The 57,671-nt window shown below is 71.5% G+C and carries 47 protein-coding genes and 1 tRNA gene (2 of these 48 cut by a window edge); 26 read left to right on the top strand and 22 right to left on the bottom strand.

The genetic code is table 11. The annotated features are described in order from the left end of the window. Window positions 1–419: the 5' portion of a hypothetical protein gene (locus tag IE272_RS01010; protein WP_050358128.1), read on the bottom strand. 352 nt of this gene lie to the left of the window's left edge; the window shows 419 of its 771 coding nt (coding positions 1–419); the start codon lies at window positions 417–419; its stop codon lies beyond the left edge, outside the window. 109 nt (window positions 420–528) lie between these two features. Then, window positions 529–603 (bottom strand) — tRNA-Leu (locus IE272_RS01005). Between the two features lie 97 nt (window positions 604–700). On the opposite strand from IE272_RS01005, the gene IE272_RS01000 reads away from it, so the two are divergent. Continuing rightward, window positions 701–1,357 carry an ANTAR domain-containing response regulator gene (locus IE272_RS01000; RefSeq protein WP_003969810.1) on the top strand — a complete coding sequence of 219 codons (657 nt, stop codon included), beginning with the start codon at window positions 701–703 and terminating at the stop codon, window positions 1,355–1,357. A gap of 77 nt (window positions 1,358–1,434) precedes the next feature. Here IE272_RS01000 and IE272_RS00995 read toward each other — a convergent pair whose 3' ends face one another. The 6 genes from IE272_RS00995 to IE272_RS00970 all read right to left on the bottom strand — a co-directional run bounded on the left by IE272_RS00995 (window position 1,435) and on the right by IE272_RS00970 (window position 8,224). Next, window positions 1,435–2,151, bottom strand: coding sequence for an ABC transporter ATP-binding protein (locus IE272_RS00995; protein ID WP_007460233.1), 717 nt, complete (start codon window positions 2,149–2,151; stop codon window positions 1,435–1,437). After that, on the bottom strand, window positions 2,148–3,068 hold the full coding sequence (locus IE272_RS00990) for an ABC transporter ATP-binding protein (RefSeq protein ID WP_050358130.1): 921 nt from the start codon (window positions 3,066–3,068) through the stop codon (window positions 2,148–2,150). Before IE272_RS00990 ends, IE272_RS00995 begins: the two co-directional genes overlap by 4 nt. A gap of 4 nt (window positions 3,069–3,072) precedes the next feature. Beyond that, complete coding sequence (locus IE272_RS00985) at window positions 3,073–4,857, bottom strand: branched-chain amino acid ABC transporter permease (RefSeq protein ID WP_050358296.1); 1,785 nt, start codon at window positions 4,855–4,857, stop codon at window positions 3,073–3,075. A gap of 5 nt (window positions 4,858–4,862) precedes the next feature. Then, the gene (locus IE272_RS00980) at window positions 4,863–5,792 is read right to left on the bottom strand and encodes a branched-chain amino acid ABC transporter permease (protein WP_030079604.1); all 930 of its coding nucleotides are present in this window, start codon (window positions 5,790–5,792) and stop codon (window positions 4,863–4,865) included. A gap of 114 nt (window positions 5,793–5,906) precedes the next feature. Further along, entirely contained in the window at window positions 5,907–7,118 is a 1,212-nt protein-coding gene (locus IE272_RS00975; RefSeq protein ID WP_050358131.1) for a branched-chain amino acid ABC transporter substrate-binding protein, read from the bottom strand. 635 nt (window positions 7,119–7,753) lie between these two features. Next, window positions 7,754–8,224, bottom strand: a complete 471-nt coding sequence (locus IE272_RS00970; protein WP_047176090.1) for a PaaI family thioesterase — start codon at window positions 8,222–8,224, stop codon at window positions 7,754–7,756. Between the two features lie 300 nt (window positions 8,225–8,524). Between IE272_RS00970 and IE272_RS00965 the strand changes: the two genes are divergently transcribed. Both IE272_RS00965 and IE272_RS00960 read left to right on the top strand, forming a co-directional pair. Next, window positions 8,525–8,965: a hypothetical protein gene (locus IE272_RS00965; protein WP_057662019.1), complete on the top strand. Its 441-nt coding sequence runs from the start codon at window positions 8,525–8,527 to the stop codon at window positions 8,963–8,965. A gap of 9 nt (window positions 8,966–8,974) precedes the next feature. After that, window positions 8,975–11,941: a tetratricopeptide repeat protein gene (locus IE272_RS00960; RefSeq protein ID WP_190006057.1), complete on the top strand. Its 2,967-nt coding sequence runs from the start codon at window positions 8,975–8,977 to the stop codon at window positions 11,939–11,941. Between the two features lie 47 nt (window positions 11,942–11,988). Here the strand turns inward: IE272_RS00960 and IE272_RS00955 are convergent, their stop codons facing one another. After that, window positions 11,989–14,262 carry an FdhF/YdeP family oxidoreductase gene (locus IE272_RS00955; RefSeq protein ID WP_190006056.1) on the bottom strand — a complete coding sequence of 758 codons (2,274 nt, stop codon included), beginning with the start codon at window positions 14,260–14,262 and terminating at the stop codon, window positions 11,989–11,991. A 131-nt stretch (window positions 14,263–14,393) separates the two neighbouring features. Here IE272_RS00955 and polA point away from each other — a divergent pair, with 131 nt between their 5' ends. Further along, on the top strand, window positions 14,394–17,105 hold the full coding sequence (polA, locus tag IE272_RS00950) for a DNA polymerase I (RefSeq protein WP_190006055.1): 2,712 nt from the start codon (window positions 14,394–14,396) through the stop codon (window positions 17,103–17,105). Between the two features lie 67 nt (window positions 17,106–17,172). Here polA and IE272_RS00945 read toward each other — a convergent pair whose 3' ends face one another. Beyond that, on the bottom strand, window positions 17,173–18,051 hold the full coding sequence (locus tag IE272_RS00945; protein WP_190006054.1) for a DUF4184 family protein: 879 nt from the start codon (window positions 18,049–18,051) through the stop codon (window positions 17,173–17,175). A 188-nt stretch (window positions 18,052–18,239) separates the two neighbouring features. Between IE272_RS00945 and IE272_RS00940 the strand changes: the two genes are divergently transcribed. The 3 genes from IE272_RS00940 to pgfA all read left to right on the top strand — a co-directional run bounded on the left by IE272_RS00940 (window position 18,240) and on the right by pgfA (window position 21,283). Then, window positions 18,240–19,994, top strand: coding sequence for a lytic transglycosylase domain-containing protein (locus IE272_RS00940; protein ID WP_056706318.1), 1,755 nt, complete (start codon window positions 18,240–18,242; stop codon window positions 19,992–19,994). Window positions 19,995–20,150: 156 nt separating this feature from the next. Then, on the top strand, window positions 20,151–20,288 hold the full coding sequence (locus IE272_RS00935; RefSeq protein ID WP_107085744.1) for an SPW_0924 family protein: 138 nt from the start codon (window positions 20,151–20,153) through the stop codon (window positions 20,286–20,288). Window positions 20,289–20,314: 26 nt separating this feature from the next. Further along, a complete protein-coding gene (gene pgfA / locus IE272_RS00930) occupies window positions 20,315–21,283 on the top strand; it encodes a cell envelope lipid trafficking protein PgfA (protein WP_056706316.1) in 969 nt (322 codons plus the stop codon). Here the strand turns inward: pgfA and hrpB are convergent. After that, window positions 21,270–23,777 carry an ATP-dependent helicase HrpB gene (hrpB, locus tag IE272_RS00925; protein WP_190006053.1) on the bottom strand — a complete coding sequence of 836 codons (2,508 nt, stop codon included), beginning with the start codon at window positions 23,775–23,777 and terminating at the stop codon, window positions 21,270–21,272. The genes pgfA and hrpB overlap by 14 nt on opposite strands. A 60-nt stretch (window positions 23,778–23,837) precedes the next feature. Next, entirely contained in the window at window positions 23,838–24,677 is an 840-nt protein-coding gene (locus IE272_RS00920; RefSeq protein WP_050358139.1) for a class I SAM-dependent methyltransferase, read from the bottom strand. Between the two features lie 409 nt (window positions 24,678–25,086). Here IE272_RS00920 and rpsA point away from each other — a divergent pair, with 409 nt between their 5' ends. Next, window positions 25,087–26,607 carry a 30S ribosomal protein S1 gene (rpsA, locus tag IE272_RS00915; RefSeq protein WP_030593748.1) on the top strand — a complete coding sequence of 507 codons (1,521 nt, stop codon included), beginning with the start codon at window positions 25,087–25,089 and terminating at the stop codon, window positions 26,605–26,607. 112 nt (window positions 26,608–26,719) lie between these two features. Here rpsA and IE272_RS00910 read toward each other — a convergent pair whose 3' ends face one another. Then, a complete protein-coding gene (locus IE272_RS00910) occupies window positions 26,720–27,679 on the bottom strand; it encodes a right-handed parallel beta-helix repeat-containing protein (protein WP_098892350.1) in 960 nt (319 codons plus the stop codon). Between the two features lie 308 nt (window positions 27,680–27,987). Between IE272_RS00910 and IE272_RS00905 the strand changes: the two genes are divergently transcribed. From IE272_RS00905 to IE272_RS00895, 3 genes are all read left to right on the top strand, one after another. Continuing rightward, complete coding sequence (locus IE272_RS00905) at window positions 27,988–28,926, top strand: PAC2 family protein (protein WP_007447502.1); 939 nt, start codon at window positions 27,988–27,990, stop codon at window positions 28,924–28,926. A gap of 31 nt (window positions 28,927–28,957) precedes the next feature. Beyond that, complete coding sequence (gene coaE, locus IE272_RS00900) at window positions 28,958–29,560, top strand: dephospho-CoA kinase (RefSeq protein WP_050358141.1); 603 nt, start codon at window positions 28,958–28,960, stop codon at window positions 29,558–29,560. 91 nt (window positions 29,561–29,651) lie between these two features. Continuing rightward, entirely contained in the window at window positions 29,652–30,020 is a 369-nt protein-coding gene (locus IE272_RS00895; protein WP_056706309.1) for a tetratricopeptide repeat protein, read from the top strand. 30 nt (window positions 30,021–30,050) lie between these two features. Here IE272_RS00895 and IE272_RS00890 read toward each other — a convergent pair whose 3' ends face one another. Beyond that, entirely contained in the window at window positions 30,051–30,389 is a 339-nt protein-coding gene (locus IE272_RS00890) for a DUF6343 family protein (RefSeq protein WP_056707478.1), read from the bottom strand. A gap of 173 nt (window positions 30,390–30,562) precedes the next feature. Between IE272_RS00890 and IE272_RS00885 the strand changes: the two genes are divergently transcribed. Next, window positions 30,563–31,261, top strand: coding sequence for a class I SAM-dependent methyltransferase (locus IE272_RS00885; RefSeq protein WP_190006052.1), 699 nt, complete (start codon window positions 30,563–30,565; stop codon window positions 31,259–31,261). Between the two features lie 42 nt (window positions 31,262–31,303). Here the strand turns inward: IE272_RS00885 and IE272_RS00880 are convergent, their stop codons facing one another. Next, entirely contained in the window at window positions 31,304–31,660 is a 357-nt protein-coding gene (locus IE272_RS00880; RefSeq protein WP_050358144.1) for a hypothetical protein, read from the bottom strand. Between the two features lie 250 nt (window positions 31,661–31,910). Here IE272_RS00880 and IE272_RS00875 point away from each other — a divergent pair, with 250 nt between their 5' ends. From IE272_RS00875 to IE272_RS00850, 6 genes are all read left to right on the top strand, one after another. Continuing rightward, a complete protein-coding gene (locus IE272_RS00875; RefSeq protein ID WP_050358145.1) occupies window positions 31,911–32,891 on the top strand; it encodes a slipin family protein in 981 nt (326 codons plus the stop codon). 169 nt (window positions 32,892–33,060) lie between these two features. Then, window positions 33,061–36,084, top strand: a complete 3,024-nt coding sequence (locus IE272_RS00870) for an SCO1167/SCO6262 family helicase (protein WP_050358299.1) — start codon at window positions 33,061–33,063, stop codon at window positions 36,082–36,084. Further along, the gene (locus IE272_RS00865; RefSeq protein ID WP_190006051.1) at window positions 36,081–37,433 is read left to right on the top strand and encodes an SWIM zinc finger family protein; all 1,353 of its coding nucleotides are present in this window, start codon (window positions 36,081–36,083) and stop codon (window positions 37,431–37,433) included. Before IE272_RS00870 ends, IE272_RS00865 begins: the two co-directional genes overlap by 4 nt. A 43-nt stretch (window positions 37,434–37,476) precedes the next feature. Beyond that, window positions 37,477–38,208, top strand: a complete 732-nt coding sequence (locus tag IE272_RS00860; protein ID WP_050358147.1) for a DUF7873 family protein — start codon at window positions 37,477–37,479, stop codon at window positions 38,206–38,208. Window positions 38,209–38,666: 458 nt separating this feature from the next. Then, window positions 38,667–39,893: an AAA family ATPase gene (locus IE272_RS00855; RefSeq protein WP_190006050.1), complete on the top strand. Its 1,227-nt coding sequence runs from the start codon at window positions 38,667–38,669 to the stop codon at window positions 39,891–39,893. Window positions 39,894–40,126: 233 nt separating this feature from the next. After that, window positions 40,127–41,524 (top strand): VWA domain-containing protein, encoded by a 1,398-nt coding sequence (locus tag IE272_RS00850; RefSeq protein WP_190006049.1) that lies wholly within the window; start codon window positions 40,127–40,129, stop codon window positions 41,522–41,524. A gap of 24 nt (window positions 41,525–41,548) precedes the next feature. Here the strand turns inward: IE272_RS00850 and IE272_RS00845 are convergent, their stop codons facing one another. After that, window positions 41,549–42,760: a pyridoxal phosphate-dependent aminotransferase gene (locus IE272_RS00845; protein WP_007448551.1), complete on the bottom strand. Its 1,212-nt coding sequence runs from the start codon at window positions 42,758–42,760 to the stop codon at window positions 41,549–41,551. An 85-nt stretch (window positions 42,761–42,845) separates the two neighbouring features. Here IE272_RS00845 and IE272_RS00840 point away from each other — a divergent pair, with 85 nt between their 5' ends. Both IE272_RS00840 and IE272_RS00835 read left to right on the top strand, forming a co-directional pair. Next, window positions 42,846–43,538 carry a winged helix-turn-helix transcriptional regulator gene (locus IE272_RS00840; RefSeq protein ID WP_190006048.1) on the top strand — a complete coding sequence of 231 codons (693 nt, stop codon included), beginning with the start codon at window positions 42,846–42,848 and terminating at the stop codon, window positions 43,536–43,538. A 48-nt stretch (window positions 43,539–43,586) separates the two neighbouring features. Then, the gene (locus IE272_RS00835; protein ID WP_190006047.1) at window positions 43,587–44,234 is read left to right on the top strand and encodes a nucleoside/nucleotide kinase family protein; all 648 of its coding nucleotides are present in this window, start codon (window positions 43,587–43,589) and stop codon (window positions 44,232–44,234) included. Window positions 44,235–44,303: 69 nt separating this feature from the next. Here IE272_RS00835 and IE272_RS00830 read toward each other — a convergent pair whose 3' ends face one another. Continuing rightward, window positions 44,304–45,218 carry a carbohydrate kinase family protein gene (locus tag IE272_RS00830; RefSeq protein WP_190006046.1) on the bottom strand — a complete coding sequence of 305 codons (915 nt, stop codon included), beginning with the start codon at window positions 45,216–45,218 and terminating at the stop codon, window positions 44,304–44,306. Then, on the bottom strand, window positions 45,215–46,186 hold the full coding sequence (locus IE272_RS00825) for a pseudouridine-5'-phosphate glycosidase (RefSeq protein WP_190006045.1): 972 nt from the start codon (window positions 46,184–46,186) through the stop codon (window positions 45,215–45,217). The genes IE272_RS00830 and IE272_RS00825 overlap by 4 nt, the downstream gene beginning before the upstream one ends. A gap of 104 nt (window positions 46,187–46,290) precedes the next feature. On the opposite strand from IE272_RS00825, the gene IE272_RS00820 reads away from it, so the two are divergent. After that, window positions 46,291–46,653 (top strand): cupin domain-containing protein, encoded by a 363-nt coding sequence (locus tag IE272_RS00820; protein ID WP_190006044.1) that lies wholly within the window; start codon window positions 46,291–46,293, stop codon window positions 46,651–46,653. A gap of 114 nt (window positions 46,654–46,767) precedes the next feature. Here IE272_RS00820 and IE272_RS00815 read toward each other — a convergent pair whose 3' ends face one another. The 3 genes from IE272_RS00815 to IE272_RS00805 form a co-directional block, all read right to left on the bottom strand. Then, window positions 46,768–47,970 (bottom strand): MFS transporter, encoded by a 1,203-nt coding sequence (locus IE272_RS00815; protein ID WP_056711738.1) that lies wholly within the window; start codon window positions 47,968–47,970, stop codon window positions 46,768–46,770. A 177-nt stretch (window positions 47,971–48,147) separates the two neighbouring features. Then, on the bottom strand, window positions 48,148–48,705 hold the full coding sequence (locus IE272_RS00810) for a methylated-DNA--[protein]-cysteine S-methyltransferase (RefSeq protein WP_190006042.1): 558 nt from the start codon (window positions 48,703–48,705) through the stop codon (window positions 48,148–48,150). A gap of 120 nt (window positions 48,706–48,825) precedes the next feature. Then, complete coding sequence (locus IE272_RS00805) at window positions 48,826–49,701, bottom strand: glycerophosphodiester phosphodiesterase family protein (RefSeq protein ID WP_190006041.1); 876 nt, start codon at window positions 49,699–49,701, stop codon at window positions 48,826–48,828. A gap of 229 nt (window positions 49,702–49,930) precedes the next feature. Here IE272_RS00805 and IE272_RS00800 point away from each other — a divergent pair, with 229 nt between their 5' ends. From IE272_RS00800 to IE272_RS00780, 5 genes are all read left to right on the top strand, one after another. Then, window positions 49,931–50,743: an MHYT domain-containing protein gene (locus IE272_RS00800; RefSeq protein ID WP_050358157.1), complete on the top strand. Its 813-nt coding sequence runs from the start codon at window positions 49,931–49,933 to the stop codon at window positions 50,741–50,743. 39 nt (window positions 50,744–50,782) lie between these two features. Beyond that, a complete protein-coding gene (gene uvrB, locus IE272_RS00795) occupies window positions 50,783–52,912 on the top strand; it encodes an excinuclease ABC subunit UvrB (RefSeq protein ID WP_190006040.1) in 2,130 nt (709 codons plus the stop codon). A 251-nt stretch (window positions 52,913–53,163) separates the two neighbouring features. After that, on the top strand, window positions 53,164–53,742 hold the full coding sequence (locus IE272_RS00790) for a TerD family protein (protein ID WP_032790790.1): 579 nt from the start codon (window positions 53,164–53,166) through the stop codon (window positions 53,740–53,742). 160 nt (window positions 53,743–53,902) lie between these two features. Further along, window positions 53,903–55,867, top strand: a complete 1,965-nt coding sequence (locus tag IE272_RS00785; protein WP_190006039.1) for a TerD family protein — start codon at window positions 53,903–53,905, stop codon at window positions 55,865–55,867. Between the two features lie 242 nt (window positions 55,868–56,109). Then, window positions 56,110–57,129 carry a TerC family protein gene (locus tag IE272_RS00780; protein ID WP_190006038.1) on the top strand — a complete coding sequence of 340 codons (1,020 nt, stop codon included), beginning with the start codon at window positions 56,110–56,112 and terminating at the stop codon, window positions 57,127–57,129. Between the two features lie 125 nt (window positions 57,130–57,254). Here IE272_RS00780 and IE272_RS00775 read toward each other — a convergent pair whose 3' ends face one another. Beyond that, window positions 57,255–57,671 carry the 3' portion of an MBL fold metallo-hydrolase gene (locus tag IE272_RS00775; RefSeq protein WP_032790788.1) on the bottom strand. Its footprint extends 240 nt past the window's final position, so only the last 417 of its 657 coding nucleotides appear in the window; its start codon lies off the right edge, out of view; the stop codon is at window positions 57,255–57,257.

Below are 57,671 nucleotides of genomic sequence, written 5' to 3'. Positions count from 1 at the left end.
GGGAAAAGGCAGGGCCAGTGCTTGCTGAAGGAAGTGACGTACTGGCAGCCCGCGCTCGCCACCCGGCCGACCTTGTTGTGCGGTCGCGCGACCTGCAGGGCTTCGGCGCAGGCGTCGATCAAGCCGGGCCAAGCGTCCGCGCACGCAATGCGGAGCGAGTACACGCCTCGCTTGGTCGCGCTGATGCAGCCGTCCCCCAGATAGAGCCCCAGTAAGTAGGCGTACGAAGCGGGAGCCTCGATCGCTGTGGGCGCTTCGGAGCACCTCGGGCAGGGCGTACCTCGATCGAGCGGTTCAAGGCGCGTCTGCCACGAACGAATAGCGGCGCGCGATATGCCAGTCTGCTTGCTCACGGAATTGAGGCTGCGACCCTGCGAGACCAAGGCCAGAGCTCGCTCGCGGGTTCCCACGTCGTACATGCTGCCGAGTTTCGTCGCGTGCGAGACGGTCCGGCGCGGAATGGCGCACGCGTACTCAGATCAAGTGAAGTTGACCGAATCGTTTTGCGCCTTGGAATCCAAGGAAAAGTGCCCCAGGTGGGATTCGAACCCACACTGTCCGCTGTTTGAGAGCGGCCTCTCTAACCAGTTGGAGTACTGGGGCCTTAGAAAGGAAGGGCCATTGCTGCCCTGCGCGTCACTACCTTACAGGAGCTAGGTAGGCTCGTGGCAGCAGTATCTGCCCCATATCAAGGAGCCCCGTGACCACCCCCGAGTCGCCCCAGCCCGTAGACGCCGTCGACGACGACAAGTCGCACGTCCCGCCGCTGACGACCCGCGTCGTCATCGCCGAGGACGAGGCCCTCATCCGCCTCGACCTCAAGGAGATGCTGGAGGAGGAGGGTTACTCCGTCGTCGGTGAGGCGGGCGACGGGCAGCAGGCCGTCGAGCTGGCCCGGGAGCACAAGCCGGACCTGGTCATCCTGGACGTGAAGATGCCGGTCCTCGACGGGATCTCCGCCGCCGAGAAGATCGCCGAGGAGTCCATCGCCCCCGTCCTGATGCTCACCGCCTTCTCGCAGCGCGACCTCGTCGAGCGGGCCCGCGACGCCGGGGCCATGGCGTATCTGGTGAAGCCGTTCAGCAAGAGCGACGTGGTGCCGGCCATCGAGATGGCTGTCTCGCGGTTCGCGGAGCTGAAGGCGCTGGAGAGCGAGATCGCGGACCTGTCCCAGCGGCTGGAGACCCGGAAGCTGGTGGACCGGGCCAAGAGCATCCTGCAGACGGATTACGGGCTCTCCGAGCCGGCCGCGTTCCGGTGGATCCAGAAGACGTCGATGGACCGCCGGATGTCGATGCAGCAGCTGGCGGAGGCGCTGATCGAGGACGCCGAGGAGAAGAAGAAGTCGGCCGAGTAGCCGCGTACACGTAACGAAGACGAGAGGCCCGCACCCCGGAAGATCGGGGTGCGGGCCTCTCGCGTACGGCAGGGGTGTCAGTCCTCGCCGAGGTAGGCCTTGCGGACCGACTCGTCGTGGAGCAGGTCCGAGCCCGCGCCGGAAAGGACGATCTTGCCGACCTCCATGACGTGGCCCTGGTCCGCGAGGGACAGGGCCGCCTGGGCGTTCTGCTCGACGAGCAGGATCGTGGTGCCCGACGCCTTGAGCTCGACGATGGTCTCCATGATCTTCTGCATCATGATCGGGGAGAGGCCCATGGAGGGCTCGTCGAGCATGAGCAGCTTGGGCTGGGACATCATGGCGCGTCCCATGGCGAGCATCTGCTGCTCCCCGCCCGAGAGGGTGCCCGCGGCCTGCTTCCGGCGTTCCCCGAGGATGGGGAAGAGGTCGTAGGCGCGCTGGACGTCCTTCTCGATGCCTGCCTTGTCGTTGCGGAGGTAGGCGCCGAGGAGGAGGTTCTCGGTGATCGTCAGCCGGGGGAAGATGTGGCGTCCCTCGGGGGAGTGGGCGATGCCCAGGGAGACGATCTTGTGGGCGGGGATGTTGGCCAGCGGCTTGCCCTCGAAGAGGATGCGGCCGCTGAGCGGCTTGAGCAGTCCGGAGAGGGTGCGCAGGGTGGTGGTCTTGCCCGCGCCGTTGGTGCCGATGAGGGTGACGACCTGGCCGGCCTCGACGGTGAAGGAGATGCCCTTGACCGCTTCGATCTTGCCGTAGGCGACCCGGAGGTCTTCGACCTCTAGCAGTGCGGTCATCGGGTGCCCTCCTCATCGGTGCTGGTGGTGTCGGGCGTGGTGTCCTTCGCCGGGGCGGCGGTACCGGTGGTCCCGGCGTGGGCCTCGGCCGCTTCGACCTCGGCGACTTCTTCGGCGCCGGGGGCGCCTTCGAAGGGGGTGCCGAGGTAGGCGGCGACGACGCGTTCGTCGGCCTGGACGTCGCCGGGGGTGCCCTCGACGAGTTTCTCGCCCTGGACGAGGCAGGCGACGCGGTCGCAGAGGTTGAAGATGAACCGCATGTCGTGCTCGATGACGAGGACGGCGATGCCCTGGTCCCGGATGGCGAAGATGAGTTCTTCGGTGACGCGGGTTTCCTGGGGGTTCATGCCTGCGGTGGGCTCGTCCAGGAGGAGGAGTCCGGGGTCGCTGGCCAGGGCGCGGGCGATCTCCAGCTTGCGCTGGTCTCCGTAGGGGAGGTTGCGCGCGAGGTGGTCGGCCTTGTCCTGGAGGCCGATGAACTCCAGGAGTTCCATGGCGCGTTCGCGGCTGGCGTCTTCTGCCTTGTGGTAGCCGGGGAGGCGCAGGAGGGCCGACCAGAGGCCTTCCTTGGTCCGGGTGTGGCGTCCGACGAGGACGTTCTCCAGGACGGTCATGTTGGAGAAGAGCCGGATGTTCTGGAAGGTGCGGGCGATGCCGGCCTTGGTGACGAGGTGGGGCTTGGGCGGCAGGACGGTGCCCTTGTAGCTGACCTTGCCCTCGGTGGGGATGTAGAGGCCGGTGAGGCAGTTGAAGAAGGTGGTCTTTCCGGCGCCGTTGGGGCCGATGAGACCGACGATCTCGCCGCTGTTGACGGTGAGGTCGACGCCGCGTACGGCGGTGAGTCCGCCGAAGCGCATGGTGACGCCGCTGGCGTCGAGCACCGTGGTGGTGGCCGGGGTGGTCGTGGTGGTGGTCATGTGATCACGCCCCCGCCTTCGTGGTGCCGGCGGCCTGGTCGGTGAGTGGGACGTCCGGTGGGACGTCGAGTTGGCCGGTCTCGTGGAATTCGAGCTGCTTCCTGCGGTCCGCGACGAGTCCTTCGGGGCGGAAGCGCATCAGGAGGATGAGCGCGATGCCGAAGAGGAAGAGCTGGTAGTCCTGCATGAACTGCAGCTTGGCCGGGATGAGGTAGAGCAGTGCCGCGCCGACGAGGGGTCCGCTGAGGGTTCCCATGCCGCCGAGGATGACGGCGGCGAGCAGGAAGGCGGAGTTCGGGGGCACGGAGCCGGCGAACTGGTACTGCTCGGGCGTCACGGTGTAGGAGACGTGGGCCTGGACGGTACCGGCGAGTCCGGCGAGGGTGGCGCCGAGGGCGAAGGCGAGCAGCTTGAGCCGGAAGGCGTTGATGCCCATGGCGGTGGCCGCGGTCTCGTCCTCGCGGATGGCGACCCAGGCGCGGCCGATGCGGGATTCTCCGGAGCGTCGGAAGACCAGGACGACGACGGCGGTGAAGACGAGCATCAGCAGGTAGTAGTTGGCCGACCTGCCGAGGGTGAATCCGGCGATGGTGTGGCTGACGCCGAAGTCGAAGCCGAAGAGGTTGAGGTCGGGGATGCTCGGGATGCCCTGGGAGCCGTTGGTGAGGTCCGGGCCGCTGACGCCGTTGAGGGCGTTGACGGTGAGCCGGAAGATCTCGCCGAATCCGAGGGTCACGATGGCGAGGTAGTCGCCGCGCAGCCGCAGGGTCGGGGCGCCGATGACGACGCCGAAGACCAGTGAGGCCGCGGCGCCCGTGAGGACGGCGGCCCAGAAGGGGAACTGGACGCCGACCGGGGAGAGCGGGGAGCCGGAGACCAGGGCGGCGGCGTAGGCGCCGACGCCGAGGAAGGCGACGTATCCGAGGTCGAGGAGGCCGGCGAGGCCGACGACGACGTTGAGGCCGAGCGCGACGGTCGCGAAGATGAGGATGTTCGCGCCGATGAGTGCGTACTGCTCGTTCTGCTGGGTGAAGGGGAAGCAGAACGCCGCGATGAGTGCGGCGGCGAGCGTGACGTTGCGGTGCTTGGTGGTCAGCCGGGTGATCCGGGCGATGAGCCCGGCCCGGGTGAGGGCCGTGAAGCCGAACGCGACGCTGATGATGTAGCCGATGAAGAGTTCGGCGTACTCGGTGTCGATGCCGTACGTGAAGACGTGCAGGGCGACGCCGAAGGCTCCGGCGATGATGAGGATCTCGGCCCAGTTGGGGAGGTCCTTGGCGCGCGTGGGAGCGGGGGCCCGGAGGCTGTTGACGAAGCGGTTGAGCGGGGTGGGGCGGGTGGTGTCGTCGAGTTCCTGGTCGGCGGGGAGGCCGAGGGCGGCGACGGTGGCGATGATCGCGCCGACGAGGCTGACCCAGGCTCCGGGTTCCAGGTTGACGACGCCGCCGAGCTTGACGGCGATGGCGCCGACGGTGAAGCCGGTGGTGCCGAGGACGCCGAGTGCGGCGAGTCGGACGGGGCTGTTGGCGCCGCCCGGGGTGAGCCAGCGGAGTCCCTTGATCCCGTAGCCGGAGAGGGCGAACAGGAGGGTGAGGACGGCGCCGACGAGGGTGAGGACCTGGAGGCCGCCGGGGTAGCCGGTGACGGTGAGGTCGCCGGGGAATTCGGAGGTCCAGGTCCAGGCGAGGAAGGTGCCGATGAGGGCGATGGCCGCGCCGGCGGTGGTGAGGTGGCGGGCTGCGGGCAGCGCGAAGAGGGCGCTGCCGGCGGGTGTGGTCTTGGTCGTCATGGTCATCACGCCCGATCCGCGACGCGTTCGCCGAGCAGGCCCTGGGGGCGTACGAGGAGGACGATGATGAGGAGCGCGAAGGCCCATACGTCCTTCCAGGCGCCGCCGCCGAAGAGTTCCATGCCGGGGACTTCGCTCATGTAGCCGGTGGCGAGGGCTTCGGCGACGCCGAGGACGATGCCGCCGAGCATGGCGCCGTAGATGTTGCCGATGCCGCCGAGCACGGCCGCGGTGAAGGCCTTGAGGCCCATGATGAAGCCCATGCGGAAGCCGATCTGGCCGTTCTTGAGCCCGTAGGCGACGGCGGCGACGGCGGCGAACGCGGCACCGATGGCGAAGGCCATGACGATGATGCGGTCGGTGTTGATGCCCATGAGCTTGGCGGTGTCGGGGTCCTGCGAGGTGGCCTGCATGCCGCGGCCGGCCCGGGTCTTGGAGACGAAGAAGCCGAGGGCGAGCATGCACAGCGGGGCCACGATGAGGACGAAGACGTCACCGCGCTGGATGGTGGCGCCGAGGATGTCGAAGGCTTCGCCCTCGAACTGGGGGAAGGAACGGTCCTTCGTGGCGTTGGGGTACCACATCCACACCGCTTGCTGGAGGGCGAGGGAGAGCCCGATGGCGGTGATGAGTGGTGCCAGGCGTGGACCGCCGCGCAGGGGCCGGTAGGCGAAGCGTTCGGCGGCCATGCTGATGGCGACGGCGGCTATGACACCGCCGACGATCATGAGGGGTATCGCGGCTATGAGGGAGAATCCGGACGGAAGCCCGAGGTAGACCGTGAGGGCTCCGAAGCCCCCGATCATGAAGATCTCGCCGTGCGCGAAGTTGATGAGCTGGATGATTCCGTAGACCATCGTGTAACCGATCGCGATGAGACCGTACATCGCGCCGAGGATGAGTCCATTGGCCAGCTGTTGCGGCAGTTCGTTCACCGCAGGGCCTCCGTGGAGTGGTTCGGATATGGCACCGCGCGGGAGGGCTCGTAGCGCTCCCGCGCGGTCTGGTTGCTTTGTGTGACGGTGGCGGGGCCGTGGCCCGGCCGGTGATTACTCGACGGTGCCGCTGACCTTGGAGACCCACTTGCCGCCGGTGACCTGGTAGGCGGTCATCAGGGTGTTGGTGGTGTCGCCGAACTCGTCGAAGGAGACGGGGCCGGTGACGCCCTCGAACTTGACCTTGTCCATGGCCGCGAGGACCTTGGCGCGGCCGTCCTCAGCGGGGATCTTGCCGTCGTTCTCGGCGGCGACGATCTTGACGGCCTCGATGATGGACCACGTGGCGTCGTAGGTGCCGCCGCCGTAGGCCTCGTAGGCGTCCTTGTAGCCGGCCGTCTTGTAGTCCGCGATGAACTTCTTGGCGGACTCCAGCTCCTCGACGGGCTTGCCGACGGAGGTGGCGATGTCGCCTTCCGCCTTCTTGTTGAGGGAGATGAAGTCGGCGCTGTACATGCCGTCGCCGCCCATGAAGGGGATCTTGACGCTGTCCTTGATCTGCTGGCTCAGCGGGGCGCCGGCGGGGTACTCGCCGCCGTAGTAGACGGCCTTGGCCTTGGAGCTCTTGACCTTGGTGGCGACGGAGTTGAAGTCGCGGTCCTCGGGGTTCACGTGGTCGGTGCCGACGATCTTGCCGCCGAGCTCGGTGAACGTCGCCTTGAAGGAGGCGGCGAGACCGGCGCCGTAGGGCTTCTGGTCGTCGATGAGGTAGACGTCCTTGATCTTCGCGGTCTCGAAGAGGTACTTGGCCGCGAAGGCGCCCTGGATCTGGTCCGTGGTGGCGGTGCGGAAGTAGGACGCGAAGGGGCGCTTCTTGTCGCCGGTCTTCCAGTTGTTGCCCTGGGTCAGCTCGGTGCCGGTGTTGGCCGGGGAGACCTGGGTCAGCTTGGCGTCGTTGAGCGGCTTCTGCATCGACTGGGCGACGCCGGAGTTCAGCGGGCCGACGACACCGAGGACCTCTTTGGTGCCGATGAGCTTGACGGCGTTCTGCTGGCCGACGGAGGGCTGGGCCTGGTCGTCGAGCGCCTCCAGCTTGAAGGTGACGCCGGGGACGGTCTTTTCCTTGTTCGCCGTCTTGACGGCGAGGTCGGCGGAGTTCTTGATGCCGAGGCCGAGGGCGGACAGGTCGCCGGTGAGCGGGGCGTCGAGGCCGATGACGACCGTCTGGTTGCCTCCGTCGCCGCCGCTGCTCTTGCTGTCGTCGCGCGAACCGCAGGCGGTGAGGGTGAGTGCTCCGGTGGTGAGCACTGCGGTGAGTATGAGCAAAGAACGGTGTCGCACGAAAAGTCCTTTCCCTGGCGCGGCCTCCTCTGCTTGAGGTGCCGTGACGATCGCCGGGCCGTACTGGGTTGGTACAGGGCCGTGCAGCAGACGCGCCCGGCGGCGCGGTGACTGGCGGTGACTCTAAGCGCAGCCGGGGGCCACCGGGACCGGTCGGCGGCGGATGTGACTCTCTTGTTATGCCCTTGAGCAAGGCTTGAGGTTCCTGTGAGGACATGTGGCGGTTTCGCCTGGAGTGCGGAATGACCACATGGTGAGAACGCGCAGCTCTGCTAAGGGGCTTGGGGTGATCTTGGTGCTGACGCGGTTCGATGATCGGGGCGGGCGCGACGAAGTTCCCCGGGTGGTCGAGGCCGGGGCGCGCGGCTGGATTCCGCATTGCCTGCACGTTACGCAGCGTTACATCGGTGCTCGGGTCCCCGTGGTCGCGGGTGCTGATGTGGCTGCTGAGTGGCTCATGGAACGCGCTGTGACGTCAAGGAAGTTGACCGAGTGTGTTGGCCAACTGTCGTTCTTTGATGGGGATATGACACTGCCCGGCCGGAATGCACAGGGTGCGATTCTGGCCGGGCAGGTGGGGTTCCGCCGTGCGGGGCGAAGGGGCTGGTCCGTGGTGGCGGTCAGCCCGCTTCGGGCCGGGGGGCGTCGCGGAGCAGGCAGGTGAGGCGTGCGGTGCAGACCCGCTTGTCCTGTTCGTCGGTGATGACGATCTCGTACGTGGCGGTGGAGCGCCCCCGGTGCACGGGGGTGGCGACGCCGGTGACGAGGCCGTTGCGGACGCCCCGGTGGTGGGTGCAGTTGAGGTCGACGCCGACCGCGAGCTTGGAGGCTCCGCCGTGGAGCATGGAGCCGATGGACCCGAGGGTCTCGGCGAGGACGGCGGAGGCGCCGCCGTGCAGGAGACCGTAGGGCTGGGTGTTGCCCTCGACGGGCATGGTGCCGACGACGCGGTCGGCGGAAGCCTCGACGATGGTCACGCCCATGCGCTCGCCGAGGTGGCCGGCGGAGAAGAGGGCGGGCAGGTCGACGCCGAGTGCCGCGTACTCGTCGATGACTTCCTGCGGGAAGAGGGGTGCGGTGTGCTCGCCCATGGGTCCGGCTCCGTTTCGGTGCGCTCGTTCGTTGCTGTCTGCACTGTTCTTATCAGACGGCTGAGCGAACGCTTAGAACTCCTGGCGAAACGGTCCTGGGGAACGCTGGGGGGCTTGCCGATCAGGCCGGACCAGGGAGCGGGGTCCGGCGCCGATGCTCTGGTCGGCGGAGGCGGAGCTGCCGTGCGGGAGAGCCGGAGCGGGTGCGGCTGTGGTTCCGGCGGACCTGCTGATGCCCGTCGTACGGTCGAACTAGGCTGGGGTTCCTTATCCGCTGGATGTCTGGATGTGGGGGATGCCATGTTGGTCGAGGGACTGGTCGCTGTCGCGGCTGCCGGGGGTACCGCGGTGGTGCAGGCAGCGGGTACGGACGCGTGGAACGGAGTCCGGGGAGGCTTCGCCCGCCTCTTCGGCCGCGGAGAGCCCGGACGCGAGCAGGCCGAACTGGAACGCCTGGACCGGACCAGGTCGGTGATCGAGGCGGCCGGCGACGGTGAGGAGGCGCAGCAGGTGCAGATCGCGCAGGTCGCGCGGTGGCAGACGCGCATCGAGACGCTTCTGGAGGAATTGCCTGCCGCGGAGCAGCAGTTGGTGGTGGCCGAGTTGCGGGCGCTGGTCGCGCAGGCCGAAGCCGCCGGGCCGGTGCAGCGGGTGCACAACGACTTCGGCCGGGCTTCGTTCACGAACAGTCAGGTGTTGGGCAGCGGGAACATGACGGTCACGAACAACTACGACAAGTAGGGCTCGGTTGTGGGGGGCAAGAACAACGGCGCCAAGCGCAAGGGCAAGAAGAGCGGGAAGCCTCAGCGGGGCCAGGCGCGGGCGGGCGGCGCGGGCGGGAACGATTTCCGCGGTGCCGGTTTCACGGGCAGCCAGGTGCTGGGGTACGGGACCATGACCGCGAACACGTACGTGCAGCAGTACGCGCCCGTGCCCACGGCGCTGGACGCGTTGCCGCAGCCGCCCGCGGGGTTCACCGGGCGTGAGGACGACCTCGCGCACATCCTCGGTGTGCTGGACCCCGATCGTTCCGGCGCGGGGCCCGCCGTGGCCGTGCTCTCGGGCTGGGGCGGCGTCGGGAAGACCACGCTCGCCTGTGCCTCGGGGCACGCCGCGCAGGAGCGGGGCTGGTTCACCGGTGTGCTGCTGGTCGATCTCCGCGGTTACGATCCGCAGCCGGCGCAGGCTGAGGAGGCTCTGGAGGCGCTCCTGCGATCGCTCGGAGTGCCGCACGAGCACCTCCCTCCGCCGGGGGCGGGGCGGGAGGCGCTGTACCGGTCCCAGCTCAATGTGCGGCAGGAGAAGGGGGAGCGGCTGCTGGTGGTGGCCGACAACGCGTCGGCCGTCGCGCAGGTGCAGCCGCTGATGCCACCTGGGCATCACGGCATGCTCATCACGTCCCGGCACCGGCTCACCGGGCTCGGCCGGATGCGGACGGTCAACAGTCTCCAGCCGGCGGACGCGGTGGCCCTGCTCGATGCGGCTCTGAAGAACAACGATCCGGACGACCCCCGGGTCGGGGAGGATCCGGAAGCCGCCGAGCGGCTGGCGTCAGCGTGCGGCTTTCTCCCGCTGGCCCTGCAGATCACGGCTGCTCTGCTGGCCCAGGACCCGGAGCAGCCGCTGTCCGAACGTGCCGATGCCCTGGGCGGTACGGAAGGCGTTCTGGACGGCCTGGACGACGGTGAACGCAGTCTGCGGACCATGTTCGACCAGTCCCTGGAGCGCCTGGCCGTGCAGGAGCAGGAACTGTTCCGCCTGCTGGCCCTCAACCTTGGCCCCGACATCTCCACCTCGGCTGCGGCTGTCCTGGCCGACCAGTCTGAACCGGCCACCGAGCGCCTCCTCGCGCGGCTCGCCGCCAGCCACCTCATCGAACGCACCCCGGCGGCCCGTGGCCGGTGGCAGATGCACGACCTGCTGCGCGCCTACGCCCACGAGCAGGCGGCCGCGGTCATGGACCGCGGCCGCGCGCCGCGGCGCCGCTACGACCAGGCCCGGGACCGGCTCATCCACCACTACCTGGAGCACGCTCGAGCAGCCAACACCCATCTCGCCCCTCCCGGCACTGTTGTCTCTGCCCGGTTCACCGATCGGGACCAGGCGCTCGCCTGGTTCGACGCCGAACGCGAAAACCTCATGGCCACCGCCCACACCACCCCCCAAGCCGGCCTGGACTTGAGCTTCGCACTCGGCCCCTACCTGAAATGGCGACACCGTCTTCAAGACCACGTCGTGATCCGCGCCCTCGCGCTCGACGCCTGCACCAAGCTCAAGGACACCCAGAACAAAGCCTCGGTCTGGAACAACCTCGGTGGCGCGCTCCAGGAACTGCGCCGCTTCGACGACGCCCTCCACGCTCTCGAAACCGCCCGCGACCTCTACCACCAGACCGGCAACACCAACGGCGAAGCCTCCGCCTGGAACAACCTCGGTGGAACGCTTCAGGAACTGCGCCGCTTCGACGACGGCCTCCACGCTCTCGAAACCGCCCGCGACCTCCACCAACGGACCGGCAACACCAACGGCGAAGCTGATGCGTGGAACAACCTGGGTCTCGCGCTGATAGAGCGGCGCCGCTTGGACGATGCCCTCCGCGCTCTCGAAACCGCCCACGACCTCTATCAGCAGACCAGCGACACCAACGGCGAAGCCTCCGCCTGGAACAACCTCGGCACCACGCTCCGGGAACTGCGCCGCTTCGACGAAGCCCTCCACGCCCACCAGACCGCCCGCGACCTCCACCAGCAGACCGGCAACACCAACGGCGAAGCTGATGCGTGGAACAACCTCGGTGGAACGCTCCGGGAACTGCGCCGCTTCGACGAAGCCCTCCACGCCCACCAGACCGCCCGCGACCTCCACCAGCAGACCGGCGACACCCACGGCGAAGCCGGTGCCTGGAACAACCTCGGCAACGCCTACCGGGGCCTGCGCCACTTCGATGACGCCCTCCATACAAAACAAACCGCGCGCGACCTCTACCAGCAGACCGGCGACACCCACGGCCATGCCTCCGCGTGGAACAACCTGGGGACGGCTCTCCAGGATCTGCGCCGCTTCGAGGAGGCCCTTCAGGCCCACGAGACCGCGCGCGACCTCTACCGGCAGACCGGCGACACCCACGGCCATGCCTCCGCGTGGAACAACCTCGGGACCTCTCTCAAGGAGTTGCGCCGCTTCGAGGAGGCCCTTCAGGCCTACGAGACCGCCCGCGACCTCTACCGGCAGACCGGAGGCACCCACGGCCAGGCCGTGGTCTGGAACAACCTCGGCAACGCGTTCCAGGACCTGCGCCGCTTCGAGGACGCTCTCCATGCCCACGAGACCGCCCGCGACTTCCACGAGCAGACCGGCGACGCCCACGGCCAGGCCGTGGCCTGGAACAACCTCGGCACCGCGTACCGGGGCCTGGACCGCGCTGATGAGGCTGTCGTGGCGGGGGAGCGGGCTGCCGCGATGCTGGCCGCGACAAAGGACTGGTTCAACACGGGCGAGGCGTGGGGCGAGCTGGCAACCACGCTGACCGCCGCCGGCGCGGATTCGGCCCGGGTGCGTGAGGCGTGGGAACAGTCCGCCGACGCGTATGCCCGGGCAGGCGCCCGGGAGGAAGCGGATGCTTCCCGGGAGCGCGCCGGCAGTACGGAGCCCGCGGGAGTCCGGCCCCTCGCAGCCGCGGACCGTCCGGAGAGGGACGGGCCCGCGGAGTCCGGTTGAACCGCCGGGCCGGCCCTCGACGGGCAGGCGCCCGGGGCAGGTTCGGGTCAGTGGGTGTTCTCGAAGCGGACGACGACCGATTTGCTGGCCGGGGTGTTGCTGGTGTCCGCCGTGGAGTCCAGGGGGACCAGGACGTTGGTCTCGGGGTAGTAGGCGGCGGCGCAGCCCCGGGCGGTGGGGTAGTGGACGACGCGGAAGCCCTCCGCGCGGCGCTCGACGCCGTCCTTCCACTCGCTGACGAGGTCGGTGTACGCGCCGTCGGGGAGGCCGAGAGCGGCGGCGTCCTCGGGGTTGACCATGACGATGCGGCGGCCGCCCTTGATGCCCCGGTAGCGGTCGTCGAGGCCGTAGATGGTGGTGTTGTACTGGTCGTGGGAGCGCAGCGTCTGCAACAGGAGCCTGCCGTCGGGGAGTTCGGGGTACTCGACGGGGGCGGCGGTGAAGTTGGCGCGGCCGGTGGCGGTGGGGAAGCGGCGCTCGTCGCGGGGGGCGTGGGGGAGGGTGAAGCCGCCGGGGCGGGCGACGCGGGTGTTGAAGTCCTCGAAGCCGGGGACGACGCGCGAGATGCGGTCGCGGATGGTGGCGTAGTCCCGTTCGAAGGCCTCCCAGTCCGTACGGGAGCCGGCGCCGAGGACGGCGCGGGCGAGGCGGGCGACGATGGCCGGTTCGGAGAGCAGGTGGGGGCCGGCGGGGGTGAGGTTGCCGCGTGAGGCGTGGACCATGCCCATGGAGTCCTCGACGGTGACGAACTGTTTGCCGCCCGCCTGGACGTCCTTGTCGGTCCTGCCGAGCGTGGGCAGGATCAGGGCGTGGGTCCCGGTCACGGCGTGGGAGCGGTTGAGCTTGGTCGAGACGTGGACGGTGAGGCGGGCGCGGCGCATGGCGGCCTCGGTGACGGCGGTGTCGGGCGTGGCCGCGACGAAGTTGCCGCCCATCGCGAAGAAGACCTTCGCGTCGCCGTCGCGCAGGGCCTGGATGGAGCGCACCACGTCCAGCCCGTGGTGGCGCGGCGAGGTGATGCCGAACTCCTTGTCGAGGGCGTCGAGGAAGGCCGGTGCGGGCCGCTCGAAGATGCCCATGGTTCGGTCGCCCTGGACGTTGGAGTGGCCGCGCACCGGGCAGACGCCGGCGCCGGGGCGGCCGATGTTTCCGCGCAGGAGAAGGAAGTTGACGACTTCGCGGATGGTGGGCACGGAGTGCTTGTGCTGGGTGAGGCCCATCGCCCAGCAGACGATGGTGCGCTTCGAGGCGAGGACGAGGGCGAGGGCCTGCTCGATCTCGGCGCGGGTGAGGCCGGTCGCGGTGAGGGTCTCGTCCCAGTCGGCTGCTTCGGCGGCCTTGGCGAACTCCTCGTAGCCGTGGGTGTGTTCGGTGACGAACGCGGTGTCGACGGCGCCGTCGGCGGCGAGGATCAGCTTGTTGAGGAGGCGGAAGAGGGCCTGGTCGCCGCCGATGCGGATCTGCAGGAAGAGGTCGTTGAGGGCGGTGCCCCGGATCATGCCCTGCGGGGTCTGGGGATTCTTGAACCGCTCCATGCCGGCTTCGGGCAGCGGGTTCACCGAGATGATCTTCGCTCCGGAGGTCTTGGCCTTCTCCAGGGCGGACAGCATCCGGGGGTGGTTCGTACCGGGGTTCTGCCCGGCGACGATGATCAGGTCGGCCCGGTGGAGGTCCTCCAGGGAGACGCTGCCCTTGCCGACGCCGATGGTCTCGGTGAGCGCCGAGCCGGACGACTCGTGGCACATGTTGGAGCAGTCCGGCAGGTTGTTGGTGCCGAACTCGCGGGCGAAGAGCTGGAGCAGGAACGCGGCCTCGTTGCTCGTGCGGCCGGAGGTGTAGAAGAGGGCCTCGTCGGGGGAGTCGAGGGCGGTCAGTTCCTCGGCGATGATCGCGAACGCCCGCTCCCAGGTCACCGCCTCGTACCGGTCGGCGCCCTCGGGGAGGTACACCGGCTGGGTGATCCTGCCCTGCTGGCCCAGCCAGTATCCGCTGCGTTCGGCGAGGTCGGCCAGCGGGTGGGCGGCGAAGAAGTCGGGGGTGACGCGGCGCAGCGTCGCCTCCTCGGCGACGGCCTTGGCGCCGTTCTCGCAGAATTCGGCGGTGTGCCGCTTGTCGCCCTCGGGCCAGGCGCAGCCGGGGCAGTCGAAGCCGTTCTTCTGGTTGACCTTGAGGAGGGTCTGCGCGGTGCGGCGCACCCCCATCTGCTGCTGGGCGATGCGCAGGGAGTGGGCGACGGCGGGCAGCCCGGCGGCGGCGTGCGGGGCCGCTTCGACCTGCGGGGCGTCCTGGACCGGGTCTCCGGTCGGCGGCTTGGTGGCCATGATGCTGCTCCCCTTCGAGCGCTTCTTCCACGTCCGTACGTCCTCCGTACGTCCTCACCGTCGATCCTGTCACGGCCCCCCGGATGTCGTGCCGGTCCGGATTGTCAGTGGGCCGTGGCAGGATCGGGGGCGTGGCTGAGACGGCATCGAAGAAGACGGCAGACAACCGACCGCGCCTGCTCCTCATGGACGGGCACTCCCTGGCGTACCGGGCGTTCTTCGCCCTGCCCGCGGAGAATTTCACGACGGCGGTGGGGCAGCCGACGAATGCCGTGTACGGCTTCATGTCGATGCTGGCGAACACCCTGCGTGATGAGGCGCCCACGCACTTCGCGGTGGCGTTCGACGTGTCCCGCAAGACCTGGCGGGCGCAGGAGTTCCCGGAGTACAAGGCGAACCGCTCCAAGACCCCCGACGAGTTCAAGGGGCAGGTCGAGCTGATCGGCGAGCTGCTGGACGCGATGCACGCGGACCGGTTCGCGGTGGACGGTTTCGAGGCGGACGACGTCATCGCGACGCTGGCGACCCAGGCCGAGGCGGCCGGGTTCGAGGTGCTGATCGTCACCGGCGACCGGGACTCATTCCAGCTGATCACGGAGAACGTGACCGTGCTGTACCCCACGAAGGGGGTCTCCGAGCTGACCCGGTTCACCCCGGAGAAGGTCGTCGAGAAGTACGGGCTCACCCCGCAGCAGTATCCGGACTTCGCCGCCCTGCGCGGCGACCCGTCGGACAACCTCCCCGGCATTCCGGGCGTGGGGGAGAAGACGGCCGCGAAGTGGATCAACCAGTTCGGCTCCTTCGCCGAGCTGGTCGAGCGGGCGGAGGAGGTCAAGGGCAAGGCCGGGCAGAATTTCCGCGACCACCTGGACGCGGTGAAGATGAACCGGGTGCTGACCGAGATGGTCCGGGACGTGGAGCTGCCGAAGACCCCGGCCGAGCTGGAGCGCGCCCCGTACGACCGGACGGCGGTCACCGGTGTCCTGGACATACTGGAGATCCGCAACCCGAGCCTGCGCGAGCGCCTCCTCGCCGTCGACCCGGGGGCGGCGGAGGCCGAGCCGCCCGCGCCCGCCGCCGGCATCGAGCTGGACGGGGCCGTGCTCGGCTCCGGCGAGGTCGCCCCGTGGCTGGAGGCGCACGGCGGGCAGCCGCTCGGCGTCATGACGGTGGACACCTGGTCGCTGGGCGCCGGCGCGGTCACCGAGGTCGCGCTCGCCGCCGCCGACGGGGCCGCCGCGTGGCTGGACCCGACGCAGCTGGAGGAGGCCGACGAGCGGGCGTTCGCCGCCTGGGTGTCGGACCCGGCCCGGCCGAAGGTCCTGCACAACGCGAAGAACGTGATGCGGGTCCTGCCCGAGCACGGCTGGCGGCTCGAAGGCGTCACGATGGACACCGCGCTCGCCGCGTATCTGGTGAAGCCGGGCCGCCGGTCCTTCGCCCTGGACGCGCTGGCCGTGGAGTATCTGGGCCGGGAGCTGGCCCCGGCCGCCGCCGCCGACGGGCAGCTGGCCTTCGGCGCGGACGACCGGGCCGAGGCGGACGCCCTGATGGCGCAGGCCCGTGCCGTGCTCGACCTGGGCGACGCGTTCACCACCCGCCTCAAGGAGGTGGGCGCGGCGGAGCTGCTGCACGACATGGAGCTGCCGACCTCGATCCTCCTGGCCCGTCTGGAGCGGCACGGGATCGCCGCGGACCGGGCCCATCTGGAGGGTATGGAGCAGCAGTTCGCCGGGACCGTGCAGCAGGCGGTCAAGGAGGCGCACGCGGCGGTGGGCCGTGAGTTCAACCTCGGATCGCCCAAGCAGCTCCAGGAGATCCTCTTCGGCGAGCTGGGCCTGCCGAAGACGAAGAAGACCAAGACGGGATACACGACGGACGCGGACGCGCTGGCCTGGCTGGCGGCGCAGACCGAGCACGAGCTGCCGGTCCTGATGCTGCGCCACCGCGAGCAGGCCAAGCTGCGGGTCACCGTCGAGGGCCTGATCAAGACGATCGCGGCCGACGACCGGATCCACACCACGTTCAACCAGACGGTGGCGGCGACCGGCCGGCTCTCCTCCACCGACCCCAACCTGCAGAACATCCCCGTCCGCACGGACGAGGGCCGGGCGATCCGCCGGGGCTTCGTCGTCGGCGAGGGTTTCGAGACGCTGATGACGGCGGACTACAGCCAGATCGAGCTGCGGGTGATGGCGCACCTCTCCGAGGACGCCGGACTCATCGAGGCGTTCGCCTCCGGCGAGGACCTGCACACCACGGTCGCCTCGCAGGTCTTCGGCGTCGAGAAGGACGCGGTCGACGCGGAGATGCGCCGCAAGATCAAGGCCATGTCCTACGGCCTGGCCTACGGTCTCTCCGCGTTCGGCCTCTCCCAGCAGCTGAACATCGACCCCGCCGAGGCGCGGGTGCTGATGGACACCTACTTCGAGCGGTTCGGCGGGGTACGGGACTATCTCCACCGGGTCGTCGAGGAGGCCAGGGCCACCGGATACACGGAGACGATCCTCGGCCGGCGCCGTTATCTCCCCGACCTGAACAGCGACAACCGCCAGCGCCGTGAGGCCGCCGAGCGGATGGCGCTCAACGCCCCGATCCAGGGCACGGCCGCGGACATCGTGAAGGTGGCGATGCTGCGGGTGGACAAGGCGCTCACCGAGGCGGAGCTGAGCTCGCGGATGCTGCTCCAGGTCCACGACGAAATCGTCCTGGAGATCGCGAAGGGCGAGCGGAAGCGGGTGGAGGAGATCCTGCGCCACGAGATGGCCCACGCGGTCGAGCTGCGCGCCCCGCTCGACGTCTCCGTCGGCGTCGGCAAGGACTGGGAGTCGGCCGCGCACTGAGCCGCGGGGAAGCCCGACATGGGAGGGGCCCGCGACCGCGCCGCGGTCGCGGGCCCCTCCCATGTCGCTACTTCCCGGCGGCGGACACCTCCGTACGGGACGCCTCCGGCACGGACGCGGTCCCACCCGGACCCGGCGTCCCGCGTCGCCCGCGCGGCAGGCGCATCCACACCCCGAACAGCAGCAGCCCGGCCGCCAGGCCGGCGCCCGCGCCGAAGCAGGCCGTGGGGATGATGTCGAGCGGGCTCTCCACCCGGCCGAAGTGGGTGTACCAGCGGGCGCACCGGTGGACGACACCGAGCAGCACGCACAGGCCCAGCAGGCCGAGAGCGCCCCACCGTTCGCGGCGGCCGAGTACCGGCACCTCCTCGGGCGCGGGGGCCGCCGGGGTCAGCCGGAGCCCGGTGACGGCGAACCAGCCGATGACCACCAGAGCCAGGGCCGAACTGCCGTACTGGACGAACTGGAACACCGGGAAGCCGCCGACGCTGCGACTGAGCACCGGCAGCAGCTCCGTCCCCCACCGGCTGTGGTGGGTGAACGCGTCCCACACCACATGGGTGGCCGCGCCCAGCGCGCCGGAGACCGCGAACCACAGCCAGGCGGACGGCCCGAAGGAGGCCCGCGTCCACCGCTGCCCCCGGACGAAGGCGTGGACGCGGCCCCGTACGCGTACCGGCAACAGCGCCGCCAACGGCTCCCGCAGCAGGACCCACACCGTCACCAGCACCGCGGCGATGGCCACGTTCACCGTGACCACCCCGAGGAAGGTGTGCGTGAACGACCCGAACTCCATCGCCCCGGGGATCACCGTGTCCGCGAAGTAGGTGATGTCGGGTGCGAACGAACCGGCGACCAGAGCCGAGGGGAACAGCGGCCACCGGGCCGTCCCGTTCCGGCGGATCGCCGGGAGCACGGCGGCGGCATGACTGAGCGTGAACGGCATGGCGGCAAGTATGCGGGACCGTTCGGGCACCCTTCCGTGGCCGGCAGGACAACATGCGCCCGCGAACGTGAAAAAACAGTAAGAAGCGGTCAGGGCTCGGTGCCCGGGCGACACAAGTTGCCGTAGGGTCGCTGGAGTCCTTGCGCTGGGGAGCGCGAGCAGCCTTCGAGGGGGAGGGACCGGAACGTATGGCAGCGCACATTCGCCGACGTCTGCGCAAGGGGGCCACGACCACCGCGGTGGCGGCTGCCGCTGTGGCGGCACTCGCGGCCTCGCAGGCGCCCGCAGCGACCCTGGCCGACGGTCCCGCCGGCGGCGGTGACCCGAAGGCGGCCGGCGAGGACACCGCGAGCGCCGAGGACGACGGCGCGGCGACCGGCAACTCGCCCTACTACACGGACCTCCCGCCCCTGGTCACGCCCGACAAGCCCGGATCCTCCAGCAATCTGCCGGTGACCGGAAGTGCGGAAGCGGGTATTCCGGCGTCGATCCTGGCCGCGTACAAGCAGGCCGAACAGACCGTCGCGACCACCGACCCCGCCTGCCGGCTGCCCTGGCAACTCCTCGCGGCGATCGGCAAGGTCGAGTCCGGCCAGGCCCGCGGCGGACGCGTCGACACCAACGGCACCACCACCTCCCCGATCCTCGGCCCGGCCCTCAACGGCCAGGGCTTCGCCCTGATCAAGGACACCGACGGCGGGGCCTACGACAGCGACGCGGTCCACGACCGCGCGGTCGGCCCGATGCAGTTCATCCCGTCGACCTGGGCCTCCTGGGGCCAGGACGCGAACGGCGACGGCCGCAAGGACCCCAACAACATCTACGACGCGGCGCTCGCCGCCGGCCGCTACCTCTGCGCCAACGACCGGGATCTGGCCATCGCCGCCGACCTCGACAAGGCCGTGCTGAGCTACAACCGGTCGACGGAGTACCTGCGCACCGTCCGCTCCTGGTTCTCGTACTACCAGCGCGGTACGCACGAGATCCCCGACGGCACCGGAAGGCTGCCCACCGCCCCGAGCACCCCCTCCCCGAGCCCGAACCCGGGAACCCCGAGCTCCGGCACCACCCCGGCCCCCAAGCCCTCTCCGTCCCCGCCTGGCGGAAAGCCGACCCCGGGCCCCTCGAAGCCCGGCGACGGCTCCACCAGCCCGAAGCCGAAGCCGCCCACCTCCAAGCCGACGCCGGCCGAGACCTTCGGCTCGCTGGAGAACGCGGGCACCGGCCCGCTGCGCGCCACCGCGGGCCAGGCGTTCGACGAGCGGGTCGCCGTCCTCGCCCGCAACGCGCTCGGCGCCCCGCTCGGCAAGGTGTCCGTCACGTTCACCGTCACCGGGAACACCGGCACGCTCTTCGCCGGCGGCAAGAAGACCGTCACGGTGCGGACCGGGGCCGACGGCACCGCCACCGCGCCGGAGCTCCGGGCGGGCGAGAAGGCCGGGGAGTTCACGGTGACCGCCGTCGCGGGCACCGGCCGGCCGCGCACCCTGACCTACGCGGCGACCGTCACCGCCCGCCAGGCCGACACGATCGCCCGGACCGACGAGAAGGCGCTCGTCGCCGCACCCGGCGGGAAGTTCGCGGACGCCGTCACCGTCAAGGCCACGTACAAGGACGCCGCGGCGGGCGGAGTCGCCGTCACCGCCACCATGGTCAAGGACCCCCTGGGGCTCTTCGACAACGACAAGGGCCCGTACTTCAAGGACGCGGCCGGCAAGCCGGTGCGCACCCTCACCACGCTGACGACGGACGCCGAGGGCAAGCTCCGGCTCCCGGAGATCTTCGCGGACGGCACCGAGGGTACCTATCTGCTGCGCCTCACCACCGAGGGCGGCGCCTCGGTCGTCATCGAACTCACCGTTCAGGCCCCGGAGGAGACCGCCCCGGAGGGAACGACCCCCGAGGAGACCGCTCCGAAGGAGACGGAAACCCCCGAAGCCTGACCCCGCCGCACCGCACAGCTGCCGCACAGCCCCTCAGGTCATCCGGCCGAGGGGCTGTCCGCTGTGTTCTCATCTCGCGCCCCGGTTGCTACGGTGCCCCAGCCCTGACGACCCATCAGGTCGCCGTCATCGGATCACCGCCCCGGGAGGCCGAGCATGCGTGCCCTCGTCGCCGCCGCCATCGGACTGGCCGCCGCCCTCGTGCTCGTGTTCACCATCTCCGCCGTCGGCTCCCCGGCAGGGGAGACCTCGCCGAAACCCCTGCTGACCACCGTCCCGGGACCGAAGAGATAGCCGCCGCAGAGGGAGAGGTCACCACCATGCGCCGCCGAGCCGGTCTCGTACTCCTGGCCTTCGCCGTGTTCTTCGCCGCCCTGTCACCGCTGCTGCGCTGGTACGCCTTCCCGCGCCTGGCCAAGGTCCCGCCGAACCAGTACCAGGAAGTCGTCCTGGAGGCGTCCCCCGCGACCCTCCTCGACTACTCCACCCTCAAGGCCAGGAAGGTCGAGAAGGTCACCATCGTCCAGACGCTCAAGGGCAACGTGGAGGAGTCCGAGAAGATCGAACGCAGCGCCGGACGCGACGTCGTCGTCTGGGACGCCCTCTCCTACATCCAGGGACCCGACGGCAAGATGGTCTCCGAGATCCCCGAGCGCTACATCTTCGACGCCCACACCCAGGCCCCCGTCAACGCCACCGGCGAGATGGTCGACGGCGACCCGGTCCGGCGCGAGGGCATCGAGTACAAGTGGCCCTTCCTCACCGAGAAGCGGGACTACGAGTACTTCGACGCCCAGAGCCGCACCACCGCCCCCATCCACTACAAGGGCACCCGCACCTTCCGCGGCCTGGAGGTCTACTACTTCGAGCAGACCATCCCGTGGACCGAGGTCCCGATGCCCAAGAAGATGCCCATCGAGGGCATCACCGCCGAACAGATCGCGCAGACCGGCATGACCCGCTGGTACACCACGAAGCGCATGTTCTGGGTCGACCCCGTCACCGGAGCCCCCGTCAACGGCGAGGAGATCCACAAGGAAGAGCTGCGCAACGCCAAGAAGATGGGCATGTCCGAGGACACCGTCACCGCCTTCTCCGGCCATGTGAAGATGCGCGAGGACTACATCGTGGACACCGTCGACCTGGTGAAGTCCCAGCGCGTCCTGGTCCTCCTCCTCACCTCGTACCTGCCCTGGGGCTTCCTCGGCCTCGGCATCGGCCTGCTCGCGCTCGCCCTCTGGCTGGAGGCCCGGGCCCGAACTCCGAGGCAGGGTCCTACGACCGCTTGAGCCGCGCCGAGGTGAACCGCGTCGCCGGTACGGTCGCGGGGTCCTCCGGCCACGGATGCTTCGGGTAGCGGCCGCGCAGCTCCGCCCGCACCGCCCGGTAACCCTCCTGCCAGAACGACGCCAGGTCCGCCGTGACGGCCGCGGGCCGCCCGGCGGGGGAGAGCAGATGCACCAGGACCGGCACCCCGGCCACCCGGGGCGTCTCGCCCATCCCGAACAACTCCTGGAGCTTCACCGCCAGGACGGGCTGCTCGCCGCCGTACTCGACCCTGATACGGGAACCGCTCGGCACCTCGATCCGCTCCGGCGCCAGCTCGTCCAGCCGGACGGCCTCCCCGGTCGCCCAGGGCAGCAGCCGCCGCAACGCCTGGCCCGCGTCGATCCGGCCCAGGTCTGCGCGCCGCCGTGCCCGCGACAGCTCCGGCTCCAGCCACGCCCCGGTCTCCGCGAGCAGCGCCCCGTCCGAGACGTCCGGCCACGGCGGGCCCAGCACCCGGTGCAGGAACGCCAGGCGCAGCCGCAACTGCTCACTGTCCCGGGTCCACCGCAGCAGCCCCAGCCCCTCCCGCCGCAGCCCCTCCACCAGGGCCCCGCGCACCAGCTCCGGGTCGGGCTGCTTCAGCGGCCGTACCGCCAGCTCCACCGCCCCCAGCCGGTCCACGGCCCTGGCCACCACCTCGCCGTCCACCCAGCGGACCTCCTCGCCCCGCACCCGCAGATGCCCGGAGGCCAGCAGCGCGGTGGACTCGTCGATCACGGCCGCCAGCCGCACCCGCGCCGACGCCGCGTGGGAGGGCCGGTCCGCGACCGCCACGGCCAGCCAGGGCGCGCTGCGCAGCCGCGAGGAGTCCCGCAGCTCCGCGCCCGTGCCCGACGCCATCAGGAAGGCCCCGTCGCCCCGGGCCCGCGCCACCCGCTCCGGAAACGCCAGCGCGGCGACGAGGCCGACGGCGGCGTCGTCCGAGCCGCCCTTCCCGGTACCGTCCGAGCCGCTGCCCAGCGACGACGACAGCCGGCGCACCTCCTGCTTCCAGCGCGCCGCGTATCCGTCCTGGCCCCTGCGGGCGGTCCGCAGCGCCGCCGCGAGATCGTCCCCGTACTCCCTCGGCGGCTCCTCGCTCAGCAGCGCCACCACCTCCGCGGCCCGCCGCGCCCCGACCTCCCGGGCGCCGTCCAGCAGCGCCCGCGCCAGCCGGGGATGCAGCCCGAGCCGGGACATCCGTACGCCGCGCTCGGTGACCCGGCCCCCGCCGTCCACCGCGCCGATCGCCTCCAGCACCTCCCGGGCGGCGCCCATCGCCCCGGCGGGCGGCGGGTCCAGCAGCGCGAGCGAGGAGGCGTCGGGATCGCCCCAGCACGCCGCCTGGAGCGCGAAGGCGGCGAGGTCGGCCACCTTGATCTCGGGCGAGGGGAAGCGCGCGAGCCGCCCGTCCTCGGCCTGGTCCCAGCACCGGTACACCGCCCCCGGGGCCTCCCGCCCCGCCCGCCCGGCGCGCTGCCGCCCGGCGGCCTGGGAGGCCCGTACGGTCGTCAGGGCGCTCAGGCCCCGGGCGTGGTCGGTACGGGGCTCCCGCGCGAGACCCGAGTCGACGACGACCCGCACCCCCGGCACCGTCAGCGACGACTCCGCCACCGAGGTCGCCAGGACCACCCGCCGCCCCCCGGAGGACCCGGCCAGCACCGCGTCCTGCACGGCGGCAGGAGCCCGCCCGTGCACTTGGAGCACCTCCGCATCCACCCCCGCGAGCTGCCCGGCCACCCGCCCGATCTCCCCGACGCCGGGCAGGAAGCAGAGCACGTCCCCCTCCCGCTCACCGAGCGCCCGCCGGACGGTCGCCGCCACATGTGTCAGCAGGGCCGGGTCCACCCTCATCCCGTGCGGCGGCTTCACCGGACGGGCGGGCGGCGCCCAGAGGACCTCCACCGGATGCGATACGCCCTGCGCCTCGACCACCGGGGCGTCGCCGAGCAACCGCGCCCAGCCCTCCGCGTCCGTCGTCGCGGACGCCGCCACCAGCCGCAGATCGGGCCGGATCGCCTCCCGCACGTCCAGGAGGAACGCGGCGACCGTGTCGGCGTCCAGGTGCCGCTCGTGGCACTCGTCGATGATCACCGCGTCGACCCCGGCCAGCTCCTGGTCCCGCTGGAGCCGCTGGAGCAGCACCCCGGTGGTCACGACCTCCACCACCGTGTCCCGCCCCACCACGCGCTCCCCGCGCACCGTGAAGCCGATCCGGCCGCCCGGCTGCTCGCCGAGCAGCCAGGCCATCCGTCGCGCGGCCGCCCGGGCGGCGATCCGGCGCGGCTCGGCGACCACGACCCGGCGCACCGGGCCCTCACCGGTCAGCCCGGCCAGCACCAGTGGGACGAGCGTCGTCTTTCCGGTGCCGGGCGGGGCGCACAGGACGGCGACGCCCCGGTCGTCGAGCGCGCGCCGCAGGGCGGGCACGGCGGTGCGGACGGGCAAACGGTCCAGGGCTTCGGTGCGGATCACGCCCCCAGTGTCGTACGGGAGGGATGCCAGGGGTTCCGCGCGCCCCCGCCGGTCCGCGGGTCAGCCCCGCTCGCAGACGAAGATCGCCGTGCCCGGGATCAGGTTGCCGCGCAGCGGGGACCAGCCGCCCCACTCCTGGTTGTTCCAGGCGGGCCATTCCGGTTCCACCAGGTCGACCAGCCGGAAACCGCCCGCCACCACGTCCCGGACCCGGTCGCCCAGCGTGCGGTGGTGTTCCACATAGACGGCGTCGCCGCCCTCGTCCTGCTCCACATAGGGGACGCGGTCGAAGTAGGAGGCGGCGACGGACAGCCCCTCCGGTCCGGGCTCGTCCGGGAAAGCCCAGCGGATCGGGTGCGTCACGGAGAACACCCAGCGCCCGCCGGGCCGCAGCACCCGGTGGACCTCGCGGAAGACCCGCACCGGGTCGGCGACGAACGGCACCGCCCCGTAAGCGGAGCAGGCCAGGTCGAAGGACCCGTCCCGGAACGGGAGCCGGCCCGCGTCCGCCTCGACCAGCGGGACGTCCCCGCCGATCCGCAGGGCGTGCTGGAGCTGGCGGTGGGAGAGGTCGAGCGCGACCGGGCGGGCGCCCTGTCCGGCCAGCCAGCGCGAGCACTGGGCGGCTCCGGCGCCGATCTCCAGGACATCGAGGCCCTTCAGGGAGGCGGCCGGCCCCAGCAGGGCGGCGTCCGCCTCGTCCAGCCCTTCCGGACCCCAGACGAAACGGTCGTCCCCCAGGAAGCCGCCGTGATCGCTCTGGTACTCGTCGGCGTTCCGGTCCCACCAGCCGCGGCTGGCCCGGCTGCTCTCCGCCTCGTCCGCCGTGCGGCGCGTTGCTTCCGGCTCGGAGGGTCCCGCGAGTTCTGCGGAGTAGGTCCCGTGGATCTCTTGGCTCATCGTGCCCGTCGTTGTAGTTTGCCTTCACCCGCCGCGCGCGGTACGTACCAGGGGGCGCACCCCGGGGGTACGGACGCGCGTCCGCGGCGCCGTGCCGTATTGTTCTCGGGCCGATACGGCCTCGGAGAACACGAGTTGTGCCGGGATTGGGGCGATGTGCCCCGGGTGTGCGCCTTCGCGCATTGACCCTGTCCGGCTGCCCCCGTATGCTACAAGTTGCGCTGCGAGCCTGCGCGCCTCAGACCTAGCAGGCCGCGCTCGCGTCTGTTGCATGTCCCCTCGGTTGTCGAGGCGTCTCTCCGGAAACGGATTGCGCGCTTTCCAGGCTGTCCGGCTTCTGCAGAGGCGATACGGGCTTTCGGCGTAGCAGTACCTACGACTCTCTGTCCGTACCGGAGCCCTTTCCCACATGACGAGCAGCACCGAGACCACCGCCACCACTCCGCAGGTTGCGGTCAACGACATCGGCGACGCGGACGCGTTCCTCGCGGCGATCGACGAGACGATCAAGTACTTCAACGACGGCGACATCGTTGACGGTGTCATCGTCAAGGTTGACCGGGACGAAGTTCTTCTCGACATCGGTTACAAGACCGAAGGTGTCATCCCGAGCCGCGAGCTCTCGATCAAGCACGACGTCGACCCGAACGAGGTCGTCAAGGTCGGCGACGAGATCGAGGCCCTGGTTCTCCAGAAGGAGGACAAGGAAGGCCGCCTGATTCTCTCGAAGAAGCGCGCTCAGTACGAGCGTGCTTGGGGCACCATCGAGAAGATCAAGGAAGAGGACGGCATCGTCACCGGTACCGTCATCGAGGTCGTCAAGGGTGGTCTCATCCTCGACATCGGCCTCCGTGGCTTCCTGCCGGCGTCGCTCGTCGAGATGCGTCGCGTCCGCGACCTCCAGCCCTACGTGGGCAAGGAGCTCGAGGCCAAGATCATCGAGCTGGACAAGAACCGCAACAACGTGGTCCTGTCCCGCCGTGCCTGGCTCGAGCAGACCCAGTCCGAGGTTCGCCAGACGTTCCTCACCACCCTGCAGAAGGGTCAGGTCCGCTCCGGCGTCGTCTCCTCGATCGTCAACTTCGGTGCCTTCGTGGACCTGGGTGGCGTCGACGGTCTCGTGCACGTCTCCGAGCTGTCCTGGAAGCACATCGACCACCCCTCCGAGGTTGTCGAGGTCGGCCAGGAAGTCACCGTCGAGGTCCTCGACGTCGACATGGACCGCGAGCGCGTCTCCCTGTCGCTCAAGGCGACGCAGGAAGACCCGTGGCAGCAGTTCGCCCGGACGCACCAGATCGGTCAGGTCGTCCCGGGTAAGGTCACCAAGCTCGTTCCGTTCGGTGCGTTCGTCCGCGTCGACGAGGGCATCGAGGGTCTGGTCCACATCTCCGAGCTGGCCGAGCGCCACGTGGAGATCCCGGAGCAGGTCGTCCAGGTCAACGACGAGATCTTCGTCAAGGTCATCGACATCGACCTCGAGCGTCGTCGCATCAGCCTCTCGCTGAAGCAGGCCAACGAGTCCTTCGGTGGCGACCCGGCCTCGGTCGAGTTCGACCCGACGCTGTACGGCATGGCCGCGTCGTACGACGACCAGGGCAACTACATCTACCCCGAGGGCTTCGACCCCGAGACCAACGACTGGCTCGAGGGCTTCGAGGCGCAGCGCGAGGTCTGGGAGACCCAGTACGCCGAGGCGCAGCAGCGCTTCGAGCAGCACCAGGCCCAGGTCATCAAGTCCCGCGAGGCCGACGAGGCTGCTGCGGCCGAGGGCGCTGCTGCCCCGGCCGGCGCTGCTCCGGCCGCCTCCGGTGGCAGCGGTGGCGGTGGCGGCGGCTCCTACTCCTCGGAGTCGGCGGACAACTCCGGCGCCCTGGCGTCGGACGAGGCCCTTGCCGCGCTGCGCGAGAAGCTCGCGGGCGGCCAGAGCTGACGCTCTGACCCCGGCGGCTCATCGGCTGCGGTAGCTGTACAGCGGTAAGTGAGGCCCGTCCCCTTCGGGGGGCGGGCCTCACTCGCGTCTACGGGGGGCGAGGGCCGGGCGGTTACGGGGTGACGGCGATGTTGGTCAGACCCTTGCCGCCGGTGACCGTGTTGCTCGCGTACACGGTGGTGCGGCAACCGGAGCCGTTGTTGGTGACGTTGATGGCGAGTTGCTTGTCGCCGGTGGCCCCGGAGAGGTTCGAGGTGTTGTCGCGGAAGACGGTGCCGCAGCCCCAGCCGCTCTGCTGGGTGTGGGTCTCGTAGCCGTTGTTGGTGGTGCGCGAGCCCTTGTTGCCCTCGACCAGGACGTTGTTGCCCTTCACGTCGACCCAGGAGTCGTCGTAGTTGGCGCCGGTCAGCCCGTCGCCGTCGAAGGTGTTGCCGATGATCCTCGCGCCGGTCGTGCCCTCCTTGATGTCGATGCTCTCGCCGCCGACATCGGGGCCGATGGTGTTGTTGAGGATCTGCGCGTTGTCGCTGCGGTCGGAGAGACCGCCCGCCGAACCGACGTAGACGCCCTCGCCCATGCCGCGTCCGTTCTGCCCGGTGTCGTAGATCCGGGAGTTCTTCAGAACGCCGTCCTTGCTGGACGTGCGGAAGTGGACGCCCTCCATGTCGAGGTCGTGCACGGTCACCGAGTCGATCACGACGCTGTTCGCCGCGTCGGTCATGATGCCCTTCTGGCCGCCCTTGATCGTGACGCCCTGGACGGTCCAGTACGAGGCGCCGTTCAGGTGCAGGCCGTAGCCGCCGCCCGCGGTCAGGACCGCCCTGCTGGAGCCGGTGAGGGTGATCCGCGCCCCGGAGGATCCGGGCCGGGTGGCCTTGAAGTTCCCGGTGTACGTGCCGTCGGCGAGCCGGATCGTGTCCCCGGGGGAGACCGTGGTGAGCGCCGACTTGAGCTGGGCCGCGGTGCTGACGTCGATGACCGCGGCGTTCGCGGTCCCGGCGCCGGCCAGGGTGAGACCGCCGGCGGCCAGGGCGGCGGCGAGCAGGACGGTGAGGGGGGAGCGGGTGCGCATGGGGGTGCCTTCCCGTCGGAGGGGTCCGGATGTTCTCGCGCGGACAGCGGTTACGCTCTCGCGCGGTTCTTGTACATGAACGTGGGACGCGTGTCTGAACGTGTTGCCCAGTGACGGTAGGGACGGCGGCGGGGCGCGTCAAGGTCTGGACCAGGATCGGCGGGTGACGTCGGAGAGGCCGAACCGCTCGTGGGGCATGGGCGACTGACGCGCCGTGACCCACCCTCACCGGGGAAAGGCCCGGGCGCGGGGAATGCGCGTGCCGCCCTTCGTGTTCTTCCCTAGGAACACGAGGAGGAGCGGTAACCGTGCCTGATCCGCAGAGTTTGTACGAATGGGAGCCGAAGGGCCTGGCCGTCGTCGACATGGCGCTGGCGCAGGAGTCGGCCGGCCTGGTCATGCTCTACCACTTCGACGGCTACATCGACGCGGGCGAGACCGGCGAGCAGATCGTCGACGGGCTGCTCGAAACGCTGCCGCACCAGGTCGTCGCACGCTTCGACCACGACCGGCTCGTCGACTACCGCGCACGGCGTCCCCTGCTCACCTTCCGGCGCGACCGCTGGACGTCCTTCGAGGCCCCGACCCTGGAGGTGCGGGTGGTCCAGGACGCCACCGGAGCGCCCTTCCTGCTGCTGTCGGGCCCGGAGCCGGACGTGGAGTGGGAGCGGTTCGCCGCCGCCGTCGAGCAGATCGTCGAACGCCTCGGCGTCCGGCTCGCGGTGAACTTCCACGGCATCCCGATGGGCGTCCCGCACACCCGCCCCGTCGGCATCACCCCGCACGGCAACCGCACCGACCTGATGCCCGGCCACCGCAGCCCCTTCGACGAGGCCCAGGTGCCCGGTTCGGCCGAGGCGCTCGTCGAGTACCGGCTGATGGAGTCCGGCCACGACGTCCTCGGGGTCGCCACCCACGTCCCGCACTACGTCGCCAGGTCCTCCTACCCGGACGCGGCGCTGACCGCGCTGGAGGCGATCACCGCGGCGACCGGCCTCGTGCTGCCCGCGCTCGCGCACTCCCTGCGCACCGAGGCGCACCGCACGCAGACCGAGATCGACCGGCAGATCGGCCAGGGCGACGAGGAGCTGGTCTCCCTCGTCGAGGGCCTGGAGCACCAGTACGACGCCGTCGCCGGTTCCGAGACGCGTGGCAACCTCGTCGCCGAGCCGGTCGACCTGCCGTCCGCCGACGAGATCGGCCGCGAGTTCGAGCGCTTCCTCGCCGAGCGGGAGGGCGAGAGCTGAGCGCCGCCGCCCGGCCCGTAGGCTGCGGCCCATGCTGAAAGTGGGCCTGACCGGCGGCATCGGCGCCGGCAAGAGCGAAGTGTCGCGGCTGCTCGTGAAGTACGGCGCCGTCCTGATCGACTCCGACCGGATCGCCCGTGAGGTCGTCGAGCCCGGGACTCCCGGACTCGCGGCCGTCGTCGAGGAGTTCGGGCCGGGCGTGCTGACGGCCGAAGGCACCCTGGACCGCCCGGCGCTCGGAGCACTCGTCTTCGCCGACGCCGGGCGGCTGGCCGCGCTCAACGCGATCGTGCACCCCCTGGTCGGCGCCCGCGCGGCCGAACTGGAACGGGCGGCCCCCGAGGACGCCGTGGTCGTCCACGACGTCCCGCTCCTCACGGAGAACGGGCTCGCCCCCTTCTACGACCTGGTCGTGGTCGTCGACGCCACCGCCGAGACCCAGCTCGAACGGCTCGTCACGCTGCGCGGAATGACGGAGTCCGACGCCCGTGCCAGGATGGCCGCACAGGCGACCCGCGACCGGCGCCGGGCCGTCGCCGACCTGATCGTGGACAACGACGGGCCGCTGGAGGCCCTGGAACCGCAGGTCCGCACGGTCTGGGACGAGTTGGTCCGCAGGGCCGCCGCCCGCTGAGTCCGCGTACGGGACGCCCCGGCCGGACGTACCGGAATACCGGCTCCGGGGCGGACGTTGGAAAGCCGCGAGGGAAGGGAAGGATGCGACCGTGCCCGAGAGCAATCCGCAGACCCACGTGATCGACTTCCGTGCGGCCGAGCAACTGCTCGACGCCCGGGACCCCCGGGGTGCCGTCAAGCTCCTCGACTCGGTGATCGCCGCGCATCCGGAGAACACCGCCGCCCGGCTGCTCCGGGCCCGCGCCTTCTTCGCCGCCGCCCAACTGCGCCCCGCCGAGCTGGAATTCGAGCTGGTGCTGGAGCGCGAGCCGGACAACGCGTTCGCCCACTTCGCGCTGGCCCGCACCTTCGAGCGGGCCGGCCGCCCCGAGCAGGCGACCCGGCACTTCCGCCTGGCGGCGGCGCTCGACCCGAAGCCGGAGTACCTCCGCGCCGCGAAGTTCGACGAGCGGGCCTGACCGACCGGGCCGACGACGGCCGGACACCCGCTAGGGGCGTCCGGAAGAAGGACCTGCCCACCCTCCGTTCCTCCCGCGGCCTTCCGCGCCGGGCCCCGGGCGCGGACGGCCGTCGCCGTGGTCCGGCTCGTACGGCGGGATGTCACGGCCCGGCTGGTAGTGCGGGCCCTGGCGCATCCGGTACGTGATCACGCAGAGGTCCAGGATCGCGAGCAGCAGGACCACCGCGCAGGCCGCCGCCCAGCCCGGTCGCCCGGTCAGGGAGAACGCCACCAGGCCGAAGAGGGCCCAGAGCATGCCCCACAGGCTCAGCCAGAGCCGCATCCGGAGCGGACTGCGAGCGGTCGCGGGTTCACTGCCGGTACGCATGGCGATCACCTCACTCCACCAGCATGGACCCGTCCGGCGGCGTACGGAACAGAACGCGGCGCACGGGGGAGGGACAGGAGTACGGCCGGGGAGGGTCGCTACGCTGCGGGCCCCGACGCTGACCCGGTGTGACGGTCGGGGAACCTCGCTCGGTGACGGCTCGTTCGTCCTTCATGAGCGAATCACTGGTACGCGAGGGGTACGAGGGGACCGGTCCCGGAGCCATCACGCCGGACGGGTGCGCGGTCGAGCTGTATCGCAGACTGTCCGTCGGCGACGAGCCGGACGTGATCGCGGGCGTGGCCCCCGCCGGGGCGAGCATTCTCGAACTGGGCTGCGGGGCGGGCCGGGTGACGCACCCGCTGGTGCGGCGCGGGTTCAGCGTGACGGCGGTGGACGAGTCGCCGGAGATGCTGGAGGAGATCGTCGGGGCGCGCAGGGTGCGCAGCCCCATCGAGTCGCTGGACCTGGGCGGCGAGCGGTTCGACGTGGTGCTGCTCGGTTCCTTCCTGGTCCACGCGGGCGAGCACCGGGTGCGCGACGGGATGCTGCGCGTCTGCCGCGACCATGTGCGGGACGACGGGATCGTCCTCGTCCAGCGCGAGGGAACGGCCCACCGCTCGGAGCTGCCGTGGGAGCGGACCGATCCGTCCGGCGGTCTGATCCGGATCGTCTCCGCGGATCCGGTGGGCGACGGCGTGCGCTCGGTGCGCGCGGAGTATCACTTCGACGACGCGCGGTGGACGCAGACCTTCCTGTCGCGGGAGCTGTCCGACGAGGACATCGCCCGGCATCTGGCGACGGCCGGACTCGCATGGGACCGCACCCTCACCGACGACGGCACCTGGCTGCTGGCCCGCCCCGTGCTCTGACCGGTCGTGGCCGGCCGGCTCCCGCCGCGCCCGCCCTGTCGCTCAGTGCACGAAGCTGTAGCTGCGCCACGGCCCGCTGCCCGGCGCCGTCACATCGCTGAACCTGGTCGGTACGTACGTCGTCCTGCCGCCCGTGCAGTCACGTGTGCGGTACAGGATGACGTCGACCAGCGTCCCGTTCTCCACCTCGTGGGCTCCCGCCGGGGCGATCCGGTGGCAGCCGCGTACCGACGGGCTGTTCACCTGCAGCACCGCTTCCCGCCCCGTCGTGTACGTCACCGGGCCCACCGCGGTGCGGCCGAGCCCGGAACAGCCCGAGACGGCGAGGGCGAGGAGCGAGGCTCCGGCGGCGATCCCGAGACGGCGTCGGCGGCGGGGAACGGTGGCGGTCACGGACATGGGCGGGTCCTCGTCTGCTCGTCCGGTGCTCGTCCGGCGATTCGGTACGTCGGGAAGACGTGCTGGCGCTGGCCACCCTGCCCGCCCGGGGCCGCCCCGGCATCCGGTGCGCGGCCGACCGGGCGAGCCGCGGTGCGACGGAGGTTCGCCATACCCCCAAATAGGGCATAAATCCATAAAGAGTGCTATGCCGTAATGGGTGTTCCGCGGTCACGCAGGTGTCCGCTCCCCTTCCTTCCAGGGGGCCGTCATGGTTCAGGAACTAGTGATCGCCTTGGTGGCGGTGCTCTGCGCCGGAGCGCTGTACGTGGCCTCGGCGGCGCGGGTGATCCGGCAGTACGAGCGCGGTGTGGTGCTGCGGCTCGGCAGGCTTCGGGAGAACGTGCGGCTTCCGGGCTTCACGATGGTCGTGCCGGGGATCGACCGGCTGCGCAAGGTCAACATGCAGATCGTCACCATGCCGGTGCCCGCCCAGGACGGCATCACCCGGGACAACGTCACCGTCCGCGTGGACGCCGTCATCTACTTCAAGGTGGTCGACCCGACGAACGCCGTCATCGCGGTGGAGGACTACCGGTTCGCCGTCTCGCAGATGGCCCAGACCTCCCTCCGGTCGATCATCGGCAAGAGCGACCTGGACGATCTGCTGTCCAACCGCGAGAAGCTGAACCAGGGCCTGGAGGTCATGATCGACAGCCCGGCGGTCAGCTGGGGCGTGCAGATCGACCGGGTGGAGATCAAGGACGTCTCGCTCCCGGAGACCATGAAGCGGTCCATGGCCCGCCAGGCCGAGGCCGACCGGGAGCGGCGCGCCAGGGTGATCAACGCCGACGCGGAGCTCCAGGCCTCGAAGAAGCTGGCACAGGCGGCCGGCGAGATGTCCGCCCAGCCCGCGGCGCTCCAGCTGAGGCTGCTGCAGACCGTGGTCGCCGTCGCGGCGGAGAAGAACTCCACGCTGGTGCTGCCCTTCCCGGTGGAGCTGCTCCGGTTCCTGGAACGCGCGCAGCAGCAGCCGGCGGTGGAGGGGGCGGACACCGGACGGACAGGGCGGCAGGCGTCGGTGAACGGCGCCACCGCGCAGCCCCCGTCGTCCTCGGGGAACGGATCACCGCTCCCGGAGGCGGAGGCGCCGCTTCCCGGAACGCGGACCTCCGAGGAACCGGCCGTACCGCCCGCCCCGACGCCCCCGGCGGCCCCGTCCCCGGCGGAGCAGCCGTTCGCCCATCACTGAGCGTGGCGGTCCACTCGCGGAGCAGGACGCGCGCCCGCTCGATTCCGACGCCGCTGACCTGGGGTGATGCGGTAGGCGTCCGCAGTGTCAGACCTCCCGCCTAGACTCGCGGAGTCAGCACATTCCGTGCCGACGGAGACCGTGGATCAGGTGGGAGGGGGTGGCGGACATGACGGCACGGACCCGCGAGGGCGAGCCGTGGGACACCGAGGACACGTCCCGGACCGCCGACGCCGGACGCCTGCTGCGCTGCGCGGCGGTCTTCCTGCCCGGTCCGGTTCCCAGGGACGGCCGCATCGCCTTCTGGGACCCGCTCGCGGACGTCGGCCCGTGGCACGACGACGCCGCGCAGGGGCGGAGCGGGACGCCCTTCGGGTACGCGGAGACCCCCGGTCGTCCCGACTCCGTCCCGTACACCACCGCCCGGCTCACCGTCGTCCGGCCGGACCCGGCGGCGGGCCCCGGGAGCGTCCGCGCCGTCGCGACGCCCGCGGCGCTGTTGTCCGTGGCCGACGCGCTCCCCCTGCTCGTCCGGGCACGTCATCAGGGCTCCGCCCACCCCGCCACCCGCTGCTGGGGCGCGGCCGCTCTGCACGCCCTTCAGCTCGTCGCCCGAGGCAGGCTCCTCCCCGGACTCACGGCGGACGGTCACGACGCCTGGCGGGCGGGCCCGAGGGACGCCGAGGACGTCGCGCACCTCCGGGCGGTCGCCGCTGCCCTGCCTCCCGAGGGCCACGCGGCGCCGGTCCCCGGTTCCGAGCCGCCCCGGCTCCCCGACCCCGAGGCCCTGATCGGGTCGTTCCTGGACGCCGTCGCCGACACACTGCCGCGCACACCCGCCGCCGCGTTCGCGATGGGCGCGCCGTTCGCCGCCCGCGAGGCCCAGCATCTGCCCCATGCCGCGGCCTGGGCCGTGGAGGTCGCCTCGGGGCTGGACGCGGGCGTGCGGGTCTCGCTGCGCCTGGACCTCTCCGCGTACGAGCTGTTCGACAGCGCCGACACCTACGCGGTCACGGCCGCCCGCGAGGAGGCGGAGACCGACGGGGAATCCGCGCCGCCGGAGCACCCGGACGACCCGGCGGCCCGGCACGCCGCCGCTGCCGTCGTCCAGGTCCACAGCCTCGCCGACCCGACCTACGTCGTGGACGCCGTCGCCCTGTGGAACGGCGGGGCGGGCGAGCCGTTCGGCCCGCGTGCCCGGGTCGACGCGGTGCTGGCGCTCCGCCGCGCCGCCCGCGTCTGGGCCCCGCTGGAACGACTGCTGGGGCAGCCCGTGCCCGATGTGCTCGCGATCACCGAGGACGAGCTGTACGAGCTGCTGAGCGACGCGGGATCCCGGCTGGCCGCCGCCGGGGTCGAGGTGCACTGGCCACGCGAGCTGGCCCGTTCCCTCACCGCGGCCGCCGTCGTGCGGCCCGCGCCCGGATCGGCCACCGACGGCACGTCCTTCTTCGACGCCGAGCACCTCTTCGCCTTCGACTGGCAGCTGTCCCTGGGGGAGGAGCGGCTGACCGAGGCCGAGATGGACACCCTGGCCGAGGCCCACCGCCCGGTGGTGCGGCTGCGCGACCAGTGGGTGGTCGTCGACCCCGCTCTCGTACGCAAGGCGCGCAAGCGGGAGCTGGGGCTCCTGGATCCGGTGGACGCGCTCGCCGTCGCCCTCACCGGCAGCGCGGAGGTGGACGGCGAGCGGGTGGACGCCGTCCCCGCCGGGGCGCTGGCCGCCCTCCGTACGCGGATCCTCAGCCAGGACGCCACGATCGCGGCCCCGCCCGGCCTCGACGCGACCCTGCGCGACTACCAACTGCGCGGCCTGGCCTGGCTGGACCGGATGACCTCGCTCGGGCTCGGCGGCTGCCTCGCCGACGACATGGGCCTCGGCAAGACGATCACCCTCATCGCCCTCCATCTGCACCGGGCGCACCCCTCGCCCACCCTGGTGGTCTGCCCCGCCTCCCTCCTCGGCAACTGGCACCGCGAGATCAACCGCTTCGCCCCCGGCGTCCCCGTGCGCCGCTTCCACGGCACGGACCGGACCCTGAGCGACCCGGACGGCGGCTTCGTCCTCACCACCTACGGGACCATGCGCTCCAGCGCGGCCCGGCTCGCCGAGCAGAGCTGGGGACTGGTCGTCGCCGACGAGGCGCAGCACGTCAAGAATCCGCACTCCTCCACGGCCAAGGCCCTGCGCACCATCCCCGCGCCGGCCCGGGTCGCCCTCACCGGCACCCCCGTCGAGAACAACCTCTCCGAGCTCTGGGCGCTCCTCGACTGGACCACTCCCGGACTGCTCGGCCCGCTCAAGGCGTTCCGGGCCCGGCACGCCCGGATCGTGGAGAACACCGGCACCGCCGCGGGCCTGGGCAACGAGGAGGCGGTGGAGCGGCTGTCCCGGCTGGTCCGGCCCTTCCTCCTGCGACGCAAGAAGTCCGACCCCGGCATCGCCCCCGAGCTGCCGCCCAAGACGGAGACCGACCACCCCGTCTCCCTCACCCGTGAGCAGGCCACGCTCTACGAGGCGGCCGTCCGCGAGACGATGGCGCAGATCGAGGCGGCGGAGGGCATCGCCCGCCGGGGACTCGTCATGAAGCTGCTGACCTCGCTCAAGCAGATCTGCAACCACCCGGCCCAGTATCTGAAGGAGGAGCCCACGCGGCTCACGGGCCGCTCCGGCAAGCTCGCCCTCCTCGACGAGCTCCTCGACACGATCCTGTCCGAGGACGGCTCCGTCCTGATCTTCACCCAGTACGTGACGATGGCGAAGCTCCTCTCCGCGCACCTCGCCTCCCGCGCGATCCCCTCCCAACTCCTCCACGGCGGAACGCCGGTGGCCGAGCGGGAGCGGATGGTGGACCGCTTCCAGTCCGCCGAGGTCCCCGTCTTCCTGCTCTCCCTCAAGGCGGCCGGCACCGGGCTGAACCTGACCCGCGCAGCCCATGTCGTCCACTTCGACCGCTGGTGGAACCCCGCCGTGGAGGAGCAGGCCACCGACCGGGCGTACCGGATCGGCCAGACCCAGCCCGTGCAGGTCCACCGGATCATCGCGGAGGGCACGGTGGAGGACCGGATCGCCGAGCTGCTGGAGTCCAAGCGGGTCCTGGCCGACGCGGTGCTCGGCAGCGGCGAGAGCGCCCTGACCGAGCTGAGCGACCGTGACTTGGCGGACCTCGTATCGCTGCGGAGGCCCGCGTGAGCCCGCGCCCGACCACCGGTCCGGCCGCCCGGAGAGCGGCGCCCCGCGCCCGGCCCGGCCCGGACGATCTGCGGCGCACCTTCGAGGCGGTGCCCGCCCGCACCTCCGCCGAGGGCGAGCCCTTCGCGGCCAGCTGGTGGGGCCGGGCCTGGGTGGACGCGCTGGAGTCGCTGTCGATGGACGAGGCCCGCCTCGCCCGCGGCCGTGCGTACGCCGACGACGGCCAGGTCGCCGCGATCACCGTCACCCCCGGCCGGATCGTCGCCTATGTGCACGGCAGCCGGGCCCGCCCCTACCGCGCCGAGCTGCGGCTGCGCACCTTCAGCGACCCCGGCTGGGACACCCTGCTCGACGCGGTCGCCGCCCACCCCGGCCATCTGTCCGCGCTGCTGGCCAAGGAGATGCCGCACTCCCTGGCCCACACCGCCGAGGAGGCCGGGGTCCGGCTGCTGCCCGCCGCCGACGACCTCGACCCCAGCTGCACCTGCCCCGACCACGGGCGGCCCTGCAAGCACGTCGCCGCCCTCTGCTTCCAGACGGCCCTGCTGCTCGACAGCGACCCGTTCGTCCTGCTGCTGATGCGGGGCAGGGGCGAGCGCGAGCTGCTGGACGAGCTGGGCCGGCGCAATGCCGAGCACTCCGCCCGCGAGCGCCCCGCCGCCCCCGCCGTCCCGTCGGTCGGGGCCCGGGAGGCATTCGCCGCCCGCTTCCTGCCCCCGCTCCCGGCGCCCCTTCCCGTACCGCCGCATCCCGGCCAGCCACCGTCGTATCCGGATCTGCCCGGGGCCCGCGACCCGTTGGGCCTGGACCACCTCGCCACCGACGGCGCCGCCCGCGCCCACGCCCTGCTGACCACGGGCCGTGACCCGCTGGCCGGGCTCACCCCGTGGCAGGACGCGGTCCGCCTCGCCGCCGCACGGCCGACCGCCGGGCTCACCGCCACCACCCGCGCGCTCTACCGGGAGCTGGCCTACGCCACCGGCCGCACCACCACCGACCTCGCCCGTGCCGTCGCCGCCTGGCGGCAGGGCGATGCCGAGGGTCTCGCGGTCCTGGAGACGCCCTGGGACCCGCCGGCCGGTCCCTTCGACCGGGCCAGGCCCGCGCTCGCCGCCGCCGACTTCCCGCGCTTCGCACCCTGGCGCAACCACCTCACCCACCCGGACGGTTCGCTACAGCTCCGCTTCGGCCGCGACCACCGGTGGTACGGCTACGAATCCGATCCCGGAGCCGACGACTGGTGGCCGCGCGCCGCCCCGGACCCCGACCCGGTGTCCGCCCTCGAAGCCCTGCTGGCCGGCGACTCCGTCCCGGACACCTCCGGGACCGATCCTCTGTACGTACGGTAAAACCCTTGGCCAGAGGGGAGTTGCCCCTGTTAGCGTCCTCGACGTGGCGAAACTCAATCAGATCATCGCAGTGGAGAAGGGCGTCAAGTCCAAGGCACACCAGGACCTGACGGCGGCTCATCACGGCCTCCAGAAGACCGGACTGCTGGCCGGGATCTCCCGGACCTACCAGCCCAAGGACGAGGAGGGCGAACAGCTCCCGCCCGAGTCGACGCTCGTCCAGGTCAAGGCCGAGGACGTGCTGCGGGACACTGCGGTCACGCTGACCCGGCTCTTCGATGTGACCGCCACGAAGGACTGGGCGAACTGCACGGCCAGGGCCGATGTGAAGGTCGACGGCCGGGTGCTGGTGAGCGAGGTGCCGGTGTCGTATCTGCTCTTCCTGGAGAAGCAGCTGACCGACCTCAACACCTTCGTCCGCAAGCTGCCCGTGCTGGACGCGGCCGAGGCCTGGGTGCAGGATCCCTCGACCGACTCCTGGAAGACCGAGCCGGTCCGCACGGTCCGCACGAAGAAGGTGCCCCGCAACCACGTGAAGGCGGAGGCCACCGAGAAGCACCCGGCGCAGGTCGAGGTGTACTACGAGGACATCCCGATCGGGTACTGGACGACGGTCAAGTTCTCCGGGGCGCTCCCGGCGCGACGCGTCAACGAACTGCTGGACCGGATCGAGAAGCTCCAGCAGGCCGTGAAGTTCGCCCGCGAGGAGGCCAACGGCGCGGAGGTCACCGACGAGCGGGTGGGTGATGCGGTATTCGGTTACCTCTTCGGGTGACCGACCATGGATTCCCCGGCCGCCGTCTCCGGTGGCCGGGGTGCGCGAGGAGCGCAAGCTGAAACTGAGGCTTGTCGTGAAGGCGCGGTTCCAGTGGAGGTTCGACTCCTCCCTCCGGCACGGGCCGGAGTAGCCCAAGCAGGCAGAGGCAGACCGCCGTCAATCTCAGACTATTGCTCCAGACTCAGCATTCGCCGCCGATCGCCGGATCGAACGGGCCCGGGCCCGCGCGCGTCGAAATGCCGGTTCAAGTCCGGCCCGCAGAGCTTCGATCTGCGGTGGTCCAAAGGCAGGACGCGACGACATCAGACTGACCCGGATCCTTAAACGTGCCGGCGTGCCCGATGGGCGGCACACTCAGGGCCCGGAGGCCGGCTACGCCTCCGGGCCCGCTCCCGTCCCCGGGACGGGCGGGGACCCGGAGCCTCCCTGCGGGGGCACCGGACCCGCAGGGCACAATGCGGGACGTGCTAGGTACAGACGTGCAAGGTGCAGGGGACGCGCAGTCCACAGCCGCCCGGCTGCGGAAGATCTGTGACGAGGTGTCGGACCGCTTCTACGAGCGGGCAGACGTGGTGCGCACCCTCGTGGTGGCGCTGCTGGCCGGACAGCACTCGCTGGTGCTCGGCCCGCCCGGAACGGCGAAGTCCGAGATCGCCCGGGAGCTCACCGGCAGGGTCGACGGGGCCGCCTACTGGGAGATCCTCCTGTCGAAGTTCACCGCGCCGACGAGGATGTTCGGCCCCGTCGACGTCGCCGCGCTGACCCGCGGCGAGTACCGCCAGGTCTACGAGGGCCGCGCCACGACCGCGCACGTCGCGTTCATCGACGAGATCTTCAAGTGCTCGACGGCGGCGCTGAACGAGACCCTCGGCTACCTCAACGAACGGATCTACCACCCCGAGAGCGGCGGGGAGCCGATTCGCTGCCCGCTGATCGGCGCCATCACGGCGAGCAACGAACTGCCCACCGGGGAGGACACGGCCGCGATCTACGACCGGCTGCTGGTGCGGATCGAGGTCGGATACCTGGCGGACCCGTCGAACTTCGCCGCGCTGGTCCGCTCCGCCGTCGGCCGACCGACGGCCCCCGTCCGTACCACCGTCGAACTGGTCGCGTTGCAGGAAGCGGTGACCCGGACCGTCCCGGCCGTGGCCGTCCCCGACGCTGTCGTGGACGCGGTGTGTGCGCTGCGCGCGGCCCTGCGCCGCAAGGAACTCGTCGCCTCCGACCGCCGCTGGCGGCAGGCGGTGGGGCTGCTCCAGGCGTCCGCGTACCTCGACGGACGCCCGGCGGTCGCCGAGACCGACCTGACCGTGCTCACGCACGTGCTGTGGGACTCCCCGGCCCAGCGCCCCACCGTCGAGCGCGAGGTGCTGCACCTGGTCAACCCCGACGCCAAGGAGGCGCTCGACCTGGCCGACGCCCTCGACGAGCTGGAGGCCCAGCTCGACGCCATGGCAGGACAGTCCCGCGAGGCGCTCAGCGACTGGGTCATCAAGAAGGCCCACAACAAGCTCGCCACGGCCGGCAAGCGGCTGGAGCACCTGCGTGCCGAGGCGGCCGGCGCCGGCCGCTCCACCGCCGCCATCGACCGGGTCACCGGCCGCCAGCGCGCCGTCCGCGCCCGTGTTCTCACCGAGGCGCTCGGCATGGACGCGAGCATGGTCCAGGACCGGCTCTGACCGCCGGGAGGGACAGCGGCACGGGCACGGACCCGGCCGCCCTCGACGCACTGGCGGGCCGGGCCCGGACGTGGCTGGGGCACTCCACTGCCGAGCGGTGCACAGGGGTCGTCCTCGCGGACCGGTTCGAACGGCTCACCTGGCGCGACACCTGCGAACAGTCCGAAGGGCTGCGCGAGCTGGCCCGGGAGCTGGGCGAGCGTCACGACCACGCCGCCGATCTCCTGGCCGATGTGTTCCTGGCCGCCTACAAGGTCGGCCTCCGACTGCGCGAGCGTACGGAGATGGATGCCTCGCGGCTGGTCAACCACCAGGTCATCTCCGCACTGGTGGAGTCACCGGGCTTTGCCGCGCTGCGCCGGGAGACCGTCGGTGACCCCTACGCGGCAGCCCTGGCCGTCCTCGCCCAGGCCGGCGCCCTGCGCAGGATGCTGGAGCGTTCCCAGGACGCCCAGGGGCGGGCCGAGCAGGCGGCGAGGACCCGCCAGGACGCCGAAAGAGCGGCGACCGCCGTGGCCGAGGCGCTCGGGCGGGCCGCCGAAGAGGCCGATGAGGACGGTGGCGTACCGGCAGCGACCGCCGACGCCCTCCGACGGGCGATCCAGACGGCCGAGGCGATCGGGGCGGCCGCGCGGCTCGCCGCCCAGGACGCCGCGCAGGGCGCCGCCGCCGTCCCCGGCCTCCGGGGAGCCGCGCACCGGGCGGCGGGCGAGGCCGCCGAGGCCGTTCGGGAGGAAGCCGTGCTGATGCGGGCCTGGGGCGTGGGCTCCGGCGAGCTGGAGCGGATGCCGTACGCGCGGCGCGCCCGTCTCGCCGAGCGGCTGCGGGCCGGCCGTCTCGCCCGCTGGGCCGAACTGATCGGCCGCTTTCGGCAGATGGCCGACGGGGAGCGGGCCCGCAAGGTGGAGAGCGCCACCGGGGAGCTCGTCGGCGTCACGCTCGGCGACGATCTCTCCCGCCTGATCCCCTCCGAACTGGCCAACCTCGGCCTGCCCGAGCTGCGCGCCGTCTTCGCCGCGCGGTACGCCGCCGGGCAACTGATGCTCTACGACAGCCGGGGAGAGCAGCCGACGGGGCGGGGTGCCGTCATCGCGTGCGTGGACACCTCCCACTCGATGTACGCGGCAGGGCCCGGCGGGGTCACGCGGGAGGCGTGGTCCAAGGCGTGCGCCCTGGCGCTGCTGGACCAGGCCCGCCACGCCGGGCGCGACTTCGTCGGCATCCTGTTCTCCGCCGAGGACAGGATCCAGGTCTTCCGCTTCCCGGCCGGCCGGTCCGCCGGCATCGAGCAGGTGCTCGACTTCGCGGAGACCTTTCTCGGCGGCGGCACCAGCTACCAGGCGCCCCTGACCGTGGCCCGCGAACTGCTGGAGGAGGAGTTCGACGACGCCACCAGCACACGCGGTGACATCGTGATGATCACCGACGACGAGTGCGGCGTCACCGAGGAATGGATGCGTGGCTGGAACGACGCCAGGCGGGTGCTGGGCTTCCGTCTCTTCGGGCTCGCCGTCGGCGCCCCGGGTGCGGCCGAGGCGGGCTCGGTCCTGGACGCACTGTGCGACAACCTCCGCTCCATCGAGGACCTCACCGACGTCCACGCCGCCGCCGACCTGTTCCGCCTCATCTGACCCCGGCCGGACCGGGCGCGCGGCTCACTGGCGGTATCCGTTCAGGAAGCGGCCGATACGGCTGATCGCCGCGTCGAGGTCGTCGGCGTACGGGAGGGTCAGGATGCGGAAGTGGTCCGGGCGCGGCCAGCTGAAGCCGGTGCCCTGCACCACCTGGATCTTCTCCCGCAGCAGCAGGTCCAGCACGAACTTCTCGTCGTCGACGATGGGGTGAACCTTGGGGTCGATGCGCGGGAAGGCGTACAGCGCGCCCTTCGGCTTCACGCACGAGACGCCGGGAATCTCGTTCAGCCGCTCCCAGGCCCGGTCGCGCTGTTCGTGCAGCCTCCCGCCCGGCGCGACCAGCTCCCGGATGGACTGCCGCCCGCCGAGCGCGGCCTGAATGGCGTACTGGGCCGGGGCGTTGGGGCACAGCCGCATGGAGGCCAGCATGGTGAGGCCCTCCAGATAGTTGCGGGCGTGCTGCCGCGGACCGGACACCACCATCCAGCCGGACCGGAAGCCGGCCACCCGGTACGTCTTCGACAGACCGCTGAAGGTGAGGCAGACCAGGTCGGGGGCGAGGACCGCCGCGCTGTGGTGCTCGGCCCCGTCGTACAGGATCTGGTCGTAGATCTCGTCGGCGAACACCATCAGTCCGTGCCGTCTGGCCAGATCGAGGATGCCTTCGAGGATCTCGCGCGGGTAGACCGCGCCGGTGGGGTTGTTCGGGTTGATGATCACGACGGCCCTGGTCCGGTCGGTGATCTTCGCGGCCATGTCGGCGAGATCCGGATTCCAGTCGGACTCCTCGTCGCAGACGTAGTGCACCGCCTTGCCGCCCGCGAGCGTGGTCACCGCCGTCCACAGCGGGAAGTCCGGGGCCGGGATCAGCACCTCGTCGCCGTCCTCCAGCAGCGCCTGCACCGCCATGGAGATCAGCTCGGACACCCCGTTGCCGAGGAACACGTCGTCCACGCCGACCTCGGTCAGGCCCATGGCCTGGTAGCGCTGGACCACTGCCCGCCGGGCCGAGAGGATGCCGCGCGAATCGGTGTAGCCGTGCGCCTGCGGCAGCATCCGGATCATGTCCTGGACGATCTCCTCGGGAGCCTCGAAGCCGAAGAGCGCCGGATTGCCCGTGTTGAGCCGGAGCACGCTGTGGCCCGCCTCCTCCAGGGCGTTGGCGTGCTCGATGACCGGGCCCCGGATCTCGTAGCAGACCTCGTTGAGCTTGCTGGACTGCCGGAACTCCATGCGCTGCCTCCCGAGCCGAATTGCGATACTTGGTTTTACCAAGCTTCAGCTTGGAAAGTCCAACAACATGTCTAGACTGCGTCGCATGCCACGTCAGCAGCAGCCAGCAGCACGCCCCGTCCGTCGCCGGAGCTACGACCAGTTCGACGCCACCGCCCGCGCCCTCGACTCCGTCGGCGACCGGTGGACGCTGCTGATCGTCCGTGAACTGCTGGGCGGGCCGCGCCGGTACACGGACCTGCACGCCGACCTGCCCGGCGTCAGCACGGACGTGCTGGCCTCCCGGCTCAAGGACATGGAACAGACCGGGCTGGCCCTGCGCCGCAAGCTGCCGCCCCCGTCGGCCGCATCGGTCTACGAACTGACCGCGCGCGGCCGCGCCCTGCTGCCCGTCCTCGCCGCCCTCGCCGAGTGGGGAGCGCCCGCGCTCGCCGAGCGCCGCCCCACCGACGCGGTGCGCGCCCACTGGTTCGCCCTGCCCCTGCTCGGCGCCCTGGCCGGGCTCACCCGGGAGGGCGTCCTCGAAGTCCGGCTGGAGGAGGGCGAGTTCCACCTCCATGTCGGTGGGGGAGCGGGGGCCGTGCTCGCGGGCGCCGCAGCGGGCTCCGAGGTGTACGGATACGGTCCCGCCGACCGCCCCGACGCCCGGATCGTCCTCGACGCCGGGGTGTGCCTGGAGCTCGCGGAGGGCCGGGCGACCTTCGCGGAGGCGGTGAAGGACGGCCGCGTCGAGGTGTTCGGCGAAGGCCCGCTCGCCGCCGAACTGCGAGGCGCCTGAACCTCCCGCACGGAAGCGCCCCTCCGCCGGTCCGGCGATGATGGAGCCGTGCGACTCGAAGCGATCACCTGGGAACGGCTGGCCGGCGAGCTGGCCCGGTACGGCGACGGCCTCTCCGCCGCCGACGGCGGGCCCTGGCTCGCGCTCGGCATCGACGGCGCTCCGGCCGCCCGCACCGGCGAGAGCGCCGAGCGCCTCGCGCAGGAACTGCGGCTGCTCGGCCGCGCGGTGCTCGTCATCTCCACCGAGGGCTTCCTGCGCCCGGCGAGCCTGCGCTTCGAGTACGGGAAGCGGGACCCGGACGCGTACGTCGACAGCTGGTACGACACCGGGGCGCTGTGGCGGGAGGTGTTCGGGCCGCTGGAGGCGGGCGGTTTCGGCCGTGTGCTGCCCGATCTGTGGGACCCCGTGACCGACCGGGCCACCCGTACCCCGTACCACTCCCTGCCCGAGGGCGGGGTGGTCGTCGTGCACGGCCCGTTCCTGCTGGGGCACTGGTTCCCGTTCGCGCTCAGCGTCCATCTGCGGCTGTCCCCGGGGGCGCTGCGGCGACGTACGGCGGAGTCGGAGCGCTGGACCCTGCCCGCCTTCGCCCGGTACGAGGACGAGGTGGCGCCCACGGAGCGCGCGGACGTGGTGGTCCGGGCGGACGACCCGTCGCACCCCGCCTGGTCGGGGCTGCCCGGGAGCGGGTGAACCCGCGCACGGCGTGAAACGGACACCACCGGACGGGCGGCGGCCGCTTCCGGACGGCGGCGTCCGCCGCTACCGGACCGGTGGTGGCCGGCCGCCCACCACGGCCACGGCCGCCGCCCCCGCCCGGCAGCCCTCGGCCGCCGCGGCCAGGTCCTCGGCCCCGGCCAGCAGAGCCGCGAGGTACCCGCCGGTGAACGCGTCGCCCGCCCCCGTCGAGTCGACCGGCTCGCGCACCGGCGGGGCGGGGACGCGGCCGACGACCTCGCCCCCGGCGGCCACCACGGCTCCCCGCGCGCCCAGGGTGACGACGACGCGCGGGAACCACCGGCTCAACTCGGCCGCCGCGGACTCCGGCCCGGACAGCCCGGTGAGCAGGCGCGCCTCGTCCGCGTTCGGCAGCAGCAGCTCCGCCCCCTCCGCGAACTCCAGGAACCGCTGGGGCCCCAGCTCGCCGAGGAACCCGGCCGACGCCGGGTCCACGCTCACCGGAACGCCCCGCTCCACGGCGGTGCGCAGGGCGAGGAGGGCGGCGGCCCGGCTCGTCTCGGCGAACAGGAGATAGCCGGAGAGATGCAGCCTCCCGACGCCGTCGAGCATCGTGGGCGCGAAGTCCTCGACGGCGAGCCGCAGCACCGCCCCGCCATCGGTCAGGAACGTCCGCTCCGCCGCCGCGTCGACCAGGGCGATGACGGTCGCCGTCGGGAACGCGTCGTCCACCGCCAGGAACGGCCGCACCCCCGCCCGCTCCAGCTCCTCCCGGTGCCAGCCGGCCGACTCCGCCCCCGCCCTGGCCAGCAGCCGGACCTCCGGACAGCCCGAACGCACGGCCCAGCAGGCGACGTTGGCCCCCGCGCCGCCCGGCAGCGTACGGATCCGGGCCGCCGTGTCCGTACCGTGGGCGAGCACCGATCCGTACCGCGCCACCACGTCCGTGACCACGTCCCCCACCACCAGCAGCCCGCCGCCCGCCGCCGGACGGTTCACCGGGCGACCGCCGCCGCGACGGCGATCCGCGCCGCGAGAGCCACGTTTCCGCGGACGGCCGCCAGATTCGCCTCCAGCGAAGCGCCCCCGGTCCGCCGCATCAGCTGGTCCAGCAGGAACGGAGTGACACCCTGCCCCGAGATGCCCCGCTCCCGGCACGCGTCCAGCGCCTCCGCCAGCACCCGGTCGTGCAGCGCCGGATCCAACTGGTCCTGCGCCGCCACGGGGTTGGCGACGATCAGCGCGGCCGGCGGGCCGCCCAGCGCCTCCTTCGCCCGGATCACCTCCACCACCTCCTCGGGGCTGCGCACCGTCCAGTCGACGGGCTCGCCGGAGCTGCTCAGGTAGAAGCCGGGGAAGTGCCCGGTGCCGTAGCCGACGATGCCGACGCCGAGGGTCTCCAGCCGCTGGAGGGTCGCCGGGACGTCGAGGATCGACTTCACCCCCGCGCAGACCACGGTGATCCCGGTGCGGGCGAGCAGCCGCAGATCGGCCGACTCGTCCTGGTTCTCGGACCACTCCCGGTGTACGCCGCCGAGCCCGCCCGTCGCGAAGACGCCGATCCCCGCCCGCGCCGCCAGGAACGCCGTCGCGGACACCGTCGTCGCCCCGCTCGCCCCGGCGGCGAGCGCCGGGGCGAGATCGCGGTGCCCCAGCTTGCGCACCCCGGGATCTCCGGCGATCCGCTCCAACTGGTCCTCGCTCAGACCGACATGGGCCCGCCCGTCCAGGACGGCGACGGTGGCGGGGACGGCGCCGGCGGACCGGACGATTCCCTCCAGCTCCCGGGCCACGGACAGGTTGCGGGGGCGCGGCAGACCGTGCGCGATGATCGTCGACTCCAGTGCCACGACGGGCGGACCGGCGCTCAGGGCGGCGCGCACCTCCGCCGAGAGCACGGGTTCGTAGGCGTTCGTCTCAGGGGTCTTCGTATCCGCGGGACGTTGGTCCGGTGGGTTCTGAGGCATGCCCCATCCCTGTCGCGGCCGGGAGGGGCGCAAACCACGGGCGGACGTGCTGTGGCGGGTCCTGGCCGCCGGGTGGCCGGAAGCGATCGCTAAGGTGACCGGCCATGACGACATATGACCAGGTACCCGCCTCCTTCGCCGTGCACATCCCGGACGCCGAACTCGTTCCGGAACCTCTCGATCCGGCGCAGATCGTCTCGGGCGACCCCGTGGTGACGGGCAAGGTGCTGTGGGAATCGGCCGACGGCAAGCAGATCCGGGGAATCTGGCAGATCACGCCCGGCGTGGTCACCGACACCGAGGTGAACGAATTGTTCGTGGTCGTGAGCGGCCGGGCGACGGTCGCGGTCGAGGGCGGGGCGACGCTGGAGATCGGCGCGGGGGACGCCTGCGTCCTGCGCGAGGGCGACCGGACGACCTGGACCGTTCACGAGACGCTCCGCAAGGCGTACCACATCAGCCTCTGACGGCTGGAGGCTGAGCTGTAGCTGTAGCTGTAGCTGTAGCTGTAGCTGTAGCTGTGTCTGAGGCGGTGGGGGCGGTTGCCGGCGGTTGCGGCCGGGGTGCGGTCCGGCGGCGTGTCAGCCGCTGACCGCTCCCGGCCGTCGCAGGCTCCGGCGCAGGGCGAGCGCGGCGACCGGCAGCAGCAGCGCGGCGCCGATCGCGTTGAGGGGGCCGTATCCCCACTGGGCGACGATCACCCCGGCCGCCGCCCCGCCGACGGCCGCCGCCGCGTTCATGGTCAGGTCCGACAGCCCCTGCACCGCGGCTTGGGCGGACCGGGGGACCGCGTCGGTGAGCAGCGCCGAACCGGCGATCATCCCCGCCGACCAGCCGAGGCCCAGCAGGAACAGGCCCGCGGCGGTCTGCCCGTGCCGGGGCCCGGCGGTGCCCGCGAGCAGCGCCGCGCAGCTCAGCAGTCCGACGGCCAGCCCGATCACGGCCAGTCGGCCGAACCGGTCGGCCAGCCACCCCATCACCGGGGAGAACGCGTACATGCCCGCGATGTGCCCGCTGATGACGAGCCCGATGAGCTGGAGACCGGCGCCGTGCCGCCCCAGGTCGACCGGGGTCATCACCATGATCGACACCATGGCGGTGTGCGACACGGTGACCGTCAGCAGGGCGAGCCGCGCCATCGGTGACTCCCGGACGGCCTCGACCCCGGCGCGCAGTGAGCGCTTCGGGGGCGCCGTCGGGCCCTCCGGGGCCAGGGCGCGGGCGGTGAGGAGCGGATCCGGGCGCAGCGCGAGCGACACGACCAGTCCGGCGACGAGGAACACGGCGGCCGAGCACAGATACGGCCCGGCGGCCTCGGGCACCGGCGTACCGCGGAACAGCCGGCTCGCCGGGGCCGAGATGTTGGGGCCCACGACCGAGCCGATCGTGGTGGCCCAGACGACGGTGGAGATCGCCCGCCCCCGCCGCTCCGGCCCCACCAGGTCGGCCGCCGCGAACCGGGCCTGGAGACCGGCCAGGGACCCGGCGCCGAACGCGGCCATGCCGAGCAGCAGCAGCGGGAAGCTGGGCAGCATCGTGGCCAGGACCACCAGACCACCGCCCAGCGCACCGATCACATAGGCGAGCGTCAGGCCGGACCGGCGGCCCCGGGCGGTCATCAGGGCGGCCAGCGGCAGCGACAGCAGCGCCGTGCCGACGACGGACGCGGTCGGCGCCAGCCCGGACAGCGCCTCCGATCCGCTCACCTCGGCGGCAAGCATCGGGGCCAGGGCGATGCCGATGGCCACGCCGAGGCCGCCGAGTATCTGGCTGATGATGAGCACGGCCGACGTCCGGCGCTGGAGAGCGGGCAGGCCGGCAGCCGTGACCTGGGGGAGGGAGAGGGGTCGCGTCACCGGCGCAGTGTGTCACCGCCCGGCCGCCGCCGTGCACCCGGGCGGGTGAACGGACCCTGTTCTGGAGCAGCGTTCGCCGAGCGGGCGGAACTTTCAGAACACGCCTTAGAACAGCGGCTGCGGCAGGAACCCCTCCAGCGCCAGCAGCTGCCGCTTGGTCTCCAGACCGCCGCCGAACCCGCCCAGGCCGCCGTCGCTCTCCACCACCCGGTGACACGGCACCACCACCGGCAGCGGGTTGGCCCCCATGGCCGCGCCCACCGCCTGCGCCCCCTCGGGCCGGCCGACCCGCGCGGCCAGTTCCCCGTACCCGACGACCGTCCCGTAGGGCACCCCGGAGGCCAGCTCGCGGAGCACCTCACGGTGGAACCCGGAGGTCAGCGACCAGTCCAGATCGAGGTCGAATTCCTGCTGCTCGCCCGCGAAATACGCCGCGAGCCCGCGTATCGGCCCGGCGAGCCGCGCGGAGCCGGGCGCCTCCACCGGATCCGCGCCGAACCGGGTCCGCAACCGGTCGAGGACCGCGTCCCGCACGGCGGGGCGGGCGTGGAAGGACACACTCACCAGACCGGCCCCGGTCGCGGCCAGCAGCAGCGGGCCGATGGCGCTGTCCACGACGGTCCACTCGACGGCCGGCTCGGCACCGGTCCCGTAGCTGTTCATGCCGACCACCGTACGACCCGCCACTGACAGCGGCGGGCCCGTCGGTGGAGAACCGGCGGGCCCGCCGGCGGGAAAACGACGGGCCCATCGGCGGAAGCCGACGGGCCCGCCCCTGCCGCGTCAGCTCGTCGCGTCGCGCACCACGTCGGGGAAGTTGGTGATGATGCCGTCGACCCCGTAGTCACGGGCCTTCACCGCGTCCGCCGCCTTGTTGACCGTCCACGTGTTCACCCGCAGACGCTTGCCGTGCGGGCCCTTGAGCCGCTGGACGGCCGCCACGTAGTCCGCGCCGATCGTCGCGTACGAGGGGTTGATCTGATCGGTGAACGCCGCGTACGCGGGCAGGTCGGCCACCGCCGGGGTGCCCAGGAAGCCGGTCGTGATGTCGGGGCGCAGGCTGTGCACCTTCTTCACGCTGTCGGCGCCGAAGCTCTGGATGACCAGCCGGCTCCGTACGTGGGAGCGGTCCAGCCACCCCGACCGTCCCAGGACCTGGATGATGTCCCGCTCGATGCCCGGGTAGGTCGCCGGGCTCTTGATCTCCAGGAGCAGCTTCTGCCGGTTGTGCTCCACACGGTGCAGGAACTGGGTGAGCGTCGGCACCCGGGCCCCGGTGAACTGCGTTCCGAACCAGCTGCCCGCGTCGAGCTTCGTCAGCTCCGCCGCGGTGAAGTCCTTGACCGCCCACGGCGCCCGGTCGGGGAAGACCTGCTCGACGTCCGTCGTGCGCTTCAGGTCGGTGTCGTGCAGGACGACGAGCACGCCGTCACGGGTGCGGTGGACGTCGTTCTCGACCCAGTCGATGCCTAGCGCGTCCGCGGCGTCGACGGCGGCGAGGGTGTTCTCCGGCGCGTAGCCCGATGCCCCCCGGTGGGCCACGACGACCGGGGCGTCCTGCCGCTCCGGAGCCTCGGGCCGGTCGGCGGGCAGCAGCAGGGCGCCGGCGCCGAGCAGGGCGGCGGCCGTGGTGGAGGCGGTTGCGGTGCGGACGAACACGGTGACTCCTCACGTCGGGAGTGTGCGGACACGCAGAGAGTGACAGCGGCCCGCCAACGCCCGGCGGGGCGGCGATGGCCGCGAAATGAACGGAACCTTCGGTCCCGGGGCCACCGCCGGAGCAGGGCACGAGGACGTGCCGATAAAATGGGCCTTCTTTGTCTGCCTGCCGGGACTCGCCTCTTGGGGACTCTCCTCGACCCCGGGCTTTCTCGAAGGGCGTACGCGCATGCAAGGAACAGTCGACGGTTTCACCTACGGCCTGGTGACTCCGGTCGCGGCGTTCCTCATGGCCGCCCTGGGAGCCGCCCTCGGGCTCCGCTGCACCACCCGGTCCCTTCACGCCTCACGCTCCTGGCGGGCCGGCTGGCTGGCGCTGGGTTCGCTGTCCATCGGCTCCGGGGTGTGGACCATGCACTTCGTCGCGATGACGGGCTTCACCGTCCAGGAGGCTCCGATCTCCTACGACAAACCCCTCACCTTCGCGGGCCTGGCCGTGGCCGTGGTGATGATCGGCATCGGCATTTTCATTGTCGGGTACCGGGGCGCGACCCGCATGGCGTTGATCACGGGAGGCACCATCACCGGCCTCGGCATCGCCTCGATGCACTATCTCGGCATGGCGGGCATGCGCATGGACGCACAGTTCGCGTACGACACCCCCCTCGTCGTCCTCTCGGTGCTGATCGCCGGGTGCGCCGCCACCGGAGCCCTGTGGGCGGCCGTCACCCTCCGTGGAGCCCTCTCCGGCCTCGGCGCGAGCATCCTGATGGCCGTCGCGGTGACCGGGATGCACTACACCGGTATGGCCGCGCTCGACGTGCACCTGCACCTGCCGCCCACCCTGCCGCCCGACCTGGCCGACGTCCTGCCGGGCGACCGGCCCGCCGAGATGATCGGCCCGATGCTGGCCGGCCCCGCCTGCTTCCTGCTCCTCGCCGCCGTGGTGCTCCTGTTCGACCCCAGGGCCGTGACGGGCGACCCCGCCCCGGGCCCGCGGAGCACCGCCCGCGAGAGGGTGGGAGGGGCCCGGTACCGCTGATCCGGGGCCGTTGTCAGTGGCGAGCCGTACGGTGGTTGCATGCGGCCCGTTTCCAAGATCGAACGTTCGGTGGCGCCCTTCGAGGTCGTCAGTCCCTACCAGCCCAGCGGAGACCAGCCGGCGGCCATCGCCGAGCTGGAGCGGCGTATCCGCGCGGATGAGAAGGACGTCGTCCTGCTCGGCGCGACCGGCACCGGCAAGTCGGCGACCACCGCCTGGATGATCGAGAAGCTGCAGCGCCCCACCCTGGTGATGGCGCCGAACAAGACCCTCGCCGCCCAGCTGGCCAACGAGTTCCGTGAGCTCCTCCCGAACAACGCGGTGGAGTATTTCGTCTCGTACTACGACTACTACCAGCCCGAGGCGTACGTCCCGCAGTCGGACACCTACATCGAGAAGGACTCCTCCATCAACGAGGAGGTCGAGCGGCTGCGCCACTCGGCGACGAATTCGCTGCTCACCCGGCGCGACGTCGTCGTGGTCGCCTCCGTCTCCTGCATCTACGGCCTCGGCACGCCCCAGGAGTACGTGGACCGCATGGTCCAGCTCAAGGTGGGCGAGGAGATCGACCGCGACCAGCTGCTGCGCCGCTTCGTCGAGATGCAGTACAGCCGCAACGACCTGGCGTTCACCCGCGGCACCTTCCGGGTCCGGGGCGACACCATCGAGATCTTCCCGGTCTACGAGGAGCTCGCCGTCCGCATCGAGATGTTCGGCGACGAGATCGAGGCGCTGTCCACGCTCCACCCGCTGACCGGCGAGATCATCAGCGAGGACCCCACGGTCCACGTCTTCCCCGCCAGCCACTACGTCGCCGGGCCCGAGCGGATGGAGAAGGCCGTCGGCGGCATCGAGCGGGAGCTGGAGCTGCGCCTGGCCGAGCTGGAGAAGCAGGGCAAGATGCTGGAGGCCCAGCGACTGCGCATGCGCACCACGTACGACATCGAGATGCTCCGCCAGATCGGCACCTGCTCCGGCGTCGAGAACTACTCGATGCACTTCGACGACCGCGCGCCCGGCACCGCCCCCAACACCCTCCTCGACTACTTCCCGGACGACTTCCTGCTCGTCCTGGACGAGTCCCACGTCACGGTCCCGCAGATCGGCGCGATGTACGAGGGCGACGCCTCCCGCAAGCGGACCCTCGTCGACCACGGCTTCCGGCTGCCCTCGGCCATGGACAACCGGCCGCTGAAGTGGGAGGAGTTCCTGAAGCGGATCGACCAGACGGTGTACCTCTCCGCCACTCCGGGGAAGTACGAGCTCTCGCGCGGCGACGGGTTCGTCGAGCAGATCATCCGCCCCACCGGCCTCGTCGACCCCGAGGTCGTGGTCAAGCCCACCGAGGGCCAGATCGACGACCTGGTCCACGAGATCCGCAAGCGCGTCGAGCGCGACGAGCGGGTCCTGGTCACCACGCTCACCAAGAAGATGTCGGAGGACCTCACCGACTACTTCCTGGAGCTCGGCATCCAGGTCCGCTATCTGCACAGCGACGTCGACACCCTGCGCCGCATCGAGCTGCTGCGCGAGCTGCGCTCCGGTGAGTACGACGTGCTCGTCGGCATCAACCTCCTGCGCGAGGGCCTCGACCTTCCCGAGGTGTCCCTCGTGGCCATCCTCGACGCCGACAAGCAGGGCTTCCTGCGCTCCGGCACCTCGCTCATCCAGACCATCGGCCGCGCCGCCCGTAACGTCTCCGGCCAGGTCCACATGTACGCCGACAAGATCACCCCGGCCATGGCGCAGGCGATCGACGAGACGAACCGCCGCCGCGAGAAGCAGGTGGCGTACAACACCGAGCGCGGCATCGACCCGCAGCCCCTGCGCAAGAAGATCAACGACATCGTCGCGACCATCGCCCGCGAGGAGGTCGACACCGAGCAGCTGCTCGGCACCGGCTACCGGCAGGGCAAGGAGGCCAAGGCGCCGGTGCCCGCGCTCGGCGGCAAGGCCGCCAAGGGCGGGGCGAAGGGCAGGGCGGCCTCGCCCGGCGCGGTCCTCAGCGACCGGCCCGCGACCGAGCTGGCCGGGATCATCGAGGAGATGACCGAGCGGATGCGGGCCGCCGCCGCGGATCTGCAGTTCGAGGTGGCCGCCCGGCTGCGCGACGAGGTCGGTGAGCTGAAGAAGGAGCTGCGTCAGATGAAGGAGGCGGGCCTCGCCTGATCCGGGTGGCCCGACCGGCGCGTGATCGCCACTGACGCGCGCCGGTTCCGTGCCCTCCCCACGCCGGAGTCCGAGGTGGATTCCGGCCTGGAATCCGGCGTGGAATCCATGGCGCCGGGCATGCCGCGCCGGGTGTGTTGCAAGACCGACACAAAAACGGACCGAGCCTGCTGCCGCCCGGGGTGGAATGCGTAGGGTGCGGGGAAACCGCACACGGATGGTTGCGGGGCAATGCCGAGAGGGGACAGCGCGTGACGGTCAATATGACCAAGGGTCAGGCCATCAGCCTGCAGAAGAGCGACGGGGGGACCCTGACCGCGGTACGGATGGGGCTCGGCTGGCAGGCGGCTCCGCGCCGCGGTCTGTTCGGCTCGCGCACCCGCGAGGTCGACCTGGACGCCTCGGCGGTGCTCTTCGCCGACAAGCAGCCGGTCGACGTCGTGTTCTTCCGCCACCTCGTCAGCGATGACGGCTCGGTCAAGCACACCGGCGACAACCTGGTCGGCGGCGCGGGCTCCGGCGGCGACGACGAGGCGATCCTCGTCGACCTCCAGCGCATTCCGGTCCACATCGACCAGATCGTCTTCACGGTGAACTCCTTCACCGGGCAAACGTTCCAGGAGGTCCAGAACGCCTTCTGCCGCATCGTCGACGAGACCAACGGCCAGGAGCTCGCCCGGTACACGCTCGACGGCGGCGGCCAGTACACCGCCCAGATCATGGCGAAGGTGCACCGCGCGGGCAGCGGATGGCAGATGACGGCCCTCGGGAACCCGGCCAACGGCCGCACCTTCCAGGACCTGATGCCGTCGATCCTCCCGCACCTGTAGGACCCGCACCGGTCCGGCACGGCCGGCACCGAGACGGGCAGGAGCGGCTCCCGGAGGCACCCGCCGCCGGGAGCCGCCCCACACACGGCACGCACACGGCACAGCAGTACGCGGCACCGCGCCCACCGGCGGGCGGGCCATCGTCGAGGGGGACAGGGCAATGACGGCCGAACTGGTCCGGGGGCAGAACCACACCTTGCCCCAGACCCGTCTGGAGATCCGGGTGTCGGCGGGCACGCCCGTCGTGGCCGGGGCCACCCTCGGCGACGAGCGGGGCACGGTGCGCGGCGTCGAGTGGATCGCCCACCCCGGCTCGCCCCAGCTCCCCGGTCTTGAGGTCTCCCAGCAGGCGGCGGCCGACCACCGGCTCGCCGTCGACCTGGAGGCACTGCCCGTCGGCGCCCACCGGGTCACCGTGCTGCTCGCGCTTCCCGTCGGAGCCGGCGGCCCGGCACGGTTCGGAGCCGTCCCCGCCCCCTTCGTCGCCGTCACCGGCCTCGACGGCGCCGAGATCGCCACCTTCACGCTCACCGGCCTCGACGCCGAGTCCGCGGTCAGCGCCCTGGAGCTCTACCGCCGCCAGGACGCCTGGAAGGTCCGCGCCGTGGGACAGGGGTACGCCGGCGGGCTCGCCGAGATGCTCGCCGACCAGGGCGTGGCCGAGGCCACCGGACTGGCCGGATCCATTCAGGAGGCCGTCACCCGGGGGCTGGCCCGCTCGGTGGCGCCGCCGCCCCGGACCCAGGGAGGCGACCGCGTACGGCACGCGGCGGGCTCCGCGGACCACCGCCCGCCCACACCGCCCCCGGCCCCGGGGCCCCCCGAGCCGCTGACCGACCCGGCCACCGCACCCCAGCCGCACACCGCCCCGGGCCCGGCCGCCGCGGGACCCGCCGCCGACGGCCCCATCAACTACGCGCACCCGCGACGGCAGCACGCCGCACCCCCGTCGCCCCCGCCCACCGCGCCCCCCGCCCAGCCCGGACAGGCCGCCCAGCCGGTCGCGGGCGACGCCACCGGCTGGTCGATGGACGAGCGCCTCTACAACCAGATCTGGGGCATGTTCGAGGATCTGGCCCGCGCCGTCGCCGCCTACCGCAGCGCTGTCGACTTCGCCGAGTCCCGCATGGACCAGGAGCTCGACCGGGCCCTGTCCGACCCGCGCAACCGGATCGGCGGTGCGGGCGACCGAGCCCGCGAGGCGGCCCGCGCCAAGCGCGACGAGCTGACTTCCCGGGCCCGGGAGGCCCTCGACCGCGATCTGGCCCAGCTGGCTGCCGAGGCGGCCGTCGTCGAGCCCGCGCTCCCGGCCGCGTACGCCGGCTGGGGCAACCCCGTCTGGCACGCCCACCGCGTCCCCATGGAGATACCGATGGCCCTGCGCATCGGCGACCTCCACCTTCCCGAGCGCACCGACCTGCGCGTGCCGCTGCTCGTCCGGCTGCCGCTGGAGCGCGGGATCTGGGTGGACAGCGGACGGACGGCGTCCGAGGCGGCGGCCCTGATGGACACGGACCGGCTGCGCGGGCTCGCCATGGAGACGGCGGTCGCCCACGCGGCACGGCTCCTCGCGGTGTATCCGCCCGGTGAGTTCTCGGTGCACGTCATCGATCCGGCGGGCGCCGCGGCCGGTCCGCTCGCGCCGCTGGTCGACGCGGGCGTCCTCGCCGGGCCGCCCGCCGCCGGAGCCGGGGGAGTGGCCTCGGTCCTCGCCCACCTCACCCGACGGGTGGACCTGGTGCAGATGGCGGTGCGCGCCGGGGCGGCCGACTCGCTCCCGCCCGACCTGGACACCGGCGAGCAGCTCCTGGTGGTCAACGACTTCCCGCACGGCTTCGACGACCGGGCCGTCACCCAGCTCCGCTATCTCGCCGACGAGGGCCCCGCGGTCGGGGTGCACCTCCTGATGGTCGCGGACCGGGAGGAGGCCAGTGCGTACGGGCCGGTGCTCGACCCGCTGTGGCGTTCGCTGTTGCGGATCACCCCGGTCGCCGACAGCCACCTCGCCGATCCGTGGGTCGGGCATGCGTGGACGTACGAGCCGTTGGCGGTTCCGCCGGGCAGCCGCGTCCTGGAACAGGTGCTCGCGGCGGTGGCGGCCGCCCGTCGAGCCGCCGGCCGCTGACCGCCCCAACCTCTCCGACCTGCGGTTTTGACGACTTCTTTACCCTTTCCTTTACCTTTCCTTGGTGATGCCTGTACTGTTCGGGGAACGGAGGGGAGTACTCCTTACGCGACGTCCCGTCAATACGGACCGTTATCGGTCCCGGGGCGCCGGCCCAGGCACGCACATGGCGTGCAGGGGTGGAAGAGACCTCCGGCAGCGACGACGCTGATCAGTAGCCGTAGCGAACTGCCGGAGGCGCAGTGGACGTTTCATGGACCGTATGGGTTCTGACCATTCTTGGTCTGTCAACCCTGATCGCCGTCGACTTCTTCATCGGGCGCAAGCCCCATGACGTGTCGACCAAGGAAGCCGGAATCTGGACCATCGTCTGGATCGCGCTGGCCGTGATCTTCGGATTCGGCCTCATGGCCGTCGGTGAGAGCCAGGCCTCCGGCGAGTTCTTCGCAGGATTCATCACCGAGAAGTCACTGAGTGTCGACAACCTCTTCGTCTTCGTCCTGATCATGGCGAAGTTCGCGGTGCCCTCACAGCTTCAGCAGCGCGTGCTGCTCATCGGTGTGCTGATCGCCCTGGTGCTCCGGGCGATCTTCATCGCCGCCGGTGCCGCCGTGATCGCGAACTTCTCGTGGGTGTTCTACATCTTCGGCGCGTTCCTGATCTACACCGCCTGGAAGCTCATCCAGGAGGCGCGGGCCGACGAGGACGATGACGACTGGGAGGAGAACCGCCTCCTGAAGTCGATCGAGCACCGCTTCGGTGTCGCCGACAAGTACCACGGCACGAAGCTCTTCATCCGGAACAACGGCAAGCGCGTGATGACCCCGCTGATGGTGGTCATGCTCGCCATCGGTATGACCGACGTGCTGTTCGCGGTGGACTCGATCCCGGCGATCTTCGGCCTGACCCAGGACCCGTACATCGTCTTCACGGCCAATGCGTTCGCCCTGATGGGTCTGCGCCAGCTGTACTTCCTCATCGGCGGTCTGCTGAAGAAGCTGGTCCACCTCAGCTACGGCCTGTCGGTGATCCTCGGCTTCATCGGCGTCAAGCTGGTGCTGCACGCCCTGCACGAGAGCGGCGTGCACGTGCCCGTCGTGTCCATCCCGTTCTCCCTCGCCGTCATCGGCGGTGTCCTGGTGGTCACCACGATCACCAGCCTCATCGCCAGCAAGAAGATGGCGGCCGCCGAGGCGGAGAAGGACGCGAAGGCGGAGACCGCCGGCCCGTCCGACGAGGAGAGCAAGAGCCTCAACAGCTGACCCGGGGCCGCCCCGAGCGGCACAGGGACACACCGGCAGCGGCCGGGGCGGTAACGGCGAAGGCCGTCCGCCCCGGCCGCTGCCGCATGTCTGCGCGGGAGATGTGCCGGAGAGAGCTGCGCGGGCTACCAGCCGCGGGCACGCCACTCGGGCAGCTGGGGCCGCTCGTCGCCGAGCGTCGTGTCGTGTCCGTGGCCCGGGTAGACCCACGTCTCGTCCGGCAGCCGGTCGAACAGCTTCGTCTCGACGTCGTGCAGGAGGCTCGCGAACGCCTCGGGATCCTGACGCGTGTTCCCGACCCCGCCGGGGAAGAGGCAGTCCCCGGTGAACAGGTGCGGGGCGCCGTGCGGGTCGTCGTAGACCAGCGCGATGGAGCCCGGGGTGTGGCCGGCCAGATGGCGGGCGGTCAGCTCGACCCGGCCGACGGTGACCGTGTCGCCGTCCTCGACCAGGACATCGGTCGGGACCGGGATGCCCTCGGCGTCGTAGCGGCCCGCGTACGTCCGGGCGCCGGTCGCCCCGACCACCTCGGCCAGCGCCTG

Source organism: Streptomyces anulatus (assembly GCF_014650675.1).
GTDB lineage: Bacteria > Actinomycetota > Actinomycetes > Streptomycetales > Streptomycetaceae > Streptomyces > Streptomyces anulatus.
This window is presented reverse-complemented; position numbering and strand designations above follow the sequence as displayed.

What these genes read in the sequence shown, in the direction of transcription:
- IE272_RS00820 (WP_190006044.1), top strand. Translation starts at nt 46,291, where the DNA reads ATGACGACATATGACCAGGTACCCGCCTCCTTCGCCGTGCACATCCCG.
- IE272_RS00825 (WP_190006045.1), bottom strand. Translation starts at nt 46,186, where the DNA reads ATGCCTCAGAACCCACCGGACCAACGTCCCGCGGATACGAAGACCCCT.
- IE272_RS00880 (WP_050358144.1), bottom strand. Translation starts at nt 31,660, where the DNA reads ATGTCCGTGACCGCCACCGTTCCCCGCCGCCGACGCCGTCTCGGGATC.
- IE272_RS00870 (WP_050358299.1), top strand. Translation starts at nt 33,061, where the DNA reads ATGACGGCACGGACCCGCGAGGGCGAGCCGTGGGACACCGAGGACACG.
- uvrB (WP_190006040.1), top strand. Translation starts at nt 50,783, where the DNA reads ATGCGGCCCGTTTCCAAGATCGAACGTTCGGTGGCGCCCTTCGAGGTC.
- IE272_RS00875 (WP_050358145.1), top strand. Translation starts at nt 31,911, where the DNA reads ATGGTTCAGGAACTAGTGATCGCCTTGGTGGCGGTGCTCTGCGCCGGA.
- IE272_RS00920 (WP_050358139.1), bottom strand. Translation starts at nt 24,677, where the DNA reads ATGAGCCAAGAGATCCACGGGACCTACTCCGCAGAACTCGCGGGACCC.
- IE272_RS00955 (WP_190006056.1), bottom strand. Translation starts at nt 14,262, where the DNA reads ATGGCCACCAAGCCGCCGACCGGAGACCCGGTCCAGGACGCCCCGCAG.
- IE272_RS00800 (WP_050358157.1), top strand. Translation starts at nt 49,931, where the DNA reads ATGCAAGGAACAGTCGACGGTTTCACCTACGGCCTGGTGACTCCGGTC.
- IE272_RS00945 (WP_190006054.1), bottom strand. Translation starts at nt 18,051, where the DNA reads ATGCCGTTCACGCTCAGTCATGCCGCCGCCGTGCTCCCGGCGATCCGC.
- pgfA (WP_056706316.1), top strand. Translation starts at nt 20,315, where the DNA reads ATGCGCCGCCGAGCCGGTCTCGTACTCCTGGCCTTCGCCGTGTTCTTC.
- IE272_RS00785 (WP_190006039.1), top strand. Translation starts at nt 53,903, where the DNA reads ATGACGGCCGAACTGGTCCGGGGGCAGAACCACACCTTGCCCCAGACC.
- IE272_RS00910 (WP_098892350.1), bottom strand. Translation starts at nt 27,679, where the DNA reads ATGCGCACCCGCTCCCCCCTCACCGTCCTGCTCGCCGCCGCCCTGGCC.
- IE272_RS00990 (WP_050358130.1), bottom strand. Translation starts at nt 3,068, where the DNA reads ATGACCACCACCACGACCACCCCGGCCACCACCACGGTGCTCGACGCC.
- IE272_RS00810 (WP_190006042.1), bottom strand. Translation starts at nt 48,705, where the DNA reads ATGAACAGCTACGGGACCGGTGCCGAGCCGGCCGTCGAGTGGACCGTC.
- IE272_RS00855 (WP_190006050.1), top strand. Translation starts at nt 38,667, where the DNA reads ATGCGGGACGTGCTAGGTACAGACGTGCAAGGTGCAGGGGACGCGCAG.
- IE272_RS00985 (WP_050358296.1), bottom strand. Translation starts at nt 4,857, where the DNA reads ATGACGACCAAGACCACACCCGCCGGCAGCGCCCTCTTCGCGCTGCCC.
- IE272_RS00885 (WP_190006052.1), top strand. Translation starts at nt 30,563, where the DNA reads ATGAGCGAATCACTGGTACGCGAGGGGTACGAGGGGACCGGTCCCGGA.
- IE272_RS00845 (WP_007448551.1), bottom strand. Translation starts at nt 42,760, where the DNA reads ATGGAGTTCCGGCAGTCCAGCAAGCTCAACGAGGTCTGCTACGAGATC.
- IE272_RS00935 (WP_107085744.1), top strand. Translation starts at nt 20,151, where the DNA reads ATGCGTGCCCTCGTCGCCGCCGCCATCGGACTGGCCGCCGCCCTCGTG.
- rpsA (WP_030593748.1), top strand. Translation starts at nt 25,087, where the DNA reads ATGACGAGCAGCACCGAGACCACCGCCACCACTCCGCAGGTTGCGGTC.
- IE272_RS00840 (WP_190006048.1), top strand. Translation starts at nt 42,846, where the DNA reads ATGCCACGTCAGCAGCAGCCAGCAGCACGCCCCGTCCGTCGCCGGAGC.
- coaE (WP_050358141.1), top strand. Translation starts at nt 28,958, where the DNA reads ATGCTGAAAGTGGGCCTGACCGGCGGCATCGGCGCCGGCAAGAGCGAA.
- IE272_RS00965 (WP_057662019.1), top strand. Translation starts at nt 8,525, where the DNA reads ATGTTGGTCGAGGGACTGGTCGCTGTCGCGGCTGCCGGGGGTACCGCG.
- IE272_RS00995 (WP_007460233.1), bottom strand. Translation starts at nt 2,151, where the DNA reads ATGACCGCACTGCTAGAGGTCGAAGACCTCCGGGTCGCCTACGGCAAG.
- IE272_RS00890 (WP_056707478.1), bottom strand. Translation starts at nt 30,389, where the DNA reads ATGCGTACCGGCAGTGAACCCGCGACCGCTCGCAGTCCGCTCCGGATG.
- IE272_RS00940 (WP_056706318.1), top strand. Translation starts at nt 18,240, where the DNA reads ATGGCAGCGCACATTCGCCGACGTCTGCGCAAGGGGGCCACGACCACC.
- IE272_RS00970 (WP_047176090.1), bottom strand. Translation starts at nt 8,224, where the DNA reads ATGGGCGAGCACACCGCACCCCTCTTCCCGCAGGAAGTCATCGACGAG.